The sequence below is a fragment of the Allobosea massiliensis genome (assembly GCF_042655245.1).
Taxonomy (GTDB): domain Bacteria; phylum Pseudomonadota; class Alphaproteobacteria; order Rhizobiales; family Beijerinckiaceae; genus Allobosea; species Allobosea massiliensis.
In genome coordinates this window covers 1-44621 of record NZ_JBHSLU010000096.1, presented here as the reverse complement: position 1 = coordinate 44621, position 44621 = coordinate 1, and the positions used below count along the sequence as shown (strand labels likewise).

62 protein-coding genes, 1 tRNA gene and 2 pseudogenes are annotated in these 44621 nt (G+C 67.4%); 50 read left to right on the top strand and 15 right to left on the bottom strand.

Translation table 11 applies throughout. The features are described 5' to 3' along the window. The 24 genes from ACFPN9_RS25320 to ACFPN9_RS25205 form a co-directional block, all read left to right on the top strand. Window positions 1–122: EF-Tu C-terminal domain-related protein (locus tag ACFPN9_RS25320; protein WP_465247050.1), on the top strand; the 122-nt coding region annotated here is incomplete at its 5' end. A 69-nt stretch (window positions 123–191) separates the two neighbouring features. Beyond that, window positions 192–500 carry a 30S ribosomal protein S10 gene (gene rpsJ / locus ACFPN9_RS25315; RefSeq protein ID WP_043237115.1) on the top strand — a complete coding sequence of 103 codons (309 nt, stop codon included), beginning with the start codon at window positions 192–194 and terminating at the stop codon, window positions 498–500. A 73-nt stretch (window positions 501–573) separates the two neighbouring features. Continuing rightward, complete coding sequence (gene rplC / locus ACFPN9_RS25310) at window positions 574–1299, top strand: 50S ribosomal protein L3 (protein ID WP_066722415.1); 726 nt, start codon at window positions 574–576, stop codon at window positions 1297–1299. Continuing rightward, window positions 1299–1919 carry a 50S ribosomal protein L4 gene (gene rplD, locus ACFPN9_RS25305; RefSeq protein ID WP_066722412.1) on the top strand — a complete coding sequence of 207 codons (621 nt, stop codon included), beginning with the start codon at window positions 1299–1301 and terminating at the stop codon, window positions 1917–1919. Before rplC ends, rplD begins: the two co-directional genes overlap by 1 nt. Then, window positions 1916–2227 carry a 50S ribosomal protein L23 gene (locus tag ACFPN9_RS25300; protein ID WP_066722409.1) on the top strand — a complete coding sequence of 104 codons (312 nt, stop codon included), beginning with the start codon at window positions 1916–1918 and terminating at the stop codon, window positions 2225–2227. Before rplD ends, ACFPN9_RS25300 begins: the two co-directional genes overlap by 4 nt. A gap of 16 nt (window positions 2228–2243) precedes the next feature. Next, on the top strand, window positions 2244–3086 hold the full coding sequence (gene rplB, locus ACFPN9_RS25295) for a 50S ribosomal protein L2 (protein WP_066722405.1): 843 nt from the start codon (window positions 2244–2246) through the stop codon (window positions 3084–3086). 8 nt (window positions 3087–3094) lie between these two features. Continuing rightward, window positions 3095–3373: a 30S ribosomal protein S19 gene (rpsS, locus tag ACFPN9_RS25290; protein ID WP_066722403.1), complete on the top strand. Its 279-nt coding sequence runs from the start codon at window positions 3095–3097 to the stop codon at window positions 3371–3373. A 3-nt stretch (window positions 3374–3376) separates the two neighbouring features. Next, window positions 3377–3760, top strand: a complete 384-nt coding sequence (gene rplV, locus ACFPN9_RS25285) for a 50S ribosomal protein L22 (RefSeq protein ID WP_056798997.1) — start codon at window positions 3377–3379, stop codon at window positions 3758–3760. 10 nt (window positions 3761–3770) lie between these two features. Next, window positions 3771–4478, top strand: a complete 708-nt coding sequence (gene rpsC / locus ACFPN9_RS25280) for a 30S ribosomal protein S3 (protein ID WP_067987309.1) — start codon at window positions 3771–3773, stop codon at window positions 4476–4478. Window positions 4479–4496: 18 nt separating this feature from the next. After that, entirely contained in the window at window positions 4497–4910 is a 414-nt protein-coding gene (gene rplP / locus ACFPN9_RS25275) for a 50S ribosomal protein L16 (RefSeq protein ID WP_066722399.1), read from the top strand. 14 nt (window positions 4911–4924) lie between these two features. After that, window positions 4925–5137 carry a 50S ribosomal protein L29 gene (rpmC, locus tag ACFPN9_RS25270; protein ID WP_066722395.1) on the top strand — a complete coding sequence of 71 codons (213 nt, stop codon included), beginning with the start codon at window positions 4925–4927 and terminating at the stop codon, window positions 5135–5137. Between the two features lie 11 nt (window positions 5138–5148). Continuing rightward, window positions 5149–5391 (top strand): 30S ribosomal protein S17, encoded by a 243-nt coding sequence (gene rpsQ / locus ACFPN9_RS25265; protein WP_066722393.1) that lies wholly within the window; start codon window positions 5149–5151, stop codon window positions 5389–5391. A 205-nt stretch (window positions 5392–5596) separates the two neighbouring features. Next, entirely contained in the window at window positions 5597–5965 is a 369-nt protein-coding gene (gene rplN / locus ACFPN9_RS25260) for a 50S ribosomal protein L14 (protein WP_066480057.1), read from the top strand. Continuing rightward, the gene (rplX, locus tag ACFPN9_RS25255) at window positions 5965–6282 is read left to right on the top strand and encodes a 50S ribosomal protein L24 (RefSeq protein ID WP_043237098.1); all 318 of its coding nucleotides are present in this window, start codon (window positions 5965–5967) and stop codon (window positions 6280–6282) included. The genes rplN and rplX overlap by 1 nt, the downstream gene beginning before the upstream one ends. Then, the gene (gene rplE, locus ACFPN9_RS25250) at window positions 6275–6841 is read left to right on the top strand and encodes a 50S ribosomal protein L5 (RefSeq protein ID WP_056799015.1); all 567 of its coding nucleotides are present in this window, start codon (window positions 6275–6277) and stop codon (window positions 6839–6841) included. Before rplX ends, rplE begins: the two co-directional genes overlap by 8 nt. 36 nt (window positions 6842–6877) lie before the next feature. Next, the gene (gene rpsN / locus ACFPN9_RS25245) at window positions 6878–7183 is read left to right on the top strand and encodes a 30S ribosomal protein S14 (protein ID WP_066722392.1); all 306 of its coding nucleotides are present in this window, start codon (window positions 6878–6880) and stop codon (window positions 7181–7183) included. A gap of 12 nt (window positions 7184–7195) precedes the next feature. Further along, window positions 7196–7594 (top strand): 30S ribosomal protein S8, encoded by a 399-nt coding sequence (gene rpsH, locus ACFPN9_RS25240; RefSeq protein WP_066480047.1) that lies wholly within the window; start codon window positions 7196–7198, stop codon window positions 7592–7594. A gap of 33 nt (window positions 7595–7627) precedes the next feature. After that, on the top strand, window positions 7628–8161 hold the full coding sequence (gene rplF / locus ACFPN9_RS25235) for a 50S ribosomal protein L6 (protein ID WP_066722390.1): 534 nt from the start codon (window positions 7628–7630) through the stop codon (window positions 8159–8161). A gap of 11 nt (window positions 8162–8172) precedes the next feature. Beyond that, window positions 8173–8535 (top strand): 50S ribosomal protein L18, encoded by a 363-nt coding sequence (rplR, locus tag ACFPN9_RS25230; protein WP_066722388.1) that lies wholly within the window; start codon window positions 8173–8175, stop codon window positions 8533–8535. 148 nt (window positions 8536–8683) lie between these two features. Next, window positions 8684–9244, top strand: coding sequence for a 30S ribosomal protein S5 (gene rpsE, locus ACFPN9_RS25225; RefSeq protein ID WP_066722386.1), 561 nt, complete (start codon window positions 8684–8686; stop codon window positions 9242–9244). Window positions 9245–9254: 10 nt separating this feature from the next. Beyond that, a complete protein-coding gene (gene rpmD / locus ACFPN9_RS25220) occupies window positions 9255–9452 on the top strand; it encodes a 50S ribosomal protein L30 (protein WP_066722419.1) in 198 nt (65 codons plus the stop codon). Window positions 9453–9465: 13 nt separating this feature from the next. After that, the gene (rplO, locus tag ACFPN9_RS25215; RefSeq protein WP_066722384.1) at window positions 9466–9942 is read left to right on the top strand and encodes a 50S ribosomal protein L15; all 477 of its coding nucleotides are present in this window, start codon (window positions 9466–9468) and stop codon (window positions 9940–9942) included. 121 nt (window positions 9943–10063) lie between these two features. After that, window positions 10064–11401, top strand: coding sequence for a preprotein translocase subunit SecY (gene secY, locus ACFPN9_RS25210; RefSeq protein ID WP_066722382.1), 1338 nt, complete (start codon window positions 10064–10066; stop codon window positions 11399–11401). Further along, the gene (locus tag ACFPN9_RS25205) at window positions 11401–11985 is read left to right on the top strand and encodes an adenylate kinase (RefSeq protein ID WP_066722380.1); all 585 of its coding nucleotides are present in this window, start codon (window positions 11401–11403) and stop codon (window positions 11983–11985) included. Before secY ends, ACFPN9_RS25205 begins: the two co-directional genes overlap by 1 nt. Before the next feature lie 14 nt (window positions 11986–11999). Here the strand turns inward: ACFPN9_RS25205 and ACFPN9_RS25200 are convergent, their stop codons facing one another. Together ACFPN9_RS25200 and ACFPN9_RS25195 are read right to left on the bottom strand one after the other, a co-directional pair. Further along, window positions 12000–12401: a type II toxin-antitoxin system VapC family toxin gene (locus ACFPN9_RS25200; protein WP_066722378.1), complete on the bottom strand. Its 402-nt coding sequence runs from the start codon at window positions 12399–12401 to the stop codon at window positions 12000–12002. Beyond that, a complete protein-coding gene (locus ACFPN9_RS25195) occupies window positions 12398–12634 on the bottom strand; it encodes an antitoxin (protein ID WP_066722376.1) in 237 nt (78 codons plus the stop codon). Before ACFPN9_RS25195 ends, ACFPN9_RS25200 begins: the two co-directional genes overlap by 4 nt. A gap of 294 nt (window positions 12635–12928) precedes the next feature. On the opposite strand from ACFPN9_RS25195, the gene rpsM reads away from it, so the two are divergent. The 8 genes from rpsM to ACFPN9_RS25155 all read left to right on the top strand — a co-directional run bounded on the left by rpsM (window position 12929) and on the right by ACFPN9_RS25155 (window position 19711). Beyond that, window positions 12929–13297 carry a 30S ribosomal protein S13 gene (gene rpsM, locus ACFPN9_RS25190; RefSeq protein ID WP_066722374.1) on the top strand — a complete coding sequence of 123 codons (369 nt, stop codon included), beginning with the start codon at window positions 12929–12931 and terminating at the stop codon, window positions 13295–13297. 115 nt (window positions 13298–13412) lie between these two features. After that, complete coding sequence (gene rpsK, locus ACFPN9_RS25185; RefSeq protein ID WP_043237079.1) at window positions 13413–13802, top strand: 30S ribosomal protein S11; 390 nt, start codon at window positions 13413–13415, stop codon at window positions 13800–13802. Window positions 13803–13890: 88 nt separating this feature from the next. After that, window positions 13891–14907, top strand: coding sequence for a DNA-directed RNA polymerase subunit alpha (locus tag ACFPN9_RS25180; protein ID WP_066722372.1), 1017 nt, complete (start codon window positions 13891–13893; stop codon window positions 14905–14907). Window positions 14908–15019: 112 nt separating this feature from the next. Then, entirely contained in the window at window positions 15020–15436 is a 417-nt protein-coding gene (rplQ, locus tag ACFPN9_RS25175; protein ID WP_066722370.1) for a 50S ribosomal protein L17, read from the top strand. 187 nt (window positions 15437–15623) lie between these two features. Next, on the top strand, window positions 15624–16595 hold the full coding sequence (locus ACFPN9_RS25170; protein ID WP_377817815.1) for a tripartite tricarboxylate transporter substrate-binding protein: 972 nt from the start codon (window positions 15624–15626) through the stop codon (window positions 16593–16595). Between the two features lie 94 nt (window positions 16596–16689). Next, window positions 16690–18120 carry a Do family serine endopeptidase gene (locus tag ACFPN9_RS25165; RefSeq protein ID WP_067253783.1) on the top strand — a complete coding sequence of 477 codons (1431 nt, stop codon included), beginning with the start codon at window positions 16690–16692 and terminating at the stop codon, window positions 18118–18120. After that, window positions 18117–19427 carry a replication-associated recombination protein A gene (locus tag ACFPN9_RS25160; RefSeq protein ID WP_377817814.1) on the top strand — a complete coding sequence of 437 codons (1311 nt, stop codon included), beginning with the start codon at window positions 18117–18119 and terminating at the stop codon, window positions 19425–19427. Before ACFPN9_RS25165 ends, ACFPN9_RS25160 begins: the two co-directional genes overlap by 4 nt. Window positions 19428–19528: 101 nt before the next feature. Further along, window positions 19529–19711, top strand: coding sequence for a hypothetical protein (locus ACFPN9_RS25155; RefSeq protein WP_066724137.1), 183 nt, complete (start codon window positions 19529–19531; stop codon window positions 19709–19711). Between the two features lie 177 nt (window positions 19712–19888). On the opposite strand, the gene ACFPN9_RS25150 is transcribed toward ACFPN9_RS25155, so the two are convergent. After that, window positions 19889–21196, bottom strand: coding sequence for a hypothetical protein (locus ACFPN9_RS25150; RefSeq protein ID WP_067253779.1), 1308 nt, complete (start codon window positions 21194–21196; stop codon window positions 19889–19891). Window positions 21197–21312: 116 nt separating this feature from the next. On the opposite strand from ACFPN9_RS25150, the gene crcB reads away from it, so the two are divergent. From crcB to ACFPN9_RS25095, 11 genes and pseudogenes are all read left to right on the top strand, one after another. Beyond that, window positions 21313–21696: a fluoride efflux transporter CrcB gene (gene crcB / locus ACFPN9_RS25145; RefSeq protein WP_066724132.1), complete on the top strand. Its 384-nt coding sequence runs from the start codon at window positions 21313–21315 to the stop codon at window positions 21694–21696. Next, on the top strand, window positions 21693–23033 hold the full coding sequence (locus ACFPN9_RS25140; RefSeq protein WP_066724130.1) for an RluA family pseudouridine synthase: 1341 nt from the start codon (window positions 21693–21695) through the stop codon (window positions 23031–23033). The genes crcB and ACFPN9_RS25140 overlap by 4 nt, the downstream gene beginning before the upstream one ends. A gap of 85 nt (window positions 23034–23118) precedes the next feature. Continuing rightward, a complete protein-coding gene (locus ACFPN9_RS25135) occupies window positions 23119–23619 on the top strand; it encodes a hypothetical protein (protein WP_066724127.1) in 501 nt (166 codons plus the stop codon). Between the two features lie 34 nt (window positions 23620–23653). Then, window positions 23654–24379 carry an HAD-IA family hydrolase gene (locus ACFPN9_RS25130; protein ID WP_377817813.1) on the top strand — a complete coding sequence of 242 codons (726 nt, stop codon included), beginning with the start codon at window positions 23654–23656 and terminating at the stop codon, window positions 24377–24379. 295 nt (window positions 24380–24674) lie between these two features. Next, window positions 24675–25109 (top strand): hypothetical protein, encoded by a 435-nt coding sequence (locus ACFPN9_RS25125; protein WP_067253773.1) that lies wholly within the window; start codon window positions 24675–24677, stop codon window positions 25107–25109. Between the two features lie 260 nt (window positions 25110–25369). Beyond that, a pseudogene (locus tag ACFPN9_RS25120) lies at window positions 25370–26855 on the top strand (acetyl-CoA carboxylase biotin carboxylase subunit); the annotation flags it as partial. Next, window positions 26828–27082, top strand: a pseudogene (locus tag ACFPN9_RS25115) (acetyl/propionyl-CoA carboxylase subunit alpha); the annotation flags it as partial. The pseudogenes ACFPN9_RS25120 and ACFPN9_RS25115, both read left to right, overlap by 28 nt. Before the next feature lie 48 nt (window positions 27083–27130). Next, window positions 27131–27370, top strand: coding sequence for an acyl-CoA carboxylase biotin carboxyl carrier protein subunit (locus ACFPN9_RS25110; RefSeq protein WP_377817817.1), 240 nt, complete (start codon window positions 27131–27133; stop codon window positions 27368–27370). Window positions 27371–27515: 145 nt separating this feature from the next. Continuing rightward, window positions 27516–28136 (top strand): glutathione S-transferase family protein, encoded by a 621-nt coding sequence (locus ACFPN9_RS25105; RefSeq protein WP_066719146.1) that lies wholly within the window; start codon window positions 27516–27518, stop codon window positions 28134–28136. A 53-nt stretch (window positions 28137–28189) separates the two neighbouring features. Then, window positions 28190–28705 (top strand): lysozyme inhibitor LprI family protein, encoded by a 516-nt coding sequence (locus tag ACFPN9_RS25100; RefSeq protein WP_066719149.1) that lies wholly within the window; start codon window positions 28190–28192, stop codon window positions 28703–28705. 69 nt (window positions 28706–28774) lie between these two features. Beyond that, window positions 28775–29563, top strand: coding sequence for a YdcF family protein (locus ACFPN9_RS25095; RefSeq protein ID WP_066719151.1), 789 nt, complete (start codon window positions 28775–28777; stop codon window positions 29561–29563). Between the two features lie 4 nt (window positions 29564–29567). Here ACFPN9_RS25095 and ACFPN9_RS25090 read toward each other — a convergent pair whose 3' ends face one another. After that, on the bottom strand, window positions 29568–29837 hold the full coding sequence (locus ACFPN9_RS25090; protein WP_066719153.1) for a DUF3253 domain-containing protein: 270 nt from the start codon (window positions 29835–29837) through the stop codon (window positions 29568–29570). 13 nt (window positions 29838–29850) lie between these two features. Further along, window positions 29851–30561 (bottom strand): DUF599 domain-containing protein, encoded by a 711-nt coding sequence (locus ACFPN9_RS25085; RefSeq protein ID WP_066719155.1) that lies wholly within the window; start codon window positions 30559–30561, stop codon window positions 29851–29853. A 111-nt stretch (window positions 30562–30672) separates the two neighbouring features. On the opposite strand from ACFPN9_RS25085, the gene ACFPN9_RS25080 reads away from it, so the two are divergent. Both ACFPN9_RS25080 and ACFPN9_RS25075 read left to right on the top strand, forming a co-directional pair. Beyond that, the gene (locus ACFPN9_RS25080; RefSeq protein ID WP_066719158.1) at window positions 30673–31101 is read left to right on the top strand and encodes a rhodanese-like domain-containing protein; all 429 of its coding nucleotides are present in this window, start codon (window positions 30673–30675) and stop codon (window positions 31099–31101) included. Then, window positions 31098–31280 carry a hypothetical protein gene (locus ACFPN9_RS25075; RefSeq protein WP_066719160.1) on the top strand — a complete coding sequence of 61 codons (183 nt, stop codon included), beginning with the start codon at window positions 31098–31100 and terminating at the stop codon, window positions 31278–31280. The genes ACFPN9_RS25080 and ACFPN9_RS25075 overlap by 4 nt, the downstream gene beginning before the upstream one ends. 9 nt (window positions 31281–31289) lie before the next feature. Here ACFPN9_RS25075 and ACFPN9_RS25070 read toward each other — a convergent pair whose 3' ends face one another. The 8 genes from ACFPN9_RS25070 to ACFPN9_RS25035 form a co-directional block, all read right to left on the bottom strand. Beyond that, window positions 31290–31805 (bottom strand): gamma-glutamylcyclotransferase family protein, encoded by a 516-nt coding sequence (locus tag ACFPN9_RS25070; RefSeq protein WP_082735456.1) that lies wholly within the window; start codon window positions 31803–31805, stop codon window positions 31290–31292. A gap of 126 nt (window positions 31806–31931) precedes the next feature. Then, entirely contained in the window at window positions 31932–33104 is a 1173-nt protein-coding gene (locus ACFPN9_RS25065) for an isovaleryl-CoA dehydrogenase (protein ID WP_066719161.1), read from the bottom strand. Between the two features lie 140 nt (window positions 33105–33244). Next, complete coding sequence (locus tag ACFPN9_RS25060; protein WP_066719164.1) at window positions 33245–34255, bottom strand: CorA family divalent cation transporter; 1011 nt, start codon at window positions 34253–34255, stop codon at window positions 33245–33247. Between the two features lie 78 nt (window positions 34256–34333). Further along, window positions 34334–35260, bottom strand: a complete 927-nt coding sequence (locus tag ACFPN9_RS25055) for a glycoside hydrolase family 25 protein (RefSeq protein ID WP_245289495.1) — start codon at window positions 35258–35260, stop codon at window positions 34334–34336. Window positions 35261–35396: 136 nt separating this feature from the next. Beyond that, window positions 35397–36338, bottom strand: a complete 942-nt coding sequence (locus ACFPN9_RS25050) for a glycoside hydrolase family 25 protein (RefSeq protein ID WP_082735460.1) — start codon at window positions 36336–36338, stop codon at window positions 35397–35399. A gap of 61 nt (window positions 36339–36399) precedes the next feature. After that, the gene (gene mgtE, locus ACFPN9_RS25045; RefSeq protein ID WP_377817812.1) at window positions 36400–37806 is read right to left on the bottom strand and encodes a magnesium transporter; all 1407 of its coding nucleotides are present in this window, start codon (window positions 37804–37806) and stop codon (window positions 36400–36402) included. A 191-nt stretch (window positions 37807–37997) separates the two neighbouring features. Beyond that, window positions 37998–38082, bottom strand: a tRNA-Leu gene (locus ACFPN9_RS25040). Window positions 38083–38179: 97 nt separating this feature from the next. Beyond that, window positions 38180–38449 carry a FliM/FliN family flagellar motor switch protein gene (locus tag ACFPN9_RS25035; protein WP_066719171.1) on the bottom strand — a complete coding sequence of 90 codons (270 nt, stop codon included), beginning with the start codon at window positions 38447–38449 and terminating at the stop codon, window positions 38180–38182. Between the two features lie 121 nt (window positions 38450–38570). On the opposite strand from ACFPN9_RS25035, the gene lipB reads away from it, so the two are divergent. Next, entirely contained in the window at window positions 38571–39311 is a 741-nt protein-coding gene (gene lipB, locus ACFPN9_RS25030) for a lipoyl(octanoyl) transferase LipB (protein ID WP_066719174.1), read from the top strand. Here lipB and ACFPN9_RS25025 read toward each other — a convergent pair. Further along, window positions 39292–39873, bottom strand: a complete 582-nt coding sequence (locus ACFPN9_RS25025) for a DUF2272 domain-containing protein (RefSeq protein WP_066719178.1) — start codon at window positions 39871–39873, stop codon at window positions 39292–39294. The two genes, lipB and ACFPN9_RS25025, sit on opposite strands and share 20 nt — an antisense overlap. A 273-nt stretch (window positions 39874–40146) precedes the next feature. On the opposite strand from ACFPN9_RS25025, the gene ACFPN9_RS25020 reads away from it, so the two are divergent. Both ACFPN9_RS25020 and ACFPN9_RS25015 read left to right on the top strand, forming a co-directional pair. After that, entirely contained in the window at window positions 40147–41754 is a 1608-nt protein-coding gene (locus ACFPN9_RS25020) for a carboxyl transferase domain-containing protein (protein ID WP_066719180.1), read from the top strand. A 77-nt stretch (window positions 41755–41831) separates the two neighbouring features. Then, window positions 41832–42449, top strand: coding sequence for a hypothetical protein (locus tag ACFPN9_RS25015; RefSeq protein ID WP_066719183.1), 618 nt, complete (start codon window positions 41832–41834; stop codon window positions 42447–42449). Here the strand turns inward: ACFPN9_RS25015 and ACFPN9_RS25010 are convergent. Beyond that, entirely contained in the window at window positions 42411–42812 is a 402-nt protein-coding gene (locus ACFPN9_RS25010) for a DUF2177 family protein (RefSeq protein WP_066719186.1), read from the bottom strand. The two genes, ACFPN9_RS25015 and ACFPN9_RS25010, sit on opposite strands and share 39 nt — an antisense overlap. 128 nt (window positions 42813–42940) lie before the next feature. Here ACFPN9_RS25010 and ACFPN9_RS25005 point away from each other — a divergent pair, with 128 nt between their 5' ends. Together ACFPN9_RS25005 and ACFPN9_RS25000 are read left to right on the top strand one after the other, a co-directional pair. Next, window positions 42941–43318, top strand: a complete 378-nt coding sequence (locus ACFPN9_RS25005) for a DUF2147 domain-containing protein (protein ID WP_066719188.1) — start codon at window positions 42941–42943, stop codon at window positions 43316–43318. 169 nt (window positions 43319–43487) lie between these two features. Then, window positions 43488–44567, top strand: coding sequence for a diguanylate cyclase (locus ACFPN9_RS25000; RefSeq protein ID WP_377817811.1), 1080 nt, complete (start codon window positions 43488–43490; stop codon window positions 44565–44567). The last annotated feature ends 54 nt before the right edge of the window (window positions 44568–44621 follow it).

The following is a 44621-nucleotide window of genomic DNA, read 5'->3' as shown; positions in this document are numbered from 1 at the left end:
ACAACATCGCCATGGAAGTGCACCTGATCGTGCCGATCGCGATGGAGGAGAAGCTGCGCTTCGCCATCCGCGAAGGCGGCCGCACCGTCGGCGCCGGCGTCGTCGCCAGCATCATCGCTTGAACAGCGTTTTCGTGAGGGCGTGGGCCCTGCCGGGCCTCCGCCCTTTCACGTCACGAGGAAGATAAGACCATGAACGGTCAGAACATCCGGATCCGCCTCAAGGCGTTCGACCACCGCATTCTCGACGCTTCGACGCGCGAGATCGTGTCGACCGCGAAGAGGACGGGCGCTCAGGTCCGCGGCCCCATCCCGCTGCCCACGCTCATCGAGAAGTTCACGGTCAACCGCTCGCCCCACATCGACAAGAAGTCGCGCGAGCAGTTCGAAATGCGGACCCACAAGCGGGTTCTCGACATCGTCGACCCGACCCCGCAGACGGTCGACGCCCTCATGAAGCTCGATCTCGCCGCCGGCGTCGACGTCGAAATCAAGCTCTGATCCGTTTTAGCCGGGTCCTCTGTCTCCCGCATGTCGGCGGGATGGTCATGACCCCAAGGGAAGGTATGCACCGATGCGTTCCGGTGTGATTGCACAGAAAGTCGGGATGACCCGCATCTTCACCGATGCCGGCGAACATATCCCGGTCACCGTGCTGAAGCTCGATAACTGCCAGGTCGTCGCTCACCGCACGATCGAGAAGAACGGCTACGTCGCCGTGCAGCTCGGCACGGGCACTGCCAAGGTCAAGAATGTCTCGAAGGCCGAGCGCGGCCACTTCGCCGTCGCGAAGGTCGAGCCGAAGCGCAAGGTCGTCGAGTTCCGTGTCAGCGACGATGCGCTGATCCCGGTCGGCGCCGAGCTGACGGCGGATCACTTCGTCGTCGGCCAGTTCGTCGACGTCAGCGGCACGACCACCGGCAAGGGCTTCGCCGGCGGCATGAAGCGCTGGAACTTCGGCGGTCTGCGCGCCACCCACGGCGTCTCGGTCTCGCACCGCTCGATCGGTTCGACCGGCGGCCGTCAGGACCCCGGCAAGACCTTCAAGAACAAGAAGATGCCCGGCCATCTCGGTGCCGAGCGCGTCACCACGCAGAACCTGCGCGTCGTCCAGACGGATGCCGAGCGTGGCCTGATCCTGGTCGAGGGCGCCGTTCCCGGCGTGGCCGGCGGCTGGATCCATGTCCGCGACGCCATCAAGCGTCCGCTTCCGAAGGATGCGCCGCTGCCGGGCAAGTTCCGGTCCGCCGGCGAGGCGACCGCTGAGGCTCCTGCGGCCCAGGCTGAGGAGAACGCGTGATGAAAATCGATATCGTCACTCTTGAAGGCGGCAACGCCGGCTCGCTCGAGCTGGCCGACGCGATCTTCGGCCTCGAGCCGCGCGCCGACATCCTCGCCCGCATGGTGCGCTACCAGCTCGCCAAGCGCCGCGCCGGCACGCACAAGTCGAAGGGCCGGTCGGAAGTCGACCGCACCCGCAAGAAGATCTACAAGCAGAAGGGCACCGGTGGCGCCCGTCACGGTGCAGCGTCCGCTCCGCAGTTCCGCGGCGGTGGCAAGGCCTTCGGTCCGATCGTGCGCGACCACGCCCACGACCTGCCCAAGAAGGTCCGTGCTCTCGCCCTGCGCCATGCGCTCTCGGCGAAGGCCAAGGATGGCGGCATCATCATCCTCGACGACGCCAAGCTGGCGGAGCCGAAGACCAAGGTGCTGCTCGGCCACTTCGGCAAGCTGTCGCTCTCCAGCGCGCTGGTGATCGGCGGCGCCGAGATCGACACGAACTTCGGCCTGGCCGCGCGTTCGATCCCGAATGTCGACGTCCTGCCGATCCAGGGCATCAACGTTTATGACATCCTGCGTCGCGACAAGCTCGTCCTGACGCGCGCGGCTGTCGATGCGCTGGAGGCGCGCTTCTCATGAGCCAGTCCGCCAAGAATCTGGACCCGCGCCACTACGACGTGATCCGCGGGCCGGTCATCACCGAGAAGGCGACCATGCTCTCCGAGCACAACAAGGTCGTGTTCAAGGTCGCCAAGACCGCCACGAAGCCGCAGATCAAGGCGGCGATCGAGAAGCTGTTCGACGTCAAGGTGAAGAGCGTCAACACGCTCGTCACCGAGGGCAAGATGAAGGTCTTCCGCGGCCGGCTCGGCCAGCGCGCGGACGTCAAGAAGGCGGTCGTGACCCTCGAGGAAGGTCACTCCATCGACGTGACCACGGGCCTGTAAGGAAGGATCGCACACCATGGCTTTGAAAAATTTCAAGCCGGTCACGCCGAGCCTTCGCCAGCTCGTGATCGTCGACCGCAGCGAGCTCTACAAGGGCAAGCCGCTGAAGGTGCTGACGGAGGGCAAGTCGTCCTCCGGCGGCCGCAACAATCTCGGCCGCGTCACCGTCCGCTTCCGCGGCGGCGGACACAAGCGGACCCTGCGTCTGATCGACTTCAAACGTCGCGGCAAGGACGGCATCCCGGCCGTCGTCGAGCGCCTGGAGTATGATCCGAACCGCAGCGCCTTCATCGCGCTGATCAAGTACAGCGACGGCGAGCAGGCCTATATCCTGGCGCCGCAGCGCCTGGCCGTCGGCGACAGCGTCGTCTCGGGTCCGTCGGTCGACGTGAAGCCCGGCAACGCCGCCCCGATGGGCTCGCTGCCGATCGGCACGATCGTCCACAATGTCGAGCTGAAGATCGGCAAGGGCGGCCAGCTGGCGCGCTCGGCGGGCAACTACGCCCAGATCGTCGGCCGCGACCAGGGCTACGTCATCGTCCGCCTGAACTCGGGCGAGCAGCGCCTGATCAGCGGTCTGTGCTACGCCACGGTGGGCGCGGTCTCCAACCCCGACCACATGAACCGCAACGACGGCAAGGCGGGTCGCTCGCGCTGGCTCGGCCGTCGCCCGCACAACCGCGGTGTCTCGATGAACCCGGTCGACCATCCCCATGGCGGCGGCGAAGGCCGCACCTCGGGTGGCCGTCACCCGGTCACGCCCTGGGGTCTCCCGACCAAGGGCAAGAAGACCCGCTCGAACAAGCGGACCGACACCTTCATCGTGTCGAGCCGTCACGCCCGCAAGAAGAAGAACTGAGGTCCGTCATGGCGCGTTCGCTTTGGAAAGGTCCGTTCGTCGACGGATACCTTCTGAAAAAGGCCGAGGTCGCCCGTTCGGCGAGCCGGCAGGAAGTCATCAAGATCTGGAGCCGTCGCTCCACGATCCTGCCGCAGTTCGTCGGTCTGACGTTCGGCGTCTACAACGGCCACAAGCATGTGCCGGTGAGCGTCTCCGAGGAGATGGTGGGCCACAAGTTCGGCGAGTTCTCGCCGACGCGCACCTTCCACGGCCACGCCGCCGACAAGAAGGCGAAGAGGAAGTAAGCCATGGGTAAAGCATCCGCCCCCCGTGCGCTGCCCGAGAACGAAGCCGTCGCGGTCGCCCGCAACCTTCGCGTCTCGCCGCAGAAGCTCAACCTCGTCGCCCAGCTGATCCGGGGCAAGAAGGTCTCGACGGCGCTCGCCGACCTCGAGTTCTCGCGCAAGCGGATCTCGCTGGACGTGCGCAAGTGCCTGCAGAGCGCGATCGCCAACGCCGAGAACAACCATGATCTCGACGTCGACGATCTCGTCGTGGCCCAGGCCTTCGTCGGCAAGGCGCTCGTGATGAAGCGCTTCCATGCCCGCGCCCGCGGCCGTGGCGCCCGCATCCTGAAGCCGTTCGCCAACATCACGATCGTGGTGCGCGAAGTCCAGGCTGCGAAGGCCTGAGGAGAGAACGATGGGTCAGAAAATCAATCCGATCGGGCTTCGCCTCGGCATCAACCGGACCTGGGATTCCCGCTGGTTCGCGCAGAAGGGCGAGTACGGCAAGCTGCTCCATGAGGACATGGCCATCCGCGCCGCCCTCATGAAGCTGCTGAAGCAGGCCGCGGTCTCCAAGATCATCATCGAGCGCCCGCACAAGAAGTGCCGCGTCACCATCCACTCGGCGCGTCCGGGCGTGGTGATCGGCAAGAAGGGCGCCGACATCGAGAAGCTGCGCAAGTCGGTGATGAAGCTCACCAAGGCCGATGTGACGATCAACATCGTCGAGGTGCGCAAGCCCGAGATCGACGCCACGCTGGTCGCCGACTCGATCGCCCAGCAGCTCGAGCGCCGCGTCGCCTTCCGTCGCGCCATGAAGCGCGCCGTGCAGTCGGCGATGCGTCTGGGTGCCGAGGGCATCCGCATCAACTGCTCGGGCCGTCTCGGTGGTGCCGAGATCGCGCGCCTCGAGTGGTATCGCGAGGGTCGCGTTCCGCTGCACACGCTGCGCGCCGATGTGGATTACGGTGTCGGCACCGCCTTCACCACCTACGGCACGTGCGGCATCAAGGTCTGGATCTTCAAGGGCGAGATCCTCGAACACGACCCGATGGCCCAGGACAAGCGCATGGCAGACGAGGGCGGCCGTTCCGGCGGTGGCCATCGTCGCGAGCATGCATAAGGCTGATCGAGAAGAGCCATGTTGCAACCTAAGAAGACCAAGTTCCGCAAGCAGTTCAAGGGACGCATCTCCGGCGTCGCCAAGGGCGGCACGGACCTGAACTTCGGCCAGTTCGGCCTCAAGGCGCAGGAGCCGGAGCGCATCACCGCCCGGCAGATCGAGGCGGCCCGCCGCGCGATCACCCGCGCCATGAAGCGCGCCGGCCGTGTCTGGATCCGCGTGTTCCCGGACGTGCCGGTGTCGAAGAAGCCGACCGAAGTCCGCATGGGCAAGGGCAAGGGCGCGCCTGAATTCTGGGCAGCCAAGGTCAAGCCGGGCCGGATCATGTTCGAGATCGACGGCGTGCCGGAAGAGACCGCCCGCGAGGCCATGCGCCTCGGCGCCGCCAAGCTGCCGATCAAGACGCGCTTCATCCAGCGCATCGCCGAGTGAGAAGGGAGGACGAGATGAAAGCTTCGCAACGCCTGTCCGACCTGAAGGCCATGAGCGTGGACCTGCTCCAGGACGAGCTCCTGAAGCTCAAGAAGGAGCAGTTCAACCTGCGCTTCCAGAAGGCCACCGGCCAGCTCGAGAACACCGCCCGGGTGACCGAGGTCCGCAAGGACATCGCCCGCATCAAGACGCTGCAGCGGTCGAAGACCGCGGCCGCGAGCGCCTGAGGAGTCAGACAATGCCGAAGCGCGTGCTGCAGGGCGTCGTCGTCAGCGACAAGCAGAACAAAACTGTTGTGGTCAAGGTCGAGCGGCGCTATACGCACCCTCTCCTCAAGAAGACGGTTCGCCGCACCAAAAACTATCACGCCCATGACGAGGCGGAGGTGGCCAAGGTCGGGGATCAGGTCTGGATCGAGGAGTCCAAGCCGATTTCCAAGCTGAAAAGCTGGGTTGTGCTCGACAACGCTCCCAAGGCGTAGGTCAACGCGGCTGTCGCCGTCCGATTCGTTCGGGCGGCGCGGCGGTGAAAATAGTCGGGCATGTATCGCCGCAAAGGTGGGCTCCACTTTTGCGGATCATGCTTTGTTTTGAGGCCAGGGGGCGATCGACCCCCGTCAGTCGTAGTCCCGGGGGCGCTGGTGCGTCCGGGAAACCGCGCTGATACACACTGGAAGGATCAAGGCCATGATCCAGGTGCAGACCAATCTCGAGGTCGCGGATAATTCCGGCGCCCGTCGCGTGATGTGCATCAAGGTTCTCGGCGGGTCGAAGCGGCGTTATGCCCGTATCGGCGACATCATCGTCGTCTCGATCAAGGAAGCCATTCCGCGCGGTCGCGTGAAGAAGGGCGACGTCATGAAGGCGGTCGTCGTTCGCACCGCCAAGGACGTGAAGCGTCCCGACGGTTCGGTGATCCGGTTCGACCGCAACGCGGCCGTTCTGATCAACAATCAGAAAGAGCCTGTCGGCACCCGTATCTTCGGACCGGTTCCGCGCGAGCTGCGCGCCAAGAACCACATGAAGATCATCTCGCTTGCGCCTGAGGTGCTGTGATGGCTGCGAAGATCAAGAAGGGCGACAAGGTCGTCGTGCTGGCTGGCCGCGACAAGGGCAAGGCCGGCGAAGTCCTGCAGGTGCTGCCGAAGGATGCCCGCGCCGTGGTGCGTGGCGTCAACCTCGTCAAGAAGCACACCAAGGCATCGGCTCAGTCCGAGGGCGGCATCATCTCTAAGGAAGCCACCATCGACCTGTCGAATCTCGCCGTGGCCGATCCCAAGGACGGCAAGCCGACCCGCGTCGGCTTCAAGGTCCTGGACGATGGCCGCAAGGTCCGTTTCGCCAAGCGTTCGGGGGATCTGATCGATGGCTGAGAACCAGCAGGCGGCTCTCACGCCGCGCATGAAGAAGCATTACGAGGACGTCGTCCGTCCGGCGATGATCGCCGAGTTCGGCTACAAGAACGCCATGGAAGTGCCGACCATCGAGAAGGTCGTCATCAACATGGGCGTGGGCGAAGCGACCGCCGACCGCAAGAAGGTCGACAACGCCGCCGGCGACCTCGCCCTGATCGCCGGCCAGAAGCCGGTCATCACCAAGTCCCGTCTCGCCATCGCCGGCTTCAAGCTGCGCGAGAACATGGCGGTCGGCTGCAAGGTCACGCTGCGCAAGACCAAGATGTTCGAGTTCGTCGACCGGCTCGTCACCATCGCCCTGCCGCGCGTGCGCGACTTCCGGGGTCTCAACCCGAAGTCCTTCGACGGGCGCGGCAATTTCGCGCTCGGGATCAAGGAGCACATCGTGTTCCCCGAGATCAACTACGACAAGGTCGACCAGGTCTGGGGTATGGACGTGATCGTCTGCACGACTGCGAAGTCGGACGACGAGGCTCGCGCCCTGCTCAAGCACTTCAACTTCCCGTTCCGGCAGTGAACGCCAGCGTTCATACGCGGAAACCAGGAGAGATCGATGGCTAAGAAGAGCTCCGTCGAGAACAACAACCGCCGCAAGGCGCTGGTGAAGAAGTTCGCCGGCCGCCGCGCCCGGTTGCTTGAGATCGCCAACGACGACAGCCAGTCCATGGACGAGCGTTTCCTCGCTCGCCTGAAGCTGGCCGAACTGCCGCGCAACTCGGCTCCGAACCGGGTGCGCAACCGCTGCGAGGTGACGGGTCGCCCGCGCGCCTTCTACCGCAAGCTGAAGATGTCGCGCGTCGCGCTGCGCGAGCTCGGCAACAAGGGGCTGGTTCCCGGCCTCGTCAAGTCGAGCTGGTGAGGAGGACGCATCATGGCGATCATTGATCCGCTTGGAGATATGCTGACCCGCATCCGCAATGCGCAGATGCGTCGCAAGTCGCGCGTTTCGACGCCCGGTTCGAAGCTTCGGGCCCGTGTGCTCGACGTGCTTCAGGCCGAGGGCTACATCCGCGGCTACACCCAGACCGAGTTCGGCAACGGCCGGACCGAGTTCGACATCGAGCTGAAGTACCACGAGGGACAGCCGGTCATCCGGTCGATCTCGCGCGTGTCGAAGCCCGGCCGCCGCGTCTATTCTTCGGTGGAGACGATGCCTCGCGTGGCCGACGGCCTGGGCGTGACCATCATCTCGACCCCGAAGGGTGTGATGCCCGATCATCTTGCCCGCGAGCAGAACGTGGGCGGCGAAGTGCTTTGCAAGGTCTTCTGACCTTTCGCGCCGCTCGTTTTCAGGAGAAATCCAATGTCTCGTATCGGTAAGAAGCCTGTTCCGGTTCCCGCTGGCGTCACCGCCAACGTCGCCGGGCAGCTCGTCAAGATCAAGGGCGCGAAGGGGGAACTCTCCTTCACGGTTCCCGACGACGTCTCCGTCGTCATGGAGAACGGCGCGATCGCGGTTCAGCCGCGTTCGCAGAGCAAGCGCGCCCGCTCGCTCTGGGGCACCTCGCGCGCCCGCATCGCCAATCTCGTGACGGGCACGACCTCTGGCTTCGAGAAGAAGCTCGAGATCAACGGCGTCGGCTACAAGGCCGCCGTCACCGGCAAGGTGCTCAAGCTGTCGCTCGGCTACAGCCACGACATCGACTATCCGATTCCGGAAGGGGTCGCGATCGTGACGCCGAAGCCGACCGAGATCGTCATCACTGGCATCGACAAGCAGGTGGTCGGCCAGACTGCCGCTGAGATCCGCGAGTATCGCGGTCCCGAGCCCTACAAGGGCAAGGGTGTCAAATACGCCGGCGAATTCATCTTCCGCAAGGAAGGCAAGAAGAAGTAAGGACGCGAGCCATGAGCAAGCAGACAGTTGCGACTGCGCGCCGCAAGGCCCGCGTCCGTCGCGCCATCAAGGCGGTGGCCAATGGCCGCGCCCGCCTTTCGGTGCACCGCACCGGCAAGCAGATCTATGCCCAGATCATCGACGACACGAAGGGGGTCACCCTCGCTTCGGCTTCGAGCCTGGACAAGGACATCCGCGGCGATCTCAAGTCGGGCGCGAATGTCGAGGCGGCCGCGACGATCGGCAAGCTGATCGCCGAACGTGCCGTCAAGGCGGGCGTGAAGGACGTGGTATTCGACCGCGGCTCCTACATGTATCACGGGCGCGTCAAGGCGCTCGCCGATGCGGCCCGCGAGGGCGGCCTGAACTTCTGAGACCGTCGGTCCCGGTCGATCTGCTCCGGCGCCTCGCGGCAACGGGGCAGGGGCCGGGATCGGGCTTTTCGAGAGACGTCGTTCCAGCAGGAACGCTCGAGCGAGCGGGGCGGCAGAGGCCGTCACCGCGCAAGTAAGAGGAAAGACAATGGCGAGAGAGCCTCGTGACCGCGATCGCGAAGAGCGCGATTCGGAATTCGTGGACCGTCTGGTCCACATCAACCGCGTCGCCAAGGTGGTGAAGGGCGGGCGTCGCTTCGGCTTCGCCGCGCTCGTCGTCGTCGGCGACCAGAAGGGCCGCGTCGGCTTCGGCCACGGCAAGGCCCGTGAAGTGCCGGAAGCCATCCGCAAGGCGACGGAAGCCGCAAAGCGCGGTTTGGTCCGGATCCCGCTGCGCGAGGGTCGTACGCTCCATCACGACGTCCAGGGCCGTCACGGCGCTGGCAAGGTCGTGCTGCGCGCCGCCCCGGCCGGTACCGGCATCATCGCCGGCGGCCCGATGCGCGCCGTCTTCGAGGCGGTCGGCATGCAGGACGTGGTGTCGAAGTCGCTCGGCTCCTCGAACCCGTACAACCTCGTCCGCGCGACCTTCGACGCGCTGAAGAACGAGGACAGCCCGCGTGGCGTCGCCGCGCGCCGCAACCTCAAGGTCTCCGCCCTGCAGACGCGTCGCCGCGATGCGGGTGCCGACGCCGCCGCTGAAGCGTGAGGGGGCGATCATGGCAAAGTCCGACACCAAGACCGTCGTCGTCGAGCAGATCGGGAGCCCGATCCGCCGCGAGGCGTCGCAGCGCCAGACCCTGATCGGTCTCGGCCTCAACAAGATCCGCCGTCAGTCGACCCTGGTCGACACGCCGGCCGTGCGGGGCATGATCGACAAGGTCAGGCACCTCGTGCGCGTCGTCGATGCGAAGTGAGGGAGATCGTTCGATGAAACTCAACGAGATCCGTGACAACGAAGGCGCGCACAAGTCGCGCATCCGCGTCGGCCGTGGCATCGGCTCGGGCAAGGGCAAGACCGGTGGTCGTGGCGTGAAGGGTCAGAAGGCCCGCGCCGGCGTCGCCGTGAAGGGCTTCGAGGGCGGCCAGATGCCGCTTTATCGTCGCCTGCCCAAGCGCGGCTTCAACAACCTCTTCGCCAAAGAGCTGAACGAGGTCAATCTCGGCCGCATCCAGCAGGCGGTGGAAGCCGGCAAGCTGGACGCCAAGGGCGCCGTGACGGTCGAGGCGCTGGTCGCCGCGGGCGTGATCACGCGCCAGGCGAAGGACGGCGTGAAGATCCTCGGCGTCGGCGAGCTGAAGACGAAGCTCGCCTTCGAGGTGGCTGGCGCGTCGAAGTCGGCCGTCGCCGCGATCGAGAAGGCGGGCGGCAGCGTCAAGATCCTTTCGGCTGCTTCACAGGCGTGAGCCGAACGCTTACATGACGACTCGCGAACGGCGGCCGGGCCAGAAGCCCTGGCCGCCGTTCGACTGTTTGACCGGGCGCAGCCCAGCGCGCCCATGGATCTGAAGACCAAGGACCGGACGCATGGCATCGGCGGCTGAACAGCTTGCTTCAAACCTCAACTTCGGGGCGTTCGCGAAGGCGGACGAGCTGAAGAAGCGGATCTGGTTCACGCTCGGCGCGCTGATCGTCTACCGGATCGGCACCTATATCCCGTTGCCGGGGATGAATCCCGATGCGGTCGCGGATCTGTTCAAGCAGACCCAGTCCGGCGTGCTCGGCCTGTTCAACATGTTTTCGGGCGGCGCGGTCGGCCGGCTCGCGATCTTCGCGCTGGCGATCATGCCGTATATTTCGGCGTCGATCATCATCCAGCTTCTGTCGAGCGTCATTCCGAGCTTCGAGGCGCTGAAGAAGGAAGGCGAGCAGGGTCGCAAGATCCTGAACCAGTACACGCGCTACCTGACGCTCGTCCTGGCCATCTTCCAGGCCTATGGCATCGGCGTGGGTCTGCAGGGCTCCGGCAACCTCGTGCTCGAGCCCGGCCCGTTCTTCCTGTTCTCGACGACGATCACGCTGGTCGGCGGCACGATGTTCCTGCTGTGGCTCGGCGAGCAGATCACCAGCCGCGGCATCGGCAACGGCACCTCGATGATCATCTTCGCCGGCATCATCGCGGAGTTTCCGTCGCAGCTCGCACAGACCCTTGAGCTCGGCCGGCAGGGCGCGATCTCGACCGGCCTGCTGCTGCTGATCCTGCTGATGGCGATCTGCGTCATCGCCTTCTGCGTGTTCATGGAGCGCGCGCAGCGCCGCCTGCTGATCAACTATCCCAAGCGCCAGGTCGGCAACCGCATGTATGAGGGCCAGACCTCGTTCCTGCCGCTGAAGCTGAATACCGCCGGCGTCATCCCGCCGATCTTCGCCTCCTCGCTGCTGCTGCTGCCGACGACGATCGCGAGCTTCTCGCAGGCTTCGGGCGGCACGGGTTTCCTGTCGACCATGGCGACCTATCTGGCGCATGGCCGGCCGCTGTTCATGATCCTCTACGCCGCGCTGATCATCTTCTTCTGCTTCTTCTACACGGCCATCGTCTTCAACCCGACGGAGACGGCCGACAATCTGAAGAAGCATGGCGGCTTCATGCCGGGTATCCGCCCCGGCGAGCGCACCGCCGAGCATATCGACCGCGTGCTGACCCGCATCACCGTGCTCGGCGCCGGCTATTTGACTATCGTCTGCCTTATCCCCGAGTTCATGATCACCTATGCCCAGATTCCGATCATCCTGCTGGGCGGCACCTCGCTGCTCATCGTGGTGACGACGACGATGGATACCGTGGCGCAAGTCCACGGGCACCTGCTGGCCCATCAGTATGAAGGGCTGGTCAAGAAGGCCAAGCTGCGAGGAGCGAAACGCTGATGCGACTGATCTTCCTGGGGCCGCCGGGGGCGGGGAAGGGCACTCAGGCTGCGCGCATCGTCGCGAAGCACGGTATTCCGCAGCTCTCGACCGGCGACATGCTCCGCGCCGCCGTCGCCGCCGGGACGCCGATCGGCGTCAAGGCGAAGGCGGTGATGGATGCGGGCGGGCTCGTTTCGGACGAGATCGTCATCGGCATCGTCGCCGACCGCATCGAGGAGGCGGATGCCAAGAAGGGCTTCATCCTCGACGGTTTCCCGCGCACCCTGGCCCAGGCCGAGGCGCTGGATGCGATGCTCGCCTCGAAGGGGCTGAAGCTCGACACGGTGCTGGAACTGAAGGTGGACCAGAGCAAGCTCGTCGACCGCATCGTCAAGCGTGCCGAGGAGGCGAAAGCCGCCGGGCAGCCGGTCCGCAAGGACGACGATCCGGAGGTCTTCAAGACCCGGCTCGAGGCCTATAACCGCGACACCGCGGTCGTCTCGCCCTACTACGCGAAGCGCGGCCAGGTGATCGAGATCGACGGCATGCAGCCGATCGACGCCGTGACGGCCGCGATCGAGACGGCGCTGGCGCGCAGCTGAGCCGGCGGCCCGCGTCAGCCCAACCAGTTTTCGATCCTGAGGTCCTCCACACGCGCGAACTCTGAGGTGTTCGCTGTGACGAGGACCGCTTCCAGGGCGAGAACCTGTGCGGCGATGAGCATGTCGTTGCCGCCGATGGGCAAACCCCGGGATTCGAGCGACACGCGCAGGCTGGCATAGGCGCGTGAGGCGGGCTCGTCGAAGGGCAGGATCTCGAGTTCCGACAGTACCGCCTCCACGGCGGCCCGCAGCCGGGTCGATCCCGATTTTTCGCAGCCATAGCGCAGTTCAGCGGCGACGATGGCGCTCGTCACCACCGCCCGGTCGCCAACCTTGGCGATCGATTGGGCCGCCGCGCCGCGGGGATGGCGGATGAGATCGGAGATGATGTTGGTGTCGAGCAGATAGCGCGTCAAAGCGTTTGCTCGGGAAGCGGGACCGGATCGGCGATGTCCGGCAACGCCTCGTCGACCGGCTCGAGCTCAGCCAACAGGGCCGAGAGGCCGCGTTTACGGGCCGGCTCGATCACCAGCCTGTCGCCGTCCCGGTGCATCAGCGCCTCATGGCCCGGCAATTCGAACTCCACCGGGATGCGGACCGCCTGGTTGCGGCCGTTCCTGAAGAGTTTGACGTGTCGAACCTCGTTCATCCTCAACCTCGCAGGTCGGAAGGCCTATGCCTCAGCATAGGCCGCTCCGGAGGCGGCGGCAAGAATTGTTCCTGTCGGCCTCCTTCGACGGTTGACTCCGCGTCTTCGAACGACTAACGACCCCACTTCCGGTTTCATGACAGCGATGCCGTTACCTTCGCGAGGAGGGGCGACGTCGCATTCCCGCATGGAACGGGTTCAACGCTTCGCAGGGGCCGGCCTCCACCGGCGCGAGGCATCTTTAAACCGCTGGCGCGCCACTGGGCGTTTGCCGGCCGACATGGAGAGACGATCATGGCTCGTATTGCGGGCGTCAACATTCCGACCAACAAGCGCGTCGTCATCGGCCTGCAGTACATTCACGGCATTGGCGCGGCCAAGGCCCAGGAGATCTGCGACAAGGTCGGCATCGTCGCCGAGCGCCGCGTCAACCAGCTGACCGACGCCGAGGTCCTGCAGATCCGCGAGACGATCGACCGCGACTATCTCGTCGAGGGCGACCTGCGCCGCGAGGTCTCGATGAACATCAAGCGCCTGATGGATCTGGGCTGCTATCGCGGCCTGCGCCATCGCCGCTCGCTGCCGGTCCGCGGCCAGCGCACCCACACCAACGCCCGCACCCGAAAGGGCAAGGCGAAGCCGATCGCCGGCAAGAAGAAGTGATTTCGGCGGGCCGGGTGACCGGCCCGCTGCTTTGCGCCGCCTGACCCCAGCGGGGACGGGCGGCATCCCCAGCGCCTGGCATCACGGGCGCGCCTGAAGGACAAGAGAAAAGACTATGGCCAAGGAAGCCCAGCGCGTTCGTCGCCGCGAACGCAAGAACATCGTCTCCGGCGTCGCCCATGTGAACGCCTCGTTCAACAACACCATGATCACCATCACCGACGCGCAGGGCAACACGATCTCCTGGTCGTCGGCCGGCACGATGGGCTTCAAGGGCTCGCGCAAGTCGACCCCCTACGCCGCGCAGGTCGCCGCCGAGGACGCGGCCCGCAAGGCCGCCGAGCATGGCATGCGCACCCTCGAGGTCGAGGTCACCGGTCCGGGGTCGGGTCGTGAATCGGCGCTCCGCGCGCTGCAGGCCGCCGGCTTCACCGTGACCTCGATCCGCGACGTGACGCCGATCCCGCATAACGGCTGCCGTCCGCGCAAGCGTCGTCGCGTCTGACGCGCGTGCTTCGAGGCGCCCGCACCGGCGGGCGCCTGTCCGGGGCGGCCCGCCGCCGCCATTGAATTCAAGCACCAGGAGTGCGGTCGTGATCAGCAAGAACTGGCAGGATCTGTCAAAGCCCAACAAGCTCGAAATCAAGGTCGGCGACGATCCGAAGCGTCAGGCCACCGTCATCGCGCGTCCGCTGGAGCGCGGTTTCGGCATGACGCTCGGCAACGCGCTGCGTCGCGTGCTGCTCTCCTCGCTGCAGGGCGCGGCCGTCACCGCTGTGCAGATCGACGGCGTGCTGCACGAGTTCTCCTCGATCCCCGGCGTGCGTGAGGACGTGACCGACATCGTCCTCAACATCAAGGCGATCGCGGTCAAGATGCAGGGCGAGGGCCCCAAGCGCATGACCCTGCGCAAGACCGGCCCGGGCATCGTCACCGCCGGCGACATCAACACCGTCGGCGACGTCTCGATCCTGAACCCCGACCTCGTGCTCTGCACGCTGGACGAGGGCTCCGAGATCCGCATGGAGTTCACGGTCAACACTGGCAAGGGCTATGTCCCCTCCGAGCAGAACCGCCCCGAGGACGCGCCGATCGGCCTGATCCCGGTCGACAGCCTGTACTCGCCGGTGAAGAAGGTCTCCTACCGCGTCGAGAACACCCGCGAGGGCCAGAACCTCGACCGCGACATGCTGACCCTGAACATCGAGACCAATGGCTCGGTGACGCCCGAGGACGCGCTGGCGCTCGCCGCCCGCATCCTGCAGGACCAGCTCGCCGTCTTCATCACCTTCGAGGAGCCGCGCAAGGAAGAGGCCGTCTCGACTGCGCCGCAGCTGCCCTTCAACCCGGCGCTGCTCAAGAAGGTCGACGAGCTCGAGCTGTCGGTGCGTTCGGCGAACTGCCTGAAGAACGACAACATCGTCTATATCGGCGACCTGATCCAGAAGTCGGAGGGCGAGATGCTGCGCACCCCGAACTTCGGCCGCAAGTCGCTGAACGAGATCAAGGAAGTGCTCGCCACCATGGGCCTCCACCTCGGCATGGACGTCACCGGCTGGCCGCCGGAGAACATCGAAGAGCTGGCGAAGCGCTTCGAGGAGCACTACTGATCCCGGTGCGGGGCTCTCGCGCCCCACGCTTTCCCGCACGCAGCATGAGCTGCGGAGCATAAAGAACGGCCGTACCGTGGCACGGCGGCCGTAACATCGAAGGAGCCACACCATGCGTCACGGTTTCCGCGGTCGCCGTTTCAACCGCTCGGCCGAGCATCGCAAGGCGATGTTCGCCAACATGTCCCAGGCCCTGATCAAGCACGAGCAGATCACCACCACGCTGCCGAAGGCCAAGGACCTGCGTCCGGTCGTCGAGAAGCTGGTGACCCTCGCCAAGCGCGGCGACCTGCATGCCCGCCGCCAGGCGATCGCGCAGATCAAGGACGTCGCTCTCGTCGGCAAGCTCTTCTCGGTGCTGGGCCCGCGCTACAAGGAGCGCAATGGCGGCTATCTGCGCATCATGAAGGCGGGCTTCCGCTTCGGCGACAACGCGCCGCTCGCCGTGATCGAGTTCGTCGATCGCGACGTCGACGCCAAGGGACAGGATTCCGGCCCGGTCTTCACGGCGGATGACGAGGCGGCCTGAGGATTTTTCTTCGGACCAGGCGATTTGAAAGGGCGGCCTTCGGGTCGCCCTTTTTCGTTTGGGGGTGTCGGGCTTCCGGTTTGGTGGTCGTTCGGCCGGCTTCGATGGCGGCGCGACGGCCCTTGGCGGACCGCAGCTTCCTGTCTAGGCTTCCTCGAAAGCCAGCAAGGCACTTGGGGGGACGCTGATGACGAGAATGAACCACTGGGCCGGGCTGGCCGTGGCGGGGGGGCTGCTGCTCGCCGCTGCGATGCCGGCGACAGCGCAGGACTACCCCTCCAAGTCGATCACCATGATCGTACCTTTCGCGGCCGGTGGCTCGTCGGACGTGATCGCGCGGCTGGTCGGCGACGAGATGGGGCGCGTGCTCGGCCAGCGCATCATCATGGAAAACATGGGCGGGGCGGGCGGGGCGACGGCGCTGTCGCGGGCGGCCAAGGCCGAGCCCGACGGCTATACCATCGTCATTGGCAACAGCGGCACCAATGCCGCCTCCTACACGATCTATCCGGATCTGAAATACACCAACGCCGATTTCGCGCCGGTCGGGCTCGTCGCCAAGACTTCGCCGATGATCGCGCTGAAGCTCGATTTCCCGGCCAAGACGCTGGCGGAGTTCGTTGCCTACGCCAAGGCCAATCCCGGCAAGGTCAGCCTCGGCCATGCCGGCGTCGGCTCGTCGAACTATCTGATCTGCCGGACCTTTATCAAGGCGTCGGGCGTCGATGTCGCGCTGGTCAGCTATCGCGGGGCGGGGCCGGCGCTGAACGACCTGATGGGCGGCCAGATCGACGGCGTCTGCGATGCGGCGACCTCGCTGTCGGGGGCCGTTCAGGGCGAGAAGGTGAGGGCGCTCGTCGTGGCGACGCCGGAGCGGCTGGCGAGCCTGCCTGCCGTCCCGACCTCGGCCGAGGCCGGTCTGCCGGCCTTCCAGGCGCAGGGCTGGAACGCCATCTTCGTGCCGAAGAACACGCCGGAGCCGGTGATCGCCAAGCTCAACGCCGCGCTGAAGACCGCTCTGGCCAGCCCGAACCTGCAGGACCGCTTCAAGACCCTGTCCTCGGTCGTGCCGACGGCGGAAGAGGTGACGCCGGCCTTCGTGGCCAAGATGGTGCCGGCCGAGATCGAGAAGTACCGGCTGCTGCTGCAGGACAAGTAGGGCGCTGAGCCCTGCCGCAGGGGCGCGGCTGGAAATCGCCCTCGCATCGGCCTATCTCTCGCGACGAGTCGCGCCGTCGCAGAGGAGACGCCAGATGCAGCGCAAGGTCATCTCGAGCCGCGGGCTTCTGCTCGCGGCGGCGCTGGCGGCGCTGCCCGTCGCGGTGTCGCCCGCGGCCGCGCAGACGCCGCTGCGGCAGGTGCCGGAGACGCGGCAGGAGATCTCGCTCTCCTTTTCCGGCGTCGTGAAGCGCAGTGCCGGCGCCGTCGTCAACGTTTATGGCGCGCGGGTCGAGAAGCAGCCGCGCAACCCCTTCATGGACGACCCCTTCTTCCGGCGCTTCTTCGGCGACCGGGGTTTTGGCGTGCCGCAGGAGCGCGTGCAGCGCTCGCTCGGCTCGGGCGTGGTGGTCGATGCGAGCGGGCTCGTCGTCACCAACAACCACGTCATCGAGGGCATGAGCGAGGTCAAGGTCGCCTTCGCCGACAAGCGCGAGGTCGAGGCGACGATCCTGCTGCGCGACCCGCGCACCGATCTCGCCGTGCTCAAGCTGAAGTCGGCGAAGGATCTCGTCGCCATCGAGCTGGCGGATTCGGACAAGGTCGAGATCGGCGATCTCGTGCTCGCGATCGGCAACCCCTTCGGCGTCGGCCAGACGGTGACGCAGGGCATCGTCTCGGCGCTGGCGCGCACCCAGATCGGCGTCGGCGACGCGCAGTCCTTCATCCAGACCGACGCCGCCATCAACCCCGGCAATTCCGGCGGCGCGCTGGTCGACATGCAGGGCCGCGTCATCGGCATCAACACGGCGATCTTCTCGCGCTCTGGCGGCAGCCACGGCATCGGCTTCGCGATTCCCGCCGCGATGGTGCGGGTCGTCGTCGAGAGCGCGAAGAGCGGCGCGAAGACCGTCCGGCGCCCCTGGTTTGGTGCCAGGCTGCAGGCGCTGACGCCGGATGTCGCCGACGGGCTCGGCCTCGACCGGCCGGCCGGCTCGGTGGTCGCCGGCGTGGTCGAGAAGGGTCCGGCGGCGGAGGGCGGCCTGCGCCGCTCCGACGTCATCCTGGCGGTCGACGGGGTCGCCGTCGACGATCCCGAATCCTTCGGCTACCGCTTCGCGACGCGCCCGCTCGGCGGCACCACGACGCTGACGGTGCTGCGCGGCGGCAAGCGCGTCGTGCTCCCGGTCAAGCTCGTGCCCGCGCCGGAGCTGCGCCCGCGCGAGGCGATCACCCTCGGCGGCCGCAGCCCGCTCGCGGGGCTTACGGTGATGAACCTCTCGCCCGCGGTCGCCGAGGAGCTGGCGCTGGACGCCGGCACGGATGGAGTCGTGGTCGGCGAGGTCGAGGAGGGCAGCACGGCGGCCCGCATCGGCTTCCAGAAGGGCGACATCATCCAGGCCCTCAACGGCGAGCGCATGGACACATCGCGCGAGGTCGAGGCCGCGCTGAAGGAGCGCCGCCGTGCGTGGGAGGTGACGATCTCGCGCGGCGGCCAGAGCGTGACCTCGGTCTTCCCGGGGTGAGCGATCTCTTCGCCGCCTCCGGGCTCGACAAATCCGGCCCGCGCCCGCTCGCGGACCGGATGCGGCCGACGACACTGGGCGAGGTCGCGGGTCAGGAGCACCTGACCGGGCCGGAGGGCGCGCTGACGCGGCTGGTGCAGTCGGGCTCGCTCGGCAGCCTGATCTTCTGGGGTCCGCCCGGCACCGGCAAGACGACGGTGGCGCGGCTGCTGGCAGGACAGGTCGATCTCGGCTTCGAGCAGATCAGCGCGATCTTCTCCGGCATCACCGATCTCAAGAAGGTGTTCGAATCGGCGCGCGGGCGCCGCCTCGGCGGCAAGGGCACGCTGCTCTTCGTCGACGAGATCCACCGCTTCAACCGCGCCCAGCTCGACGCCTTCCTGCCCGTGATGGAGGACGGCACGATCACGCTGGTCGGCGCCACCACCGAGAACCCGTCCTTCGCGCTCAATGCCGCGCTGCTCTCGCGGGCGCGGGTGCTGACCTTCAAATCGCTCGACGAAGGCGCGCTGCTCTTCCTGCTCGGCCGGGCGGAGCTTTTGGAGAACCGGGAGCTGCCGCTGACGCCGGAAGCCCGGCTCGCGCTGGCCCGCTTCGCCGATGGCGACGGGCGCGCCGTGCTGACTCTGGCCGAGGAGTTGTGGCGCGCCGCCAAGCCGGGCGAAATCTTCGACGAGGCGGGGCTGAGCGAGGTGATCCAGCGCCGCGCGCCGATCTACGACAAGGCGCAGGACGGCCACTACAACCTGATCTCGGCCCTGCACAAGACGATCCGCGGCTCGGACCCGGATGCGGCGCTCTATTATTTCGCCCGCATGCTCGATGCCGGCGAGGACCCGCGCTTCCTGGCGCGGCGGCTGGTGCGGATGGCGGTCGAGGATATCGGGCTGGCCGACCCCCAGGCGCTGGTCCATGCCCGCGCCGCCGCCGAGACCTATGAGCAGCTCGGCTCGCCGGAGGGGGAGCTCGCGCTCGCCAACACGGTGATCTACCTCGCTACCGCGCCGAAATCGAACGCCGCCTACAAGGCCTACAAGGCGGCCCGCCGGGTCGCCGCCGAGCGCGGCTCGCTGATGCCGCCCAAGACGATCCTGAACGCGCCGACCAAGCTGATGAAGCAGGAGGGCTATGGCGCGGACTACGCCTATGACCACGACGCGCCCGACGCCTTCTCCGGCCAGGACTACTGGCCCGACGCGCTCGGCCGCCAGCTCTTCTACGACCCGCCCGAACGTGGCTTCGAGCGCGAGATCCGCAAGCGGCTGGAGTATTGGGAGAAGCTGAGGCTGGAGCGCGGGGAGGGGTGAGAGGCGGCCCGTCGCCATTTGATCGACCGCAAGGCGTTGGCGTGCGTCGACCTTAAATTGGCGACCCGCGCCCACCCCCGGGCTGCGCGGGTGCCTCCCTCATGATCTCTCTCATCGCCCGGGCTCTCCTGATCGTGCCCTCGCTGATCGCGGGCTGGTTCGTCTCGGAGGAGGACGTCGCCTACTGGATCGTCGCCTTCGCGATCGGGCTGGTCTTCCTTCTGCTGACCATCGCCTTCGAGCTCTATGTGCATCCGCTGCTGCGGCGAGGGTCGAAGGGGTAGGGGGCGGGGTCGAGCAGCCTCAGCCCTCATCCTGAGGAGCGCTCGGAGAGCGCGTCTCGAAGGATGGTCCAGCTGGTGACGGAGTCTCCTGGATCATCCTTCGAGACGCCGCTTCGCGGCTCCTCAGGATGAGGGCTGGTGGGTCCGGGCAGCGCTGCGGCGCGGGCTCAGCTGCCCTCAGAACGACCGCTCGATGAAGAGCTGGGCCGAGAGCTGGCGGCCGCCGAGGCTGGCGGCCAGGGTGCGGCCGGCGAAGGCGATGTTCGTCCAGGCGATCGAGCCTTCCAGCCCCGCCTTGAAGCCGTCCACCGGCGTCCAGACCAGATTGGCGCTGGCGCGGTCGATCCTGAGCTTGCCGCGGCTGGCATTGGTGAGCGGCACGCTGAGCTGGTAGCGGCTGACGAAGAGATTGCTGGCGAGCTCGTCCGTCCATTCGCGCCGTGCCGCGAGGACGCCGGAGAAGCCCCGGCTGGAGTCGCTCGGCGTGATGACCTGCCGGACCACCGTGGCGTCGAGCGAGGAGCCGATATAGGCGGCGGCGTCGGTCGCGCTCGCGATCTGCGCCGTGATCTCGCCGGGGCGGCCGAGGATCGGCAGCTCATAGGTCGCGCCGAGGATGCCGGCCCGCCCGAGGCGATGCGGCGAGCCCGCGACATCGCGCAGCGCCCCGCCCAGATGCAGCGTCAGGGCGCCCTGCGTATAGGTCAGGCGGGCGACACCGTCGGGCACGCGGCCGTTGGTGACGGGAATCGAGGAGGTCGTCGCGAGCGTCGGGTCCTCCAGCGCGAGCGCCAGGTTCCAGCGCTCGGTGAGGTCGCGTTCCCAGGCGATGAGGCCGACATTGCGGCCCGGCAGACGGGCGCTGAAGGCGAATTCCTCGCCGGTCCAGAAGCTGAAGCGCGAGCCGGAGAGGCCGAAGGTCATCGTGCCGAGCATGACGATCGCCTCTTCCACCAGAATGCTGTCGGGCTCGCCCCCGCCGGGGCGCAGCGACATCTCGAAGGCGGAGCCGACGCGCAGGCCGGAGGCTAAGTCCATCGCCGTCTCGAAACGCAATGACGAGGTCGTCGGCCAGGAGAAGGCGGGCGCGGGCTGCGACGCGCCGGCCCGGGGAATGCGGTAGCTATCATATTGCAGCCCGGCGGTGACCGAGCCGGTGATGGCCAGGCAGGTGGCGGAGCCGGGCAGGATCAGGCCCCGGACGTCGTCCTCGTCCTCGTCGTCTTCGTCTTCACTCTCGTCGTCGTCCGCGTTGTCATCGCCCGATGCGTCCGGCTTGGCCGCCACGGTCTCTGCGGGCGCCGGGAACAGAGGAGCGATGTCGGGCGGGCGGATCACGCAGGCGCGGGCGAAGGCCGGCGGCTTGCCGGCGGGCAGGCGCGGCGCGGCGGCCGCGACCTCCGCGAGCAGGACGGTCCCGAGCGCCAGCAGCAGCGCGCGCAGGACGCCGCCTTGCGCCATCGTCGTCGCGGCTCGCCTCCGCATCGCCCGTCTTCGCCCCCCGGCCGGTCGTCCCGCTCCTACACCTTTCAGACGGACCGCGCCCCGGCAAGGCCCCGATTTCGTTTGTGCGGCCGGCATGGGCTGGCTATTGCAGGTCGATGACCTCCACGCTCCTCGTCTTTTTCGGCGCCGGCCTCGGCGGCGTGCTGCGGCACGGCGTCAATCTCGTCTCGCCGCGCTGGTTCGGCACCGGCTTTCCCGGCGGCACGATGCTGATCAACATCCTCGGCTCGGCGCTGATGGGTGTGATCGCGGGCTGGCTCGCCTTCAGGACGGAGGCCGGCTGGTCGCAGCATGCCAGGCTGTTCCTGACGACCGGCATCCTCGGCGGCTTCACCACCTTCTCGGCCTTCTCGCTCGACGCCGTGCTGCTCTGGGAGCGCGGCGAAACCGGGCTGGCTGTGGCCTATGTGCTCGGCTCCGTCATCCTCTCGCTGGCGGCGCTGCTCGCCGGCCTCGCACTCGTCCGGAGCCTGTCATGAGAAGCGGTGGCAAGGGAACGGGCGGCAAGGGAACGGGAGCCGGCCCCCGGCGTGGCGGCCGTCCGCCGGCCGCTGGCGCCCCCCGCGGGCCCGGGGGCAAGACCAGGCGCCCGAGCCATGACGCCCGCCGCTCGGCGCAGGCCGCGGCCCGCGCCCGGCCCGAGCGCGAGGAGGCCGAGTTCGACACCACGCTGACGCGCAACCCCAAGCCGCATCATCCGGCGCCGCGCGCGGCCGGGTCGCGACCCCCTGCCGCGAAACCGGCCACCCCGCGCCGGGCGCCGGTCAGCGAGACGCCGACGCGCGCCGAGGTGAAGGCGGAGACGGCGCAGGTGCTCGCCACCGGCGTTCAGCAGCTCGTGGTGACCGCCGACGAGCACGAGATGCGGATCGACCGCTTTCTCGAAAGCCGTTTTCCGCAGCTCTCCTTCAGCCATATCCAGCGCATCGTCCGGAAGGGCGAGTTGCGGGTGAACGGCAAGCGCGCCGACAGCAAGGACCGGCTGGAGGAGGGGCAGACGGTGCGCATCCCGCCGCTCAAGCTCGAGCCACAGGAGAGCCGCCCGCGTTCGGCCAAGGCGGATGGCGATACGCTCGAGTTCTTGCGTTCGATCACGCTCTACGAGGACGAGGACGTCATGGTCCTCAACAAGCCGGCGGGGCTGGCCGTGCAGGGCGGCTCGGGCACGACGCGCCATGTCGACCAGATGCTCGACGTGCTGACCGACAGGAGCGGGCAGAAGCCGCGTCTGGTCCACCGGCTCGACAAGGACACGGCCGGCTGCCTCGTCATCGCCAAATCGCGCTTCGCGGCTGCGACGCTGGCCAAGACCTTTCGCTCGCGCTCGGCCCGCAAGGTCTACTGGGCGCTCGTGGCGGGCGTGCCGCGCGTGCGCCAGGGCCGGATTTCGACCTACCTCGCCCGCGAGGAGGCCTATGACGGCGACCAGCGCATGGCGGTGGCCAAGCATGGCGAGGACGGCGCGATGCATGCCGTGACCTACTATGCCGTGGTCGAGACGGCCGCGCAGAAGCTCGGCTGGCTCTCGCTCAAGCCGGTGACGGGGCGCACCCACCAGCTGCGCGCGCACGCCGCCCATATCGGCCACCCGATCGTAGGCGATCCGAAATATTTCAACATCCAGAACTGGGAGCTGCCCGGCGGCATCCAGAACAAGCTGCATCTGCTGGCGCGGCGCATCGTCGTGCCGCATCCGCGCGGCAAGGGCACGATCGACGTCAGCGCGCCGCTGCCGCCGCATATGCGCCAGTCCTGGAACCTGCTCGGCTTCGACGACGCGCCTTACGACCCGATCGTGGACGCGCCGGACGAGTGAGCGCCGAGGGGCGAAAGAGAACGATTGCGGAACAAACGAAATTGTGTTTTTGTTTTGTTCCCATCCCTCCGACGCTGGTGCTCCGATGATCCGTTGCGCGTTCCTGCTGGCTGGCCTCGTTCTCACCGCTTCCATCTCCACTTCCGCGTTGGCGCAGAGCCCGGCTCCCGCGCCGGCGCGCGTCGCTTCCGCGCCCGCCGACGAGCCCGTCCCTCGCGCCGAGCGCGCCAAGGCGCGGCAGGACTGCGTGGCCGAGCATGTCGCGCTCTCGGGCGATGATCTGCGCGCGGCGATGCGCGACTGCATGCAGGCGAAGTTTCCCGGCGTGCAGCTCTATGCGCGCGACGGCGTGACCCGTGACGGCAAGCCGACGGCGGTGGCGGCCAGGGCCGCCTGCAAGGCGGATGTCGATGCGCGCGGTTTGACCGGCTCGCCGCGAACCGCCGCGCTCGTCGCCTGCTTCAACGAGAAGCGCCCGGACCTCGCCCAGCGCGCCGAATGCCGCAAGGACGCCCGCGGCAAGGGGCTCGACGGCGAGGAACTGCGCAAGGCGGTGGATGCCTGCGCGCGCGAGGCGCGCTCCTGAGCGGCCACCGCAGGGCCGGGCGGCGTGGGTACCGGTGGATCGCGACTGCGATTCCCGCTACAGCGCCGCCATGGACCTCATTCTCTTCGACCTCGACGGCACGCTGATCAACTCCGAGGCAATCCTGCTGGCGGCCCAGCAGGAGACCTTCGCGCGGCACGGGCTCGCCCATCCGGGGCGCGAGGCGGGTCTCGGCGTCGTCGGGCTGACGCTCGACATCGCGCTGATGCGGCTCGGCGGGCTGACTGCCCCCGATGCGGCGCTGGCGGCGACCTATAAGGAGGTCTTCGGCGAAATGCGGCTTCAGGCGCAGGCCGATGCCGCGCTCGACGAGCCGCTCTTCCCCGGGGTCTCCGAGACGCTGGCGGCCCTGGCCGGGATGCCGGGCGTCCAGCTCGGCATCGCCACCGGCAAATCGCGTCGCGGGGCCGATTACATCGTCGAACGGCATGGCTGGCAGGGCCTGTTCGCAACGATCCAGACCGCCGACGATGCGCCCTCCAAGCCGCATCCCGGCATGATCCTGCGGGCGATGCAGGAGACGGGCGCGCAGCCCTCGCGGACCGCGATGGTCGGCGACGCCTCCTTCGACATCGAGATGGCGGTGGCGGCCGGCGTCATCCCCGTCGCAGTGTCCTGGGGATTCCAGCCGGTGTCGACGCTGGTCGCGCTCGGTGCGCGGCATGTGCTGGATCGCTCCACCGATCTGCCAGGGGTGCTCGGGCTGACAAAGGCCGTCGCTGCCGACGAGGCGGTGTGACCTCGAGCGTCAGGCTCGGGCTTGACCCGAGCCTCTCGGCAGCCGGCGCTCGTCCGTGGCGAGAGTCTCGGATCCGCGCTTCGCTTCGCCCGAGAATGACCGCTCGATGGGGCCGCCGGTACCGGATGCGCCAGCGTCCAGTAACATCCTCGCAACCACATCCGCTCAGCGCCGTTTAACCTGAACACGCGTTCAGGTTTGCGCGTTAACCACCTGCTGGCGGGTCTCGATCCATGGTGTTCCTACAACAGGAACGGGCCGGCATAAAACAACGCCGGACAGGGGTCGAGCAATGATGGGTCATGAGCTTCGCGAATTCGTCGACCAGGTGATGGATCGTCTGGCGATCACGGACGAAGACGTCGCTGTTCTTCAGCGCGACATCCTCGCGGACGTTGTCCTGACCCGCGACGTCATCGATGTCCTCGTGGCGCTGGATCGGGCCGTGCCCCAGCGCTGCGAGGCCTTCGGCGACGTGCTCGTCGCGGTCGTCGTCGATTTCGCGGTCTGGCAGAACCGCCCGACCGGCGTGATCGACCGCGACAAGGCGCATTGGCTGGTGACGACGCTCTCGGCCGGCGAGGGGCCGACTGCCACCGCCCGCCGCATCGCCTTCGAGATCGTGCGCGAGGCCGAGCGCTGCGACGAGGCGCTGATCGGCTTCGCCCTCGACAAGGGCCATGCCAAGACGATGCCGGCCTGGCCCGAGCGCGTGCTGCTGGCGAGCTGATCGCCGAGGCGCAACCCTGCTTCGCCCGCCGATCCCCGACTTTCGCATCGGTGGACGGCGGCTTCGCCCTCCCATACATCCGGACCCGGATCGCGGTGCGTAGCGGCGCCGTGGTCCGGGTTTCGCCATGACGGCTGTGCGAAAAACCGGTAGCCGGTTTCCCGCGACATGCTCTAACTGGCGTGAGGGCAGGTCGCGCGAGCCGCTCGGCTCGGGCCGGCATGCCTCGGACTCGTCGACGACCGGGGGAGGCGCCACGCATGTTCTCGAAGATCCTGATCGCGAACCGCGGCGAGATCGCCTGCCGTGTCATCAAGACGGCGCGGCGCATGGGCATCAAGACAGTCGCGGTTTATTCGGATGCGGACCGCGACGCGCTCCATGTCGAGATGGCCGACGAGGCCGTGCATATCGGTGCGGCTCCCGCCGCCCAGTCCTATCTCGTGATCGAGAAGATCATCGCCGCCTGCCAGCAGACGGGGGCGGAGGCCGTGCATCCCGGCTACGGCTTCCTCTCGGAGCGCGAGGCCTTCGCCCAGGCGCTGAAGGACAACGGCATCGTCTTCATCGGGCCCAATCCCGGCGCGATCGCGGCAATGGGCGACAAGATCGAATCCAAGAAGGCGGCGGCGGCCGCCAAGGTTTCGACGGTGCCGGGCTTCCTCGGCATCATCGAGAGCCCCGAACACGCCGTCACCATCGCCGACGAGATCGGCTATCCCGTGATGATCAAGGCCTCGGCCGGCGGCGGCGGCAAGGGCATGCGCATCGCCCATTCGGCCGGAGAGGTGGCTGAGGGCTTCGCCCGCGCCAAGTCGGAGGCTGCGTCCTCCTTCGGCGACGACCGCGTCTTCGTCGAGAAATTCATCGTCGATCCGCGCCATATCGAGATCCAGGTGCTGGGCGACAAGCACGGCAACGTCATCTATCTCGGCGAGCGCGAATGCTCGATCCAGCGGCGCAACCAGAAAGTCGTCGAGGAGGCGCCGTCGCCGCTGCTGGACGAGGCGACGCGCCGCAAGATGGGCGAGCAGGCGGTCGCGCTGGCGAAGGCCGTGAACTACGATTCCGCCGGCACGGTCGAGTTCGTCGCCGGCCAGGACAAGTCGTTCTATTTCCTCGAGATGAACACCCGCCTCCAGGTCGAGCACCCGGTGACGGAGATGGTCACCGGCATCGACCTCGTCGAGGAGATGATCCGCGTCGCCTCTGGCGAGAAGCTGCGGCTTAGCCAGGCCGATGTGAAGCTGAACGGCTGGGCGGTGGAATCCCGAGTCTATGCCGAGGACCCGACGCGCAATTTCCTGCCCTCGACGGGGCGGCTCGTGACCTATCGCCCGCCGGTCGAGGGGCCAGATGGCGATGCCATCGTGCGCAACGACACCGGCGTCTACGAGGGCGGCGAGATCTCGATCTATTACGACCCGATGATCGCCAAGCTCGTCACCCATGCGCCGACGCGCGAGGCGGCGATCGAGGCGCAGGGCCGCGCGCTCGATGCCTTCGCCATCGACGGCATCCGCCACAACATCCCCTTCGTCTCGGCGCTGATGCATCATCCGCGCTGGATCGCCGGCAACCTCTCGACCGGCTTCATCGCCGAGGAATTTCCCGAGGGCTTCTCCCTGCCGGTGCCCGAGGGCGAGATCGCGCTGCGCCTGGCGGCGATCGCGATCGCCTGCGACCACAAGCTCAACCAGCGCAAGCGCGCGGTCAGCGCCCAGATGGAGGGCTGGCGCCGCGTCGCCTTCGACCGGACCCGGGTCGTGCTCATCGGGGCCGAGCGCTTCGAGGGGCAGGTCGGCGAGCAGGGCGGGGCGGTGATCATCGATTTCGGCGCCCGCAGCGTCACGGTCTCGAGCGAGTGGCGGCCGGGCCAGCCGGTCTGGCAGGGGACGCTCGACGGTGTCGCCATCGCCGCGCAGATCCGCCCGATCGCGAACGGTTTCGCGCTCGGCCATGCCGGCGCCTATGCGGATGCCGTGGTGCGCACGCCGCGCGAGGCGGAACTCGCCGCGCTGATGCCCGAGAAGGTCGCGGCCGACACCGGCAAGGTGCTGCTCTGCCCGATGCCGGGCGTGGTCAAGGCGATCTCGGTTGCGGTCGGCCAGGAGGTCAAGGCGGGCGAGGCGCTCTGCATGGTCGAGGCCATGAAGATGGAGAACGTGCTGCGCGCCGAGAAGGACGCCACCGTCGCCAAGATCCTGGCGAAGGAGGGCGAGTCGCTGGCGGTCGACGCGGTGATCATGGAATTCGCCTGAGAGGGGGCGGTCCAGGTCCGAATCTGCGCGGGTTCGTCTTGGTCGGGCTTGTCCCGACCATCCACGTCTTCTTCGATCGAGGGCGGTGTTTGAAGACGCGGATGCTCGCCACAAGGGCGAGCATGACGCGATTGCGGAGGTTCACATGCTGACGATCTGGGGGCGGATCAGCTCCATCAATGTTCAGAAGGTCGTCTGGGCCGCCGGCGAGGTCGGCCAGAGCTTCGAGCGCATCGATTGCGGGGGGCCGTTCGGCGGGCTGCGCGAGCCGATGTTCCTGGCGAAGAACCCCAATGCCCAGATCCCGGTGCTCGAGGACGGTGACGTCTGCATCTGGGAGTCCAACAGCATCGTGCGCTATCTCGCCGCCCGCTATGGCGCGGGCTGGATCTGGGAGGAGGATCCGGCGCGCCGGGCCGATGCCGATCGCTGGCTCGACTGGATGCAGACCTCGCTGCAGCCGGCGCTGATGCCGGTGCTGTGGGGGCTGGTGCGCAAGGTTCCCGAATACACCGCGCCCGAGATCGTCGCGGCCGGCGTCGCCAAGGCCGAGGCGCTGATGGCGATCCTCGACCAGCATCTCGCGGAGCGCGGCTTCCTCGCCGGCGAGCGCTTCGGCATGGCCGACATCGTCGTTGGCTGCGGGGCGCATCGCTGGTTCAACATGCCGGTCGAGCGCATCGCGCGGCCGCATGTCGAGCGCTGGTATGCGGCCATCGCCGCGCGACCGGCGGCCGGCCCGGCTCTGCCGCTGCCGGTCACCTGATGGTGAGGCGGCGGCGGCTTGATCGCGGCGTGGCGGCTGGCAAGATACCGGTCATGTCCGCACCCGTCCTCGCCCTGCTGTTCATCGCCGTTGGTCTCGGCCTTGCCCCCGCGGCCGCCCAGACCGGCCCGACGCTGGCGGCCGACCGCGCCCTGCTCGCCACCTGTCTGCGGGAGAACCCAGCCGCGGCGGGGTCCTGCATCGGCTCGGTGGCCGTGGCCTGCGTGGTCGCGGCCGGGGCCAATCGCCAGGCGGCGGAAGCCGGCTGCGCCCGGCGCGAGGAAGCGGTCTGGCGCGAGAAGCTGGTCCTGGCGGTGCAGCAGAGCGGCCGGCCCCTCGATGCCGGCCAGCGCAGCCGCCTCGTGGCGCTGCAGATGTCCTGGGAAGGCTATGTCGCGCAGAAATGCGCCTTCTATGCCGCCACCCAGCGCGAGGCCCTCCAGCCCGGCCGGCAGGCCGGCTGCGAACTGCGCGAGGTGGCCGCCCGGGCGCTGGAACTGGAGCGTGCCGCCCGGCCGCAGGCGCCGGCGCGGCGTCCGTCCCAGCAGCCGCCGCAGATCATCCGCTGAACGGCGTTAGCGGCCCGTCAGCTTTCACCGGGTAGAAGCGGCCGGTCGCCCGAAGCCTGAAAGCCGCCCATGTTCTTCGTTCTCTCCAAGATGGTCTGGTTCGTCCTTTCGCCGGTGAACCTCGCCATCCTGCTGGCGTTGCTGGCGGCGCTGCTGGCCTTCACGCGCTGGGCGCGGGCGGCGCGCTGGCTCGGCGTGGCGTCGCTCGGCTTTCTGGCGCTGATGGCGTTCAGCCCGCTGCCGCGGCTGGTGATGTGGCCGCTGGAGAACCGCTTTCCGCAGCAGCCGGCCGAGAAGGGGCCCGTCACCGGGATCATCATCCTGGGCGGGGCGATCGGCGTCGCCCGCGGCGACGTGGTGCTGACGAGCGCCGCCGCGCGGATGACCAAGGCGGTCGAATTGGCGCGGCTGCATCCGCAGGCGAAGATCGTCTTCACCGGAGGCGCCGCCAATCTGATCTCGCCGGTGACCAAGACCGAATCGGATGGCGCGAGCGTGCTGTTCGAAGGGCTCGGCCTGCCGCGCGAGCGAATCCTGCTCGAGGACAAGTCCCGCAACACCCGCGAGAATGCGCTCTTCACCAAGCAACTGGTCGATCCGAAGCCCGGCGAACGCTGGCTGCTGGTGACCTCGGCCTGGCACATGCCGCGCTCGATGGGCGTGTTCCGCAAGGCGGGCTTCGCCGTCGAGGCTTTCCCGGTCGACTACCTGACCGAGGAGAAGGCATCCGAATTCGTGCGCGTCTCGGGGCGGGCGCCGCGCGGGCTGATGATCGCCGACGACGGGTTCAAGGAATGGGTCGGGCTCCTGGCCTATCGCCTGGCCGGCTATACCGACGCGCTGTTTCCGGGGCCGTGAGGGGCTATTCGCCCTCCGGCAGCTTCAGCCGGTAGACGCCGCGGAAATCATCCGGATCGACCGGGCGGCCCTTGCGGGTGATGACGACTTTGCCTTCCTTCATCAGCCGGACCGCGGTGCGGCGGATCGGCTGCATCAGCGGGCCCCAGCCGTCGGGATGATCGCCGCCGAGCGCGCGCGCGGCTTCCGAGGGGCAGATCGTGCGGCCTTCGCCGCGCTGCGCGGCAAGCGTCAGGATCGTGGCTTCCAGCTCGGTCTCGTCGGGTTTCGTCATGGCTGGGACTTCTTCAGGGCTCGGACTTGGCCTGCGTCGTGTCCGGATAGCGGAAGACGCGGGCGGCGTCGGAAGCGAACTGGCGCCGGTACATCGCGATCAGCACGGCGCCGGTGAAGAGAATGAAGGTCGTCGGACCCAGGAACCAGCCCATATAGGCGAGCGCGAAGAAGAAGGCGCGCTGGCCGCGGTTGAAATGGCGCCCGCCGGCGACGTTCATCTCGATCGCCTCATGGACGGCGCGCTGCGCATCCTCCGGATCATGGTTCTTGGCCGGCGGCAGCGAGCCCAGCAGGATGACGCAGTAGTTGAACAGCCGGTAGCTCCAGGCGAATTTGAAGAAGGCGTAGCCGAAGATCAGGGCGAGCCCGATGACCTTGAGCTCCCAGACGGCGCGCGTCGGCACCGTGCCGAAGGGCAGGTCCGAGAACAGCGCCACGACCCGATCGGTCGATTGCAGCAGCGTCAGCGTGCCGCCGATGGCGATCAGCGAGGTCGAGGCGAAGAAGGCCGTGCCGTTCTGCAGGCCGTTCATGATCTGCGTGTCGACGATGCGGTTGTCACGCCCCATCGATTCGCGGATCCAGCGGGCGCGACGCAGATTCATCCGCATGTTCAGGCTCTTGCCGGCGTGTGGACCCATCTCCACGGCGAAATGGTAGCCGATCCAGGCCGCCGCGAAGAAGGCGGCGCCGATGATGTCGAGCGTTCCGAATCCGATCATTCTTATCTCCGGCGCGCACAGTGCGGCGCGGGCGCGGGCGCGGCAAGGCGCGATTGACGCAGGCTGCGGCAATGGCCACGGTGCCGCCCGTTTCAGGGAAGGAGGCCGGCCGTGCCGCAGACCATCACCAAGGGCTACAAGGCGTTGCTGGCCGAAGCCGAGGCCGTCGTCGAGACGCTGAGCGTCGAGCAGGCGCAGGCGCTGCTGGGGCGCGACGACGTCGTCTTCGTCGATCTGCGCGATCCGCGCGAACTGGAGCGGGAAGGGCGGATGCCCGAGGCGTTCCACTGCCCGCGCGGCATGCTCGAGTTCTGGATCGATCCCGAGAGCCCCTACGCCAAGCCTGTCTTCCAGCAGGACAAGCGCTTCGTCTTCTTCTGCGCGGGCGGCTGGCGCTCGGCGCTGGCGGCGAAGGCCGCGCAGGAGATGGGGCTGAAGCCGGTGGCGCACATGGCCGGCGGCTTCGGTGCCTGGAAGAAGGCCGGCGCGCCTTTCGATGCGGCCGAGCCCCGCGATCCGGCGTCGAAGGCGACCGCGTGAGCCCGGTCAACGTCTTCGTCATCCTGCTGGTCGTCGCCTTCCTGTTCCGCAAGCCGCTGGGCCGTCTGTTCAACCGCCAGTTCCCCGACCGGGCGAAGCGTCACCGCATCGTCGGCACGATCATCGCCGGCTTCCTGCTGGTGATCGCGGTCAGGCTCGTGGCGCTGCTGTGGAAATAGGGCTGGGCCCTATTTCGGGGCCAGGGCACGCGGCCTGACGCCAGGAACCGGCCCTGGTGGCAGCGCGGGCTCCGCTGCGGGCGGCGTCTTCAGATCCAGAGTCGGCTTGCTCAGAAAACGATTCAAGCCGGCTACGTAACTCTCTGGCAGGGCCCAGTGTTGCGCTGCGGCGATGACGGTTTCCATATAGCCGGGCTTGGGCCGGCCGGGATCGCCCGAGCGGCCGATATAGACGAGCGCCCGCTTGGCGCCGCCGGGCACGATCACCGGCTGGCTGATCTTGACACAGAGCCCGCTGGCGAGGTCCTCGAACTTGTCGAGCGTGCGGATGTCGCCCAGCGAACAGTCCCAGAGCACGCCATGGACTTCCTCGCGCGGGTCGCGAACGACGGAGGCGTAGCCGTCGGTGGTGACGAGGAAGCGGTGGCGCGGCAGGCGGGCGAGGCCCAGCGGCTTGGAGCGCGGGCAGCGCTGCGCCATGCCGGCGGGGTCCATGTTGAGGCCGTAGGCGAAGTAGAGGGGCATTCGAGCCTCGCGTCATTCTCGGGCGGAGCGAAGCGCAGACCCGAGAATCTCGGGCCGAACGAAGCGCCTGCTGTCCTCTCGTCCCGAGATGCTCGGGTCAAGCCCGAGCATGACGGCGTGTGGCCGTCATTTCGTCTTCTGGAACAATTCCCGCCCGATCAGCATGCGCCGGATTTCGCTGGTGCCGGCGCCGATCTCGTAGAGCTTCGCATCACGCAGCAGGCGCCCGGTCGGGTAGTCGTTGATGTAGCCGTTGCCGCCGAGTAGCTGGATGGCATCGAGCGCGATCTGGGTCGCCTTCTCTGCCGCGATCAGAATCGCGCCGGCGGCGTCCTCGCGGGTGGTCTCGCCGCGGTCGCAGGCCTTGGCGACGGCATACACATAGGCCTTGCAGGCGTTCATCATCACATACATGTCGGCGATCTTGCCCTGGACGAGCTGGAACTCGCCGATCGCCTGGCCAAACTGCTTGCGCTCGTGGACATAGGGCATGACCACGTCGAGCGCCGCCTGCATGATGCCGAGCGGGCCTGCCGCCAGCACGACGCGCTCATAGTCGAGGCCCGACATCAGCACGTTGACGCCACGGCCGACGCTGCCCAGCACGTTCTCCTCGGGCACCTCGCACTCCTCGAAGACCAACTCGCAGGTGTCGGAGCCACGCATGCCGAGCTTGTCGAGCTTCTGGTGGGTCGAGAAGCCCGTCATGCCCTTCTCGATCAGGAAGGCGGTGATGCCCTTGGAGCCGGCCTCGGGATCGGTCTTGGCGTAGACCACCAGCGTCTCGGCGATGGGTCCGTTGGTGATCCACATCTTGTTGCCGGTGAGGACGTAACGGTCGCCCTTCTTCACCGCCTTCGTCTTCATCGAGACCACGTCCGAGCCCGCGCCGGGCTCGGACATGGCGAGCGCGCCGACATGCTCGCCCGAGATCAGCTTGGGCAGGTATTTCGCCTTCTGGGCGGCGTTGCCGTTGCGGGCGATCTGGTTGATGCAGAGATTGCTGTGGGCGCCGTAGGAGAGGCCGACCGAGGCCGAGGCGCGGGAGACCTCCTCGATCGCCACGACATGCTCGAGATAGCCGAGCCCTGCTCCCCCATCCTCCTCCTTGACCGTGATGCCGTGGAGGCCGAGCGCGCCCATCTGCGGCCAGAGATCGCGCGGGAACTGGTTGGTCTGGTCGATCTCCTGGGCGCGTGGCGCGATCTTCTCCTGCGCGAAGCCGTGGACCGTGTCGCGTATCGCGTCGGCGGTCTCGCCGAGGTCGAAATTGAAGGGGCGGGGCGCATTGGCGAGCATGGTGACCTCCCGAGGGGCCGGCGCGGCGTCGGCGTCCGGCGTTTCCTCGACTTATAGCGCGGCTGGCGCCCAAGTCAGCGCGCGCGGGCGCCCAGCGCGTTGGGCATCGATGCCGCAGGCATGAGCCGGCCTCCGGCCCGTCAGCCGCCGATGACCCCGCGGCGGCGCAGCATCACCAGCGTCAGCAGTGCGGCGGCGAGGCAGGTCAGCGCGACGAAGAGCGCGCCGAGATCGTGCTCCATCCAGGGCAGGCCCTTCACATTGATGCCGAACAGGCCGGTGATGAAGGTCGCCGGCATGAACAGGGCCGTCAGGATCGAGAGGACATAGAGCTGGCGGTTGGTCTGGCTCGCCGTGCGGGCGGTCATTTCGTCCTGCAGCAGTCGGGCGCGGTCCTGCACCGACTGGACATCGTGATGCAGCCCGTCGATGCGCTGGAGCAGGCGCGCCGCGGCCTCCTTGACCTCCGCGGGCGATTTGCGGCCGGAGCTGGTCTCGGCGAAGCGGCGAAACAGCAGATGCAGTCCGCCGAGCTGCCGGTGCAGCCGCACCGCCATGCGCCTCACCGCGCCGACGCTGGCCGGCGCGTCGTCGAAGCTGTCCGCCAGCACCTTGTCCTCGACATCGTCGGTCTCGTCCATCAGCCGCACGACGGCGCGGGCGACGTCGTCGATGATGTATTCGATGATCAATTCGAAGAGCTGGACCGGCCCCTCGACCGTCTCGCCGCGGTTCAGCGCATCGGCCGCGAGCCGGATCGACTGCAGGGCTTCGCGCCGGCCGGTGAGCAGTAGCCGCTCGCCGACGATCCAGTAGAGCGGCCCGACCATGTCGGAATCGGCGGCGACATCGCGCACGAGATCGTGGGAGACGCCCCAGACGAGGCCGGCGGAGTGGTCCAGCCGCTGATGCGTCTCGGGCGAGACGAACATGTCCTCGGCCGCCGCCGGCAGCCAGGGCTGCTGGGTGATCCAGTCCTTGGCGCGGCTGTGGACGAGATCGAGATGAAGCCAGACGAAGCCGGTCTCCGGTGCGACGTCCGGCACCGTGTCCCGCGTGATCAGGCTCGGGGTGCCATCGGCGTCGAAGCGATAGGCCCAGATGATGCCGATGCTGGACTGCGCATCGGGGAGGGGGGCGGGAGCGTTCATGGGCGGCCGGAGCGCGTGCGGAGGGGCAGGCGCAGGCCTGCGCCCGCTCGATGACGCTTCGATGACGGCCGCGCCGCCTCAGTCGTCATTGCGGGCAGTGCGCTGCGGCACCTTGCCGGGCGGCGTCATGCGCAGGATCGTTCCGCCCGCGGCCTTCGGCGCCCGGTTGCCGGCGGCGGTGGCGGGCGGCTTCCGGCCGGCCACGCGCGGCTCGCTGCCGCGCCATTTGCGCGAGCCGATGTCGAAGCGGCCCTCGCGCCAGGCGGCGAATTGCTGCTCGCTGCCGAAGAAGGCGTTGCGATCGACATCGCCGGTGATGCCGGGCACGCGGCCGGTGGTGGTGAACTGCCAGAACTCCCACTTCTCGCGGTTGTAGCGGTGCTTCAGCGGTGCCGCGGTCGAGCGCAGCCAGTAGGGATAGTCGTTGAACTCACCCTCGAGGATGTCCTCGTGGAAGTTGATGTCGGTGTAGATGATCGGCTTCTTGCCGGTGTGCTCCTGCAGCGCCGCGAGCATGATGCGCATCTTCTCGAGCGCGTCCTCGCGCGAGACCTTGCGGGTGCATTGCGAGCCGTTCTGCCACTCGACGTCCAGCACGGGCGGCAGGGCGTCGGGATCGCGCGGGATGTGGCGCTTGAACCAGCGGACCTGCTCCTTGGCCGGGCGGCACCACCAGACGAAATGATACGCGCCGCGCGCGATACCGGCCTTCTTGGCGCCGGCCCAGTTGCGGCGGAAATTGGGGTCGAGATGGTCGCCGCCCTCGGTCGCCTTGATGAAGGCGAAACGCGTGCCGGCATCGGCGACCTTCTCCCAGTCGATCTCGCCCTGCCAGCGCGAGACGTCGATGCCCTGGATCGCCTGGCGGCGGGCGTCGCGGACGCCGTGATGCGGGGCCGCATCGCTCTTCTTGGGATAGAGCGCTTCGGCGGGGCCGGTGAGGGCGGCGAGCAGGCCGGCAAGGACGGCTGGGAGGGCCACCCGCTTCCACATCGTCGATCGCACCGGCTTCTCCCTCTCCTGGCTCATCCGTCGAGATGGCGAGGGCGTGGTTAAGGGCCGGTTAGAATTGGCTCGAATGCGGCCGCTTCGTTTCAGCTTTGGTTAACCGCCAAAGCACCGGGGGCGACGCACGGCGCGGTCAGTCGCCCTCGGCGATCTCCTCGGCCGGCCGGAAGGCGGAGGAGACCGGCGCAACGCTGCCGGGAATGGCGGCGACGGCGGGCGTCGGCGCCGCCGGCCGGTCCGGGCCTGGGCTCGGCTGCGGCGGGACCCGCGGCTGGCGTTTCCACTGGCGCGTGCCGATGTCGAACTCACCGGTGCGCCAACCGACGAACTCGCCCTCGTTGCCGAAGAAGGCGTTGCGGTCCACGTCGCCCTTGATGCCCGGCACGCGGCCCGTCGTCGTGAACTGCCAGAACTCCCAGGGCCGGTTGGCGTAACGCGTCTCGGGGAGGGCGGCGGTCGAGCGGATCCAGTAGGGATAGTCGTTGAACTGCCCTTCCAGCACATCCTTGTGGAAGGTGATGTCGGTGTAGATGATCGGCTTCTTGCCGGTGAGCTGTTCCAGCTCGGTCAGCATCAGCTGGATCTTCTCCAGCGCGAGATTGCGGTCGATCTTCTTCGGGCAGCTCCGCGAATGGCCGTTCCACTCGACGTCGAGCACCGGCGGCAGCGCGTCGGGGTCGTTGGGAATGTGCTGCTTGAACCAGAGCGCCTGCTCATGGGCGGGCCGGCACCAGTAGACGAAGTGGTAGGCGCCGCGCGGGATGCCGGCGCGGCGGGCGCCTTCCCAGTTGCGCAGGAACATCGGGTCGATGTGGTCGCCGCCTTCCGTCGCCTTCATGAAGACGAAGCGCGTGCCGGCCCCCTTCACGGCCGTCCAGTCGATGTCGCCTTGCCAGCGCGAGATGTCGATGCCCTGGATCGGATAGCGCAGCGCTTCCGCCACGCCGGGATGGGGGCGTGCATCGCCCTTGGCCGGGTAGTGGCCCTCCATGGCGACGCAGCCGCCGAGCACGGCCAGCGCGGCGGCAGCGAAGAGGGATGCGGGCGTGAAGGGGTTCATGCGGCGGACGGTCATGTGCCGCAACATTGAGGAGAAAGCTTGACGGGCCGTTTACGCTGCTCGCGCCCGGGCGATTTCAGGCATGGGCGAGCCAGATCGCCGCGACGCCCAGGAAGGAAAAGAACCCGACCACGTCGGTCACGGTCGTGACGAAGGTGCCGGAGGCGACGGCGGGATCGATCCCGAAACGGTCGAGCAGCACGGGGATCGCGACCCCGGCCATGGCGGCGGCGAGCAGATTGACGACCATGGCGATGGCGATGACGACGCCGAGCCCCTGGCTGCCGAACCACAGCGCCGCGACGAGGCCGGTGATCAGCGCGAAGCCGACGCCGTTGATCAGCCCGACGATCATCTCGCGGGTGACGAAGCGGCGCAGATTCCAGCCGCCCAGCTCCTGTGTCGCCAGCGCCCGTACGGCCACCGTCATGGTCTGAGTCGCCGCGTTGCCGCCCTGGCTCGCCACGACGGGGGCGAGGATCGCGAGCGCCACGACCTGGGAGAGCTGCGCCTCGAACAGGCTCATCACCGCTGCGGCGAGGAAGGAGGTGAAGAGGTTGACGAACAGCCAGCTGAAGCGGCTGCGTGCAATCTCGCGCACCGGGTCGGACAGTTCCTCGTCCGCATTGACGCCGCCGAGCTGCTTGACGTCGTCGTCGGCCGCCTCCTCGATCACGTCGACGATGTCGTCGATTGTGACGACGCCGACCAGCCGCGAGGCTTGGTCGACCACCGGGACCGCGATCAGATTGTAGCGCTGGAAGAGCCGCGCCACGTCCTCGATGTCGTCGGTGGCCTTGACCGAGCGGCTGTCCTCGTCGACCAGCGTCGCGATCTCGACCGGGCGCCGCGTGCGCAGCAGCCGGTCGAGCGGCACCGAGCCGACGAAGTGGTGGGCTGGATCGGCGACGAGGATTTCGAAGAAGCGCTCGGGCAGGTCGTCGGTCTGGCGCAGATGGTCGATCGTCTGGCCGACGGTCCAGAAGGCGGGCACGGCGAGGATCTCGCTCTGCATGCGCCGGCCTGCGCTACCTTCGGGATAGTCCAGGCCCTGCTGCAGGACGATGCGCTCGGCGGGGGTGAGCCGGTCGAGAACCTCCTGCTTGTCGGCTTCGTCGAGGTCCTCGAGGATGTAGACGGCGTCGTCGGTGTCGAGATCGCGCACGCCCTCGGCCACCGTCTCGGGCGACAGTGTCTCGAGGATTTCCTCGCGGACCGAATCGTCGACCTCGGTCAGCGCCGTGAAGTCGAAGTCGCGGCCCAGCAGCGAGATCAGCCGCGTGCGCTCCTCCGGGTCGAGCGCTTCCAGCAGCGCGCCGAGATCGGCCTCGTGCATGTCGGCGACGACCGCGCGCAGCGTCGTCAGGTCCGACAGCAGCAGCGCCTGCGAGACCTGCTCGACGAGCGCGGTATCGATGGCGCCGTCCTCGTCGCGGATCGGGCGCTCGGGGGCATCCGTCGCAGCGTTCTCGGTGTCCGTCATGGGCCGCTCCGTGCTGCGAGAAAGGGAATCGGCGCGACCAGGCTATGGAGCGGCGCGTGCCGCCCTTGTGTCAGCGGCCCGGCCTCGTTGCAATGCAACAGGGCGCGATTGCGGCGAAGGCGATGGGTTGGCCCGGAAACGCGAACGGCGACCCTTTCGGATCGCCGTTCGCCGGGCTCTCGCCCTCAATTTGGTGCGGTCAAGAGGACTCGAACCTCCACGGGTCTCCCCGCTACCACCTCAAGGTAGTGCGTCTACCAATTCCGCCATGACCGCGGCGTCGGAGCGTCCCGCCGTGGCGGTGAACTCCGGAGCGGCGCGGGTCTAGCAAATCGAATCCGTCGCCACAAGGGCATTGCGCAGGAAAACGCGATCAGGCTGCCGCGGCCACGGTTTCGAGGGTGTAGACGGTCGGCCGCTTCAGCATCTGGGTGATCTCGACCGAGATCCTCTGGCCGCTGACGACGACGATTCCCTTGGCGAAGGGGTGGTTGTTGGCGAGAATCTGGACCTCGTCGGTCTCGCTGGCGTTGAGCTCGATGATGGCGCCGCGGCCCATGCGCAGCAGCTTGTAGATCGGCATCCGCGCGGAACCCAGCACGACCGTCAGTTCGACGGGAACGAGATCGAGATCGGCCTTCAAGTCCTGCCTCCGGAACCCTACTTCAGAATACGAACAACCAAACTTGCCTGTTGCCCCGGCTGGGAGCATGAGGCTCGCCGCCGCTTCCGTCCGAAGTTGGTCGCAACAGGGTTAATGCGCAGTGAAGACGCGCGAGGCGCTCTCCGAATTGTTCCGGCCTGCCGCCGGCTCGCCGCCGGTCGAATGGGTCGTGGCCGATGGGCTCGTCGGCTATGACGAGGCGGTGGCCGAGATGGAGCACCGGGCCGGGCTGATCGCCGACGGGCTCGCTCCCGAACGGGTCTGGCTGGTGGAGCATCCGCCGCTCTATACCGCCGGCACCTCGGCGAAGGACGAGGATCTGATCGCGCCTGAGCGATTCCCGGTGCATCGCAGCGGGCGCGGCGGCCAATACACCTATCATGGCCCCGGCCAGCGCGTGGCCTATGTCATGCTCGACCTGAAGCGGCGCGAGCCGGATCTCCGCCGCTTCGTCGCGGCGCTGGAAGCCTGGCTGATCGACACCCTCGACGCCTTCAATGTGCGCGGGGAGCGGCGGGAGGATCGGGTCGGCGTCTGGGTCCGGCGGCCGGAGAAGGCCCCCGACGCGGAAGACAAGATCGCCGCCATCGGGATCCGAGTGCGGCGCTGGGTCTCGTTTCACGGCATCTCGCTCAATGTCGAGCCGGACCTCTCCCATTTCGACGGGATCGTGCCCTGCGGCGTCAGCCGGCACGGCGTCACCTCGCTGGTCGATCTCGGCCTGCCCCTGGTCATGGCCGATGTCGACTTGGCGCTGCGGTCCGCGTTCGAGCAGATCTTCGGCGAGACCGTCGCGGTGGCGTCCGCGCCAGCCGCCGGCGTCAGGGCAGAAAATTCTTGATCACGACGAAAACCTCCTGCGTCTTCGACTTGTTCAGCAGCTTGCCGCCCGAATGGGTGAAGATCTTGCGGGCCACTTCGCCCGGTGGCGATCCGACATTGCCGCCGATGGCTTCGACCGTCTTTCCGGATACGGACACGACGACATCAGAGTGGCTGAAATAGTCGGAATGCGTCATCGCCCAGTCGTAGTCGATCGGGGGCTTGCCCGAGCGGTTCATGCCGATGATGTCGCCGGGTTCGATCGTCACCTCCGACAGGCGAAAGCCCCAGAAGGCGGAGGCCTTCTTGATCACCTTGTCGTTGATGGTGCGGTAAAAGTAGACGGAGTGCTGGGCGCTGTAGGGGAATGTGCTGTTCGCACCGGCCAGATTGACCATGAAGGACACGAAGGCGGCCGACCACGGAACCTCATGGTCGCTGCCGTCGAGGTCCGGCCGCTTGAGAAAATCCCAGTAGAGGCCAATCCGCTCCTTCAAGGGCGATACGTGCTCCGCAATTCCGCCATAGGCGGCGAGTTCGTCCTGCGCCTTGATGACCAACTTGTTGCTGAACCCACCCATGACAGCCCCCTTTGCGTCAACCGTGAACTGCTACCCAGAAAATGTTATCTGAGGTCTATACAACTATAGGTAGTATTTTGGCCTGTCAATTTCGGAGAGCTGCGCTGACAGCCGCCTGCGTCGCGCAGGGTCGAAGTCCGGTTGGTCGTTGGCAGTCAAGGATCGGCCGTCCGGGGGATTTTGCCTGAGTCCCTGTGAGCATCCCGGCGGTTGGCCTTTGCAGCCGTCCGGGCCATAACCCGGCGAGGATGTCTTCGCCTGGGAGAGCGTGCCGTGCCGGTCATCGAGAGCAAGGTCGATCTGGCTTCGGCCGATTCGCAGGCGAATGCGCAGGCCTGGGTGGGGCTGCGGGATGAGTTGCTAGAGCGCCGCGCCGTCGCCGCGCTCGGCGGTAACGAGCGCTCGCGCGAACGCCATGTCGCGCGCGGCAAGCTTTTGCCCCGCGAGCGCGTGCTGCGCCTGCTCGACCCCGGCTCGCCCTTCCTCGAGATCGGCTCGCTCGCGGCCTTCGGCATGTATGAGGGCGACGTCCATGGCGCCGGCATGATCGCCGGCATCGGCCGGGTCGCCGGGCGTGAATGCGTCATCGTCTGCAATGACGCCACCATCAAGGGCGGCACCTACTACCCGATGACGGTGAAGAAGCATCTGCGGGCGCAGGAGATCGCGCGCGAGAACCGGCTGCCCTGCCTTTACCTCGTCGATTCGGGCGGCGCGAACCTGCCGCACCAGACCGAGGTCTTCCCGGACCGCGAGCATTTCGGCCGGATTTTCTACAACCAGGCGACGCTCTCGGCGGAAGGCATCCCCCAGATCGCGGTGGTGATGGGCTCCTGCACGGCGGGCGGCGCCTATGTCCCGGCGATGTCGGACGAAACGGTGATCGTGAAGCAGCAGGGTACGATCTTCCTGGGCGGTCCCCCGCTGGTGAAGGCGGCGACCGGCGAGGTCGTGAGCGCGGAAGACCTCGGCGGCGCCGATGTCCATGCGCGGCTCTCGGGCGTCGCCGACCATTATGCCGGCGACGACAGCCATGCGCTCGCCATCGCGCGGCGCATCGCCGGCAACCTCAACAGCGTGAAGCGGCCGGACATCGACATCGCGGACGCGGTCGAGCCGCTCTATGATCCGGCCGAACTCGAGGCGGTCGTCCCGACCGATCTCAAGAAGCAGTACGACATCCGCGAGGTCATCGCCCGGCTCGTCGACGGCTCGGAGTTCGACGAGTTCAAGAAGCTCTACGGGACGACCCTGGTCACCGGCTTCGCCCGCATCCACGGCATCCCCGTCGGCATCATCGGCAATAACGGCATCCTGTTCTCCGAGAGCGCGCTGAAAGGCGCTCACTTCATCGAGTTGTGCTGCCAGCGGCGCATCCCGCTGCTGTTCCTGCAGAACATCACCGGCTTCATGGTCGGCCGCGACGTCGAGACCCGCGGCATCGCCAAGGACGGGGCGAAGCTCGTCACGGCGGTCGCCTCGGCGCGGGTGCCGAAGATCACCGTGCTGGTCGGCGGCTCCTTCGGTGCCGGCAATTACGGGATGTGCGGGCGGGCCTATTCGCCGCGCTTCCTGTTTTCCTGGCCCAATTCCCGCGTCTCGGTGATGGGCCATGAGCAGGCCTCCAGCGTGCTGGCGACGGTGCGCCGCGACAATATCGAGGCGGAAGGCAAGAGCTGGAGCGCGGAAGAGGAGGAGGCCTTCAAGAAGCCGATCCGCGACAAGATCGAGGCCGAGGGCTCGCCCTATTACGCCACGGCGCGGCTCTGGGACGATGGCATCATCCTGCCCTCGGAAACCCGGCGCGTTCTGGCGCTGGCCTTCTCCGCCTGCCTCAACGCGCCGGTGCGGGAGACCAAGTTCGGCGTCTTCCGCATGTGAGCCGCCGGCGGGCTTGTGACCCAAGCCGCGGCGGGGGGCGTAGATGCGTCATCGCCCCTCGCACGAGGCTGCAGCCCATGTCCCTCATCGCCCGGTTCAACGACGCCATGGCCGCGCTCAAGGCCTATGCGCACCATCCTGATCCGCGTGTCGCCACCGCGAATTTCTTCGCGCTGCTCGTCGCCTCGAACCAGCCCTTCTATCCGCTCTATGTCTACTGGACGGTCGGACCCGAGATCGGGCCGACGGCATGGACCTTCCTCTCGACGCCGTTCTTCCTCGCCGTGCCGGCGCTGTCGCGCTGGAACACGCTGGTCGGGCGGGCGATGCTGCCGGTCGCGGGCATCGCCAACACGCTGCTCTCGGCCAAGGTCTTCGGCGTGGCTTCGGGCGTCGAGATCTTCCTCGTGCCGTGCGCAGTGCTGGCGCTGCTGATCTTCCGTCCGCATGAGCGCTGGATCGCGGCGTTCCCGCTCGCCGGCGTCTGCTTCCTCGCCTATTTCGTCCTGCACGGCGCCTATGGCGCGCCGTTTCATCTCTACAGCGAGGCGCAATACGCCGCCCTGCTGCGGCTCAACATGATGAGCGCGGGAGGGCTGACCGCCTTCACCGCGCTCTCCTTTTCGACCCTGCTGGCGGAGGCCGAAGCGGCCGGCTCAGGCAAAGCGGCGGGCGGCGGCATAGCCCGCGACTGAGGCGCTCGCCGTCAGCAGCGTGCCCCAGATCATGTCGGCGACGGTGATGATGGCCGGCCAGTCGCGCAGCGTGGCGTGATTGGTCAAGTCATAGGTGCCGTAAGCGACGAAACCGAGCGCGGCGCCGTGGAGCGCGGCGGTGGCGAGGCGGCCGTTGGCGAGGGCCGGCCGGATGGCGAAGAAAACGATACCGCCGATATAGATCACGTAGAACAGGACTGCCGGTGCGAGCCGGAAACTCGGCGCCAGCAGATCACCCAGCAGCGGGCGATACATCAGATTGGCCATGGTCGAGAGCCAGACCGCGTCGATCGCGAGAAAGGCGAGGGCGGCGGCACCATAGGCCGTCAGAAGGATTTTCAAAGCGATTCTCCGGGTTGCTGTCGGAGGGTTACGCCACCAGATGCTGCGGAGATCACATTGCGCGTGATCGTGAAACCGGTCGACGGCGCACCGCGTATCCCGATCACGAAACGATTGGAGAGGAAGCCATGATGCTGAAGTCCACGCTGATCGCCTTGGGCCTGTCCATTGTCCCGGCTCTGCCGGTCCTGGCCAACAGCCCCGATCCGAGTGGCGTCTGGCTGCGCGACGACGGCAACGCACGCGTCCGGATCGCACCCTGCGGCAGCAACATCTGCGCGACCAATGTCTGGGTCAAGGATACGAGCGGCGGCGAAGAGGTCGGTGATCGTCTGGTGCTGACGCTCAAGCCGGCCGGTGCCGACAGCCTCAAGGGCGAGGCCTTCGATCCCAAGCGCAACCGAAGCTACGCGATGACGCTGACCGTCAAGCCCGACGGTCTTTCGACCCGCGGCTGCATCATCGGGGTGCTGTGCAAGACCGTGAACTGGACGCCGGCCGAGTAGCGCCACGTGAGGGGGCAAGGCGGGCCCCCCATCCTCGGAGGCATTGTGACAGCATGGGGCGGGAGCCTGAGCGGCTCCTGCCCCATGCGCGGACTGTTTACGTTTGGATACCGATTTGTCTTGTATGAGTGACACTCACATTGTGAGTCTCTTAAGCTGGACGAGCCGGTTGACCACGCATCCCACCCCGCCCTCGCGCCAGTCGGGTCAGGTTGCCGCCGCACTGGTCCCGATCGTTCGGCGCAATTATCTCCCCGCGCTCTTCGTCAATTATGTCGCATCCACGGCGGTCTCGGTTCTTGCGGCCGCCGCTGGGGTGACCTGGGTCTGGTGGTGGTTCGGCCTCGTCACGCTGGTTTCTCTCGTGCGCATTGCCGGCCATAGGGCCATGGGGGCTGCGATGGCGCGGGGGCAGGGGCCGACGCCGGAACGCGAAATCTTCATCGCCGGCCTGGGCAAGCTGGCCGCGGCCGTGAGCTGGGCCGTCCTCGCCTGGCTGCTGCTGGGCGTGGCCGACCCGCTGGTGAAATTCGCGACGAGCATCGTTCTGGCCGGCATGGCCGCGGGTGCGATCGGCATTCTCTCGCCCTTCGGAATCGTCGGTCCGCTCTACATCGCGACGCTCATGGTTCCCGGCGCCATCCGGCTGATACTGGAAAGCGGTCCCGATTCGGTGATCGGCCTGCTGGGATTCGTCTTTTGTGGCGTGATGATCGCCGGCCACAGGGCCAACCGCATCCTGCTGCTGCAGTCCGTGCAACTTGGTCAGCGCAACAGCGAGCTGATGGCCGAAATCCTCGACGCCAACCAGACGCTGGAGAACAAGGTCCGCGAGCGCACCGAGACGCTTGAGCACCAGGCGTCGCACGACCTGCTGACCGGCCTCTTGAACCGCCGGGGCCTGTCCGAGCAATTCGACAGGGCGATCACCGGCGCAGCCACGGCATGCGTCTATTTCCTCGACCTCAACCGCTTCAAGCGCATCAACGACACGCTGGGTCATGACGCCGGCGACTATGTCCTGCGCGAGATCGCGTTGCGGCTGATGACCAGACTGCCGGCCAACGCCCTGATCGCCCGCTGGGGCGGTGACGAACTGGTGGTGGTGACGCCCGGCTCCGCCGAGGGCGGCACCTCGTCCTTCGTCATGGAGAATCTGTTCGCAACGCCTTACGTCTTCTACGGCCAGACGCTCGATATCGGGTACGCCTCCGAGGAGGGCCATCTTGCGCTGATCAAGAGGCGGTAGCTGACTGTCGATATGGATAGCCATATTGATAGTCATGCGGTTACGCGTCTGGAA

What these genes read in the sequence shown, in the direction of transcription:
- mgtE (WP_377817812.1), bottom strand. Translation starts at nt 37,806, where the DNA reads ATGACGGACACCGAGAACGCTGCGACGGATGCCCCCGAGCGCCCGATC.
- rpsN (WP_066722392.1), top strand. Translation starts at nt 6,878, where the DNA reads ATGGCTAAGAAGAGCTCCGTCGAGAACAACAACCGCCGCAAGGCGCTG.
- rpsJ (WP_043237115.1), top strand. Translation starts at nt 192, where the DNA reads ATGAACGGTCAGAACATCCGGATCCGCCTCAAGGCGTTCGACCACCGC.
- ACFPN9_RS25005 (WP_066719188.1), top strand. Translation starts at nt 42,941, where the DNA reads ATGATGCTGAAGTCCACGCTGATCGCCTTGGGCCTGTCCATTGTCCCG.
- rplX (WP_043237098.1), top strand. Translation starts at nt 5,965, where the DNA reads ATGGCTGCGAAGATCAAGAAGGGCGACAAGGTCGTCGTGCTGGCTGGC.
- rplB (WP_066722405.1), top strand. Translation starts at nt 2,244, where the DNA reads ATGGCTTTGAAAAATTTCAAGCCGGTCACGCCGAGCCTTCGCCAGCTC.
- ACFPN9_RS25090 (WP_066719153.1), bottom strand. Translation starts at nt 29,837, where the DNA reads ATGACGAAACCCGACGAGACCGAGCTGGAAGCCACGATCCTGACGCTT.
- ACFPN9_RS25110 (WP_377817817.1), top strand. Translation starts at nt 27,131, where the DNA reads ATGCCCGAGAAGGTCGCGGCCGACACCGGCAAGGTGCTGCTCTGCCCG.
- ACFPN9_RS25300 (WP_066722409.1), top strand. Translation starts at nt 1,916, where the DNA reads ATGAGCCAGTCCGCCAAGAATCTGGACCCGCGCCACTACGACGTGATC.
- rpmC (WP_066722395.1), top strand. Translation starts at nt 4,925, where the DNA reads ATGAAAGCTTCGCAACGCCTGTCCGACCTGAAGGCCATGAGCGTGGAC.
- ACFPN9_RS25100 (WP_066719149.1), top strand. Translation starts at nt 28,190, where the DNA reads ATGTCCGCACCCGTCCTCGCCCTGCTGTTCATCGCCGTTGGTCTCGGC.
- rpsQ (WP_066722393.1), top strand. Translation starts at nt 5,149, where the DNA reads ATGCCGAAGCGCGTGCTGCAGGGCGTCGTCGTCAGCGACAAGCAGAAC.
- ACFPN9_RS25050 (WP_082735460.1), bottom strand. Translation starts at nt 36,338, where the DNA reads ATGACCGTCCGCCGCATGAACCCCTTCACGCCCGCATCCCTCTTCGCT.
- ACFPN9_RS25105 (WP_066719146.1), top strand. Translation starts at nt 27,516, where the DNA reads ATGCTGACGATCTGGGGGCGGATCAGCTCCATCAATGTTCAGAAGGTC.
- rpsK (WP_043237079.1), top strand. Translation starts at nt 13,413, where the DNA reads ATGGCCAAGGAAGCCCAGCGCGTTCGTCGCCGCGAACGCAAGAACATC.
- ACFPN9_RS25165 (WP_067253783.1), top strand. Translation starts at nt 16,690, where the DNA reads ATGCAGCGCAAGGTCATCTCGAGCCGCGGGCTTCTGCTCGCGGCGGCG.
- rpmD (WP_066722419.1), top strand. Translation starts at nt 9,255, where the DNA reads ATGGCAAAGTCCGACACCAAGACCGTCGTCGTCGAGCAGATCGGGAGC.
- ACFPN9_RS25070 (WP_082735456.1), bottom strand. Translation starts at nt 31,805, where the DNA reads ATGCCCCTCTACTTCGCCTACGGCCTCAACATGGACCCCGCCGGCATG.
- ACFPN9_RS25205 (WP_066722380.1), top strand. Translation starts at nt 11,401, where the DNA reads ATGCGACTGATCTTCCTGGGGCCGCCGGGGGCGGGGAAGGGCACTCAG.
- rplF (WP_066722390.1), top strand. Translation starts at nt 7,628, where the DNA reads ATGTCTCGTATCGGTAAGAAGCCTGTTCCGGTTCCCGCTGGCGTCACC.
- ACFPN9_RS25085 (WP_066719155.1), bottom strand. Translation starts at nt 30,561, where the DNA reads ATGATCGGATTCGGAACGCTCGACATCATCGGCGCCGCCTTCTTCGCG.
- ACFPN9_RS25065 (WP_066719161.1), bottom strand. Translation starts at nt 33,104, where the DNA reads ATGCTCGCCAATGCGCCCCGCCCCTTCAATTTCGACCTCGGCGAGACC.
- rplR (WP_066722388.1), top strand. Translation starts at nt 8,173, where the DNA reads ATGAGCAAGCAGACAGTTGCGACTGCGCGCCGCAAGGCCCGCGTCCGT.
- rpsE (WP_066722386.1), top strand. Translation starts at nt 8,684, where the DNA reads ATGGCGAGAGAGCCTCGTGACCGCGATCGCGAAGAGCGCGATTCGGAA.
- rplQ (WP_066722370.1), top strand. Translation starts at nt 15,020, where the DNA reads ATGCGTCACGGTTTCCGCGGTCGCCGTTTCAACCGCTCGGCCGAGCAT.
- rplV (WP_056798997.1), top strand. Translation starts at nt 3,377, where the DNA reads ATGGGTAAAGCATCCGCCCCCCGTGCGCTGCCCGAGAACGAAGCCGTC.
- rpsM (WP_066722374.1), top strand. Translation starts at nt 12,929, where the DNA reads ATGGCTCGTATTGCGGGCGTCAACATTCCGACCAACAAGCGCGTCGTC.
- rplO (WP_066722384.1), top strand. Translation starts at nt 9,466, where the DNA reads ATGAAACTCAACGAGATCCGTGACAACGAAGGCGCGCACAAGTCGCGC.
- rpsC (WP_067987309.1), top strand. Translation starts at nt 3,771, where the DNA reads ATGGGTCAGAAAATCAATCCGATCGGGCTTCGCCTCGGCATCAACCGG.
- rplD (WP_066722412.1), top strand. Translation starts at nt 1,299, where the DNA reads ATGAAAATCGATATCGTCACTCTTGAAGGCGGCAACGCCGGCTCGCTC.
- ACFPN9_RS25060 (WP_066719164.1), bottom strand. Translation starts at nt 34,255, where the DNA reads ATGAACGCTCCCGCCCCCCTCCCCGATGCGCAGTCCAGCATCGGCATC.
- rpsH (WP_066480047.1), top strand. Translation starts at nt 7,196, where the DNA reads ATGGCGATCATTGATCCGCTTGGAGATATGCTGACCCGCATCCGCAAT.
- ACFPN9_RS25125 (WP_067253773.1), top strand. Translation starts at nt 24,675, where the DNA reads ATGGGTCATGAGCTTCGCGAATTCGTCGACCAGGTGATGGATCGTCTG.
- ACFPN9_RS25170 (WP_377817815.1), top strand. Translation starts at nt 15,624, where the DNA reads ATGACGAGAATGAACCACTGGGCCGGGCTGGCCGTGGCGGGGGGGCTG.
- rplE (WP_056799015.1), top strand. Translation starts at nt 6,275, where the DNA reads ATGGCTGAGAACCAGCAGGCGGCTCTCACGCCGCGCATGAAGAAGCAT.
- crcB (WP_066724132.1), top strand. Translation starts at nt 21,313, where the DNA reads ATGACCTCCACGCTCCTCGTCTTTTTCGGCGCCGGCCTCGGCGGCGTG.
- ACFPN9_RS25095 (WP_066719151.1), top strand. Translation starts at nt 28,775, where the DNA reads ATGTTCTTCGTTCTCTCCAAGATGGTCTGGTTCGTCCTTTCGCCGGTG.
- rplP (WP_066722399.1), top strand. Translation starts at nt 4,497, where the DNA reads ATGTTGCAACCTAAGAAGACCAAGTTCCGCAAGCAGTTCAAGGGACGC.
- rpsS (WP_066722403.1), top strand. Translation starts at nt 3,095, where the DNA reads ATGGCGCGTTCGCTTTGGAAAGGTCCGTTCGTCGACGGATACCTTCTG.
- ACFPN9_RS25150 (WP_067253779.1), bottom strand. Translation starts at nt 21,196, where the DNA reads ATGCGGAGGCGAGCCGCGACGACGATGGCGCAAGGCGGCGTCCTGCGC.
- ACFPN9_RS25155 (WP_066724137.1), top strand. Translation starts at nt 19,529, where the DNA reads ATGATCTCTCTCATCGCCCGGGCTCTCCTGATCGTGCCCTCGCTGATC.
- ACFPN9_RS25195 (WP_066722376.1), bottom strand. Translation starts at nt 12,634, where the DNA reads ATGAACGAGGTTCGACACGTCAAACTCTTCAGGAACGGCCGCAACCAG.
- ACFPN9_RS25015 (WP_066719183.1), top strand. Translation starts at nt 41,832, where the DNA reads ATGTCCCTCATCGCCCGGTTCAACGACGCCATGGCCGCGCTCAAGGCC.
- ACFPN9_RS25140 (WP_066724130.1), top strand. Translation starts at nt 21,693, where the DNA reads ATGAGAAGCGGTGGCAAGGGAACGGGCGGCAAGGGAACGGGAGCCGGC.
- rplC (WP_066722415.1), top strand. Translation starts at nt 574, where the DNA reads ATGCGTTCCGGTGTGATTGCACAGAAAGTCGGGATGACCCGCATCTTC.
- ACFPN9_RS25025 (WP_066719178.1), bottom strand. Translation starts at nt 39,873, where the DNA reads ATGGGTGGGTTCAGCAACAAGTTGGTCATCAAGGCGCAGGACGAACTC.
- rplN (WP_066480057.1), top strand. Translation starts at nt 5,597, where the DNA reads ATGATCCAGGTGCAGACCAATCTCGAGGTCGCGGATAATTCCGGCGCC.
- secY (WP_066722382.1), top strand. Translation starts at nt 10,064, where the DNA reads ATGGCATCGGCGGCTGAACAGCTTGCTTCAAACCTCAACTTCGGGGCG.
- ACFPN9_RS25135 (WP_066724127.1), top strand. Translation starts at nt 23,119, where the DNA reads ATGATCCGTTGCGCGTTCCTGCTGGCTGGCCTCGTTCTCACCGCTTCC.